Source organism: Streptomyces sp. NPDC048637 (assembly GCF_040650675.1).
Taxonomy (GTDB): Bacteria; Actinomycetota; Actinomycetes; order Streptomycetales; family Streptomycetaceae; genus Streptomyces.
Genome location: NZ_JBEZHQ010000022.1, coordinates 1 through 57671, shown reverse-complemented (window position 1 = coordinate 57671; position 57671 = coordinate 1). Strand labels below are relative to the sequence as shown.

Genomic DNA, 57671 nt, shown 5'->3' with positions numbered 1-57671 from the left:
GATCCACCGGTCGGTCTCCACCCGGGCCCGGTTCAGCCCCAGCACCTGGGCGACGGCTGACTTCAGGTTGTCGTAGCGGATCTTGCTTCGCGGGACACCGCCCAGCGTGCGAAGCGCGTGCACGTGTCCTTCGAAGAAGGCTTCCTGGCCGCAGGAGGCGAACACGCGGTGGACGGCTTTGCCCGAGTAGGACAGGCGGAGCGAGAACAAATAGCAGGTCACCAGCTCGCCTGCCAGGCGCACGGTCACGTCGCCGAAGTCGACCTCTGCCTCGTGGCCGGGCAGGTGGGTCTGCGGCACGAACGCTTCCCCAGGGGCTTTGCCCGAGGCGGCGAGGATCTCCGGCTTCCGGTCGGAGACGTAGCGCCGGACCATCTGGTAGGACACATCGGCGCCATGCTCCTCGATGAGCCGGTGGAAGATCCGCGTAATCGTGTGCCGCTGCTTTCGCGGCGCGTCGAGGTCCGTCCGCAGCATCTCGTCGATCACCTGCTTGTACGGATCCAGCGCAGTCGGCCGCGGCGGCAGCTTCTTCCGAGGCTCCGGCCAGACCGAGTCCACGGCCTTCTTGACCGTCCGCCACGACACGTTGTACTTACGCTCAAGCTCGCGCATCTTCATGCCGGCACGGTGATCACGCCGGATCGCCGCGTACAGCTCGACCTTGGACATCTGCGGCATGACCAGGACCTTTCACCAGGAGCACCCCGATGCTGCCCTGGCAAGTACCCCAGCGCTGTCAAAACTCGTGAACATCACCCGACCGTGGATCTGGGTGCCTCCCAAACCCGTGAACAACTGACGGCACTACTCGTGAATAGAGCCACCCACCGCTGCAGCATCGCGCGGTGTTGGTCCCCCCAGGGGCAATGAGGACCGTGGCGATATCGAGTTGGTCCACCGGGATATCCGCGTTGGTACCCCTCCCAAGGGCGATGAGGGCGGCCTCGACTTCGCTGGCAGCCACTGGTGCGCGTTGGTACCCCTCCCAGGGGTGATCAAGACGCGCCCCTACTCCATCGGTCTGCCCGGCACCATCTAGTTGGTACCCCTCGCAGGGGCAATGAGGACTCCAGGCGCCGTCCGCGCACTACCCGCAGGCCGTCTTGTTGGCACCCCTCGCCGGGGGCGATGAGGACGACGCGGATCGTCCATAGGCCATCTTCTCGTGTTGGTACCCCTTCGCAGGGGCGATGAGGACCCGCCGACAACTCGGTGTGGGGCGGCTACGTGCTGATGTTGGTACCCCTCTCAGGGGCTATGAGGACCGGATGGTGAGCCTTCTACGTCTGCTCCGACTGCTAGTTGGCACCCCTAGCAGGGGCGATGAGGACGATCGTCGGCACCGTCTACAAGATGACCGTCCAGACGTTGGCACCCCTCCAAGGGGCCATGAGGAGGATTCAGGCTCACCACCGCCCACCTCAACCACACCCCGTTGGTACCCCTCCGAGGGGCGATAAGGACCACGACCACCCGCGGCGTCAACGCCCGCACCACCAAGTTCGTAACCCTCCGAGGGGCGGTGAGACCCGAGTAGCAGTCCCCGGATCGACTGCTCGTACTCGCCGTTGGTACCCCTCCGAGGAACGATGAGGACGGAGCCGGGGCTTCGGCCGGACGGCGGTTGGGGTCGTGTGGTACCCCTCCAAGGGCGATGAGGACCTGGTCGTCCGCCTCAGCGGCCTGGCGCTCGTCGTTCTGTTGGTACCCCTCCCAGGGGCGATGACGACCCCGGTTGGCCGGGTGCCGCGGCCTACACGGCAGTGCTGTTGGTACCCCTCTCAGGGACGATGAGGACCGGTCACCGACGCCATCGCCGGGACGCTGGGTTGGAAGTTGGTACCCCTCCTAGGGCGATGAGGACGATCAACGCGTCCGTCCGCGAGGTCCAGACACCCGCGTTGGTACCCCTCCAGGGGCGATGAGGACCAGGGACGCACGGTCGGCCCCTGCCACTCGCTCGTCGAGTTGGTACCGCTCCCAAGGGCGATAGGGACGGCCGTAGCCGGCGGCTGGCGCAACGCCTGCGACAAGCTGTTGGTACCCCTCCGAGGGCCAATGAGGACCGACGCCTAGTGGTACCCCTCTCCCCCGTCCATCGTGTTGGTACCCCTCCGAGGGGCGATGAGGACGTACGTCGTCGACCACGAGGTCGCCGATCTCTCGTTGGTACCCCTCCCAGGGGCGACGAGGACCGGCACGACTGATGACCCGAGGATGCGCCGGCTTACGTTGGTACCCCTCCGAGGTGCGATGAGGACGCCGCTCGCTCGGTGTCGCCGAGTACGTCATCGTCGCTTTGGTACCCCTTCCAGGGGCAATGAGGAGCCGGCGTCCACACGCTCGAAGAGGTCCGGCGCTTCCGGTTGGTACCCCTCCGAGGGCGATGAGGACGCGGGGGTGGTCGCGGGTTCGATTCCCGTCCGTCCAGTTGATACCCCGCCGAGGGTCGATGAGGACGGGCCACGGTCGTGCACCTTGGCCCGGTAGCGCTGTTGGTACCCCTCCGAGCGGCGATGAGGACACGCTGCATGCACTGCGACGGCCGCGGCCAGCAACACCGTTGGTACCCCTCCCGGGGGCGATGAGGACGCTGCCCTGGCGCGACACCCTCACGGTGCACACGCTGTTGGTACCCCTCTCAGGGGCAATGAGAATCACCACCGCCACCGGACGCACAGCCTGGCTGCGCCTGTTGGTACCCCTCCCAGGGCGATGAGGACCTCAGCGAATCGGTGCGCGGCGCCTACAACTACGTGTTGGTACCCCTCCCAGGGGCGATGAGGACCTCAGCGCAGCGCGTCGCCGCCGGACTCCCGGACATGTTGGTACCCCTCCCAGGGGCGATGAGGACTGGCACGGTGCCTCGTACGTGAAGTCCACGCACAGGTTGGTACCCCTCCCAGGGGCAATGAGGACCCGCTGGCTCTCCCGCGGCGGCACCGGCGTACGCATATTGGTACCCCTTGCCAGGGGCGATGAGGACGCGACAAGCGGGCCGGGCAAACCGGTCGCTCCACCATGTTGGTACCCCTCCCAGGGGCGATAAGGGCGGGCTGCCGATTCATGGGATTCGGCGACAGCCTCACGTTGGTACCCCTCCCAGGGGCGATAAGGACCAGCGCACCCACACCGGGAAGAAGTCGACGCCCATGTTGGTACCCCTCCCAGGGGCGATGAGGACTCGCGGTCCTGCGTCGCTACGGCTGGTGCCAGTCCCTGTTGGTACCCCTCCCGGGGGCGATGAGGACGGCCTCCCGCGGCAACGTCCGCCTCGGCGTCACCCTGTTGGTACCCCTCCCCAGGGCGATGAGGACGACCGACACCACCAGGAGCACACCCGTGAAGACCGCGTTGGTACCCCTCCCAGGGGCGATGAGGACGCGAGTGTAATGGCCCCTTCTCATGCTCCGGCCCCACGTTGGTACCCCTCCCAGGGACAATGAGGACCTCCGGCATCGACGCGGTGGTCTACCTGACCTACCTGTTGGTACCCCTCCCAGGGCGATGAGGACCGCCGCCGGCATGGGCTACGCCTTCCCCTGCTCCGCGTTGGTACTCCCAGGGGCGATGAGGACGCCCTGGGTCTACCAGGCCGTCGACACCCTCAAGGCGTTGGTATCCCTCCGAGGTCCATGAGGATGCCCGCCGCAGACCCGTCGCAGTCCGTGGCCTCTCGGTTGGTGTCCCTCCGAGGGGCAATGAGGACACCCACACTCCTGCGGGCAGCCGACGATCCAGTTCAGGTTGGTACCCCTCCCAGGGGCGATGAGGACTACGCGGCCGTCGCGCTCCAGGCCGCCGACATGATGTTGGTACCCCTCCCAGGGGCGATGAGGACCATCAACGTCCGCGGCGGCGTGTGGGACCGCGCCGTGTTGGTACCCCTCCCAGGGGCGATGAGGACTTGCGGCGCACGTACACCCGCTCGGTGACGCTCAGGTTGGTACCCCTCCCAGGGGCGATGAGGACCCGAGCTCGCCGGGCAGCTCGGAATACCCCTCATCCCGTTGTTACCCCTCCCAGGGGCGATGAGGACCGCCGTGCTCAAGGCCGGCAACTGGTCGTTGTTCGTGTTGGTGCCCCTCCCAGGGGCGATGAGGACGGCGCGTGACCCGAGCCGAAGCCCAGGCCATCTGCTCGTTGGTACCCCTCCCAGGGGCGATGAGGACGAAGGTGCCGCCCTCGATCTTCACCTTCGACTTCTTGTTGGTACCCCTCCCAAGGGCGATGAGGACCCGATCTGGTCTCCCAGCTCCGCGGCTTCCTCGTGTTGGTACCCCTCCCAGGGGCAATGACGACAGGCGGTACTGATCGTCGACACCGACACCCGCAACCCGTTGGTACCCCTCCCAGGGGTGATGAGGACGCCCGGCCGGGGTGGAGGTGGACCGGGTGTTCGCGTTGGTATCACTCCGAGGGGCGACGAGGACGGCAGCACCGTCAGCTTGTGCTGCACGGGCACCCCGTGTTGGTACCCCTCCGAAAGGCGATGAGGACACTGGCTGTGGGGGGAGGCCCGCGCCGTGACCAACGGGTTGGTACCCCTCCGAGGGGCTATGAGGACTCGGACTGCGGCGGGGCCGCGCTGGGTGTACGTCAAGGTTGGTACCCCTCCCAGGGGCGATGAGGGCCTCTCAAGGTGCCGGCGATCACCTTCCAGTCCAGCCAGTTGGTACCCCTCCAGGGGCGACGAGAACTGTAGTGATCTGCGGCTCCCGACTGTCGCCGCTGATGTTGGCACCCCTCCGACGGGCGATGAGGAGCCGCCCTGCCGGTAGACCACCACGTGTTGCTGCCCCTGATACGGGGCGATGAATGGTGTGAGGTTTTCAAGTCGTCATGCGCTTCCGGACGTTTGCCCGACGCGGCTTCCGTAGACGCTATCCCACTCGATCGACAGCGCCCCAGTGCGCCCATTATGGATCCCTTTTGGCGCTCAACGATCACTTCTGATCGATTGTCAGTGGTCGCTGGTAGACCATCAACTCAGGTCACCCGTAAGGCATTTCAGTGTGATAGACATACCGCCTCGAACCGCACTATTTCGTAAATCTCGGACCGACATCGCCAGCCTGCGCGGGCACACGTGCGCCCGCTGACCAGCAGAAAGGAGGGAAGAAGCATGCGCCTACGCGTCACCATCAGCACCCGGGCCCGGGAGATCCCCTGGGACCAGGTCCAGGCACCCGGACGCAGCGTGTTCTACGAGGCCCTGGAACGCCAGGACCCCCAACTCGGCGCCACCATCCACGCCAACGGATGGGGTCCACACGGCATTGCACCGTTCGGCCACTCCGCGCCAACCTTCCCCACTACCAAGCGTCAAGAAGGCAAGTACGTCGTCGGCGGAACCGGCACCGTGGAGTTCGGCAGCCCAATCCCGGAGATCATCACCGCACTCGCGAAGGACTTCACCACCATCCCCATCCTGGACTGGGGCGGCACCGCGCTGAAGGTGGAGAAGACGACCATCGTCGACCCTCCTGCATTCGCCTCCGGCCGCGGGCGGTTCCGCACCATCAACCCCATCACCGTCAAGGCGGAAGCCACCCGTACCACCGAAGGCCGCGTCATCCGCGGAAAGCAACTCCTGCCCGGCGAGCCCGGTTTCGACGTGGCGTTGCAGCACAGCATCCGCCGCAAGTGCGAAACCTTCGGCCACGGCAGCGATGTCCAGCTCGAAGGAATCACCTGGATCGGACCGAAGCGGTCCTTCGCCGTCACCGGCCACGGCCACTGGGGCAAGAAGCTCGGCGCGCCCATCGAGGTAGAGGTCAGCGGGCCACCAGCTGCGCTTCAGGCGCTGTGGTCCACAGGTATCGGCGGATCAACCGCCTCGGGCTTCGGATGGGTGGCCGCATGACCACCACCACGTCCGACACCGACGGCCAGTACACCCTCCGCGACACCCCTCACCCCCTCGCCCGTATCGGTGCCCATGTCATCGCGTCCTTCGCCGACGTCGAGACCCCCGCAATGGTCACCAGCCCACTCTTCCAAGAAGTCATGAGCCGGCTCATGGACGCCGCTGTCACCGCAGCGCTGCTGCGCGACGGGCAGGCCGAGAACGGCTTCCTCCTCAAGTGCTCGCACAGCCTGTGGCCGAACAGCGACATGAACCACCCGGCCAACGCCAAGCGCGACGATGAGACCGTCACCGAGAAGGTCCGCGCCTGGCGCACGATGCCCCCATCAGACACGTGGCCTGACGCCGCCTGTGCCCTGTGCGGACATCAAGCCGTGGGCTTCTATGGCAAAGCGGACATGATGCTTGCGGCATCCGTGGACTACCGCAACACCACTCCCCGCGGACATGCCGGCACCGCCCTGTGCTGGCCGTGCATTTGCTGCTTCTACGCGGCCCCCTACGGCTGCTACCTCACCGGAGGGCGCACCGAGGCCCTCCATACCTGGGACAGCGACTTTCTCGCGGAAGCCGTTGACCTTCAGGTCTCCCGCAACGAGATGCTCATGATCACCGGGAAGAGGGCCAGTCGCACCAAGGTCGAGACCCTCGCCCTCCAGACGCTGCGCCGCTATGACCACGAAACCACGGCTGGTATCGAACTGGTCATCTTCAATAACAACAACAAGGGTCAGGCGCTGGACACTTACGCCGTCGACCAGCCCTTGGCGGAATGGCTGCGGAAGTCCTCCCGTAGGAACGCGCACCGGGATGGATTCCCCACTCTCGTCCGGGCTTTCACCACCCCCGAACCCGCCAGCAAGAGCGGCGGGAAGAAGGGCAACGCCACCACCACCTCCGGTGTGGAGAACCTCGCCTGGGCTTGCTTCCACCGCCCCTGGACCATCCCGCGGCGTCTGACCAGCTACATCGTGGGCCGCTCAACGGCTCTCGAGGGTCCGACACGCGAAGCGACCCCCGCGGTCAACCTCCTCACCACCTACCTGCACGAGGTACTCAAAATGAACGAAACGGACCTCCAGGAGATCCGCGACACCGCGGCCCGCATCGCCCTGCTGTTCACCGAAGACGACCCCGGCGGCAAGCTCACCGGCTTCTACACCCTCTTCCAGCGCGGCAACAGCGCCCGCCTGCGCGCCTGGCTACAGCGCCACGGCATCACCTGGATCCTCGACCGTCCCACCGACGAGTCCGAACTCGTCACCAGCCGCGGCTTCGAGATCCTCTTCAGCCCCGCCCCCGACTCCTACTCCTGGTACTACCGCGAATACCTCCTCGCCTGCACCATCTCCGCCCTCTTCCAACGCGGATGGCGCCCTCGCGACGCCGAGAAAGCCGCCCAAGACTTCGACCCCGACACCATCACCGCCAAGGACATCGCCGTCCTCGACGGCACCGAAGCCGACCCGGCCGCCGTATAGCCACCCCGGCCCCGCAGGCGCCTCTACCCGGTAAGCGGACACGCACGCCCGAGCACCACCGTGCGCGGCGCCCTCAACACCCAAGCCACCGGCATCAACCTGATCACGAAGGAGACCACCAAGTGACGTACCTCGCAGGCAAGATCGCGTTCGACATCAACGCCGGCGCCCCCAACAACGGCGAAGGCGAAGACCAAAAGGGCCGCGTCAAGCAAATGCGCGTTGGCCGCGACGTCTACCCCTATCTCGCACCCCAGGCCGTACGCCGCTGGCTGCGCGACAGCGTCCCCGCCTCCGAGCCCCGCTCCCGCGTCTTCCGCACCGGATCCGGACAAAAGCAGCAGGCATTCACCCAGGGCCGGCCCGACAAGTACCTGGACGACGACCTCTTCGGCTACATGGTCGCCCTCAAGGACAGCGAGCGGAAGAAGGACCCCGCCCTCCCCGAAACCTGCCAGCGCGACACCGTCCTCGCCACCGGCACCTTCGTCGCCGTCGTCCCCAACACCCCCACCATGGACTTCGGCACCATGACCCGCGGCTTCGACGCCGGCGATAACCCCGTCATCCACCAGCACGAGTTCTACACCGCCGTCTGCGCCGGCGACGTCCTCCTCGACCTGCCCCGCGTCGGTGTCTTCGAGACCGACGGCGGCGGCCTGAAGGTCGCCCTCGGCAAGACGGCCGCGCAGGAAGCCAAGGAAGCCGGCGCCACCGAGACCACCCTGCGCGGCACCGCCGCACTCGCCCTCCCCATCGAGGAGCGCCGCCGCCGCACTGCGCTCATCCTCCGCTCCCTCGCCACCATCCAGGGCGGCGCCAAGCACAACGCCCACTACGGCGACCGCACCCCCGCCTTCCTCGTCCTGGCCCCCATGAAGGGCGGCAACAACCCCTTCACCCGGCTGCTCCAGAACCAGCTCGGCAAGGTCACGTTCGCCACCACCACCCTCGAAGCCGAAATCACTGCCTGGGAAGACCAGCTCGATGGCCCCGTCCGCATCGGATGGGCCCCCGGCTTCCTCGCCGACCAGCGCGAGAAGGCCATCACCCACTTCGCCGGCAACGACCGCGTCACCATCGGCCACCCCCGCACCATCTTGACCACCCTCGCCGACGAGATCACCGACAAGCAGCACGACGACTGGTTCCAGGACGCCGAGTGACCGGCATCGAAGCCCTCGAAGCAACCATCACCGCGCCGGTCGCCTCCTTCCGCAATCCCCTCTACACCGGCGTACAGGTCACCCTCCCCTGCCCGCCGCCCTCCACCATCGGCGGCATGCTCGCAGCCGCTGCCGGCAGCTGGGACAAAATCCCCCACGACTTCCGGTTCGCCGCCGCCTTCCACGCCGAAGGGCGCGGCACCGACCTGGAGACCTACCACCCCCTGCCCACAGCCCGGAAACCCGGAAACTACGGACCCCAGAACCGCGAATTCCTCGCCTTCACCACCCTGACGATCTGGATCCTCGACAACCTCGACCAATGGGAACACCGCCTGCGCCGCCCCGTGTGGCCCATGCGCCTGGGCCGCTCCCAAGACCTCGCAGCCCTCACCACCCGCCGCACCACCCTCACCACCACCCCCGGTGAACAACACGGCGCCCTGATCACCGACCACCCGGCCGCCGGCGGAACCAGCCTGCGCGTGCCGACCGCGATCACCCTCGACCGAGGCCGCACCCTCTGGGGCTCCTACCGCTACGACCCCACCGGACACACCACCGCCACCGTCCCCAACAGCTACAGCACCCCCACCGGACAAGCCGTAGCCCTCCTGCCACCCACCCATCCGGCCACCGCCGAATCCGTCTGACGTGATGCAGCAAGGGTGGCGCCAGACACACCAACCCACGTGCCTGGCACCGCCCTTGCTGCCCAAGCCCCACGCCGCATGGAGCCTGATATGACAGACCTCCGCGACATCAACGCAAAGAGCGCCCGCGGAAACCGGCCCCCCGAACGACTCACCACGCATCTCGACCTCACCGAGAAAAGCGCGGCCCTCATCGAGCAGCGCACCGGCCGCATCGACGCCGCCCACACCGTCCTCCCCGACTTCTGGACCATCACGCGTCTGGCCTGCCTGTTCCACGACTGCGGCAAGATCAACTGCGAGTTCCAGCGCCAACTAGCCGAAAAGGGCTACTTCTGGGCTGAACGACACGAAGTGCTCTCCCTCGGGTACCTCCACCTCATCCCCGACTCCACCCACCGCACATGGGCCGCCGTCGGCATCGCCACCCACCACCGCGCCCTCACCGGAGAAAACGCACACAAGGCCACCCTCGCCACGCTCTACCAGGGCACCGACCTCACCGAATGGCGCGACCGCTTCGAACCCTTCTCCGCCGCTGTGGCCGAACAGCTCGCCCACTGGCTCCACGAAACCGCCACCCACCGCGGCTTGCCCACCAGCGCTCCCACCCCAGGCCGCAGCTATTGCGCCACCGCGCACACCGAATTCACGGCCTTCCTCGCCGCTTGGCGCCGTCGCACAAGCCCCGCCACCGGCCTTACCGCCGTCCTCCTTCAAGGCGCCGTCACCTACGCCGACCACCTCGCCTCAGCCCACGGCACCCTCAACATGGCCCAGCCCATGAACGCCGACTTCGCCCGCACCATCAGGGAAGCCTTCCCCCTCAAACCCCACCAGGAGCGCGCAGCGAAAACCTCCAACCACCTGGTCCTTCGCGCACGCACCGGCAGCGGAAAAACCGAAGCCTCCTGGCTCTGGTGCTGCCAGCAGGCAGCCCTCCTCCAAGCAGAAGGCCGTGGCATCCCCCGCGTCTTCTACACCCTGCCCTACCTCGCCAGCATCAACGCCATGACCACCCGCACCACCAAAAAGCTCGGCCGCGACGGGCTCGTCGGCCCCGACCACTCCCGCGCCGGCGACTACTGGCTCCAGCAGTTCTGCTGTCCCGACGACGACGAAACCACCCGCGTCCAAGCCGCCCGAGACGCCACCCACCGCAAAGCCGCCACCAAACTCTTCAAAGAAACCATCCGCATCACCACTCCCTACCAACTCCTGCGCGCCGCACTCGTCGGAGCCGCCTACTCCTCCCGGCTCATCGACGTAGCCAACTCCGTCTTCGTCTTCGACGAACTCCACGCCTACGACACCAAACGCCTCGGCTACATCCTCGCCATGATGCAAACCCTCGAAGAACTCGGCGGACGCATCGCCGTCCTGTCCGCCACCATGCCCGACGCCCTCACCACCCTCATCACCGACACCTTCACCGGCGACGTCACCTGCGACGACGACTCCGACAGCACCCAACAACCCCGCCACCGCATCGAAACCCGCAACCACCACATCACCGACCCCGCCGCCCTCACCGAAATCACCCACCGCATCCGCGCCGGCGAATCCGTCCTCGTCATCGCCAACAACGTCGCCCACGCCCAAGAGATCTACGACAACCTCACCGCCGCCCTCCCCGACCACGACGGAACTCTCCTGCACTCCCGCTACAAGCGCGGCCACCGCGGCACCGTCGAAAAAGCCATCACCGACCGTTACGGCACCGAGCAGACAAGGAACAAGACCCGCAAGGGCGGCTTCGTCGTCGCCACCCAAGTCGTCGAAGTCAGCCTCGACGTCGACTTCGACGTCCTCTTCACGGCCTGCGCCGACCTCGAAGCCCTCGCCCAACGCTTCGGCCGCATCAACCGCATCCGCGCCCGCGAAGCAGCACCCGTCATCATCCACACACCCCGCTTCAAGCAACGCCGCGGTCAACCCGGCCTCTACTGCGACGGCATCTACCCCCACGCCCCCGTATCCGAAGCCTGGACAATCCTCAACGAAAACGCAGGCAACGAAATCGACGAAAACGACATCACCCACTGGCTCAACCGCATCTACAACACCAACTGGGGCCACACATGGCGCCAAGAAGTCCTCCGCCACCGCGACGACTTCCACCGCGCCTTCCTCACCTTCAAACGCCCCTTCGACGCCCGCGACCAGCTCGAAGAACGATTCGACGAAATGTTTGACGGCCTCGAAGCAGTCATGGAAGACGACCTCAAGAAGTACAAGGAAGCCCTCCACCAGGACGTAGACGCCAACGGCAAACCAAGAATCTCCGGCCAGCTCCTCGCATCCGAATACCTCATCCCCCTCCCACACTGGGGAGCCGCGAAAGCCGCCTACAACACAGACCTCAAGGTCCACGTCATCCGGGGCGCATACAGCGACACCGACGGCCTCAAGGCAATCCACAACCCCGGCGGCGCTACCGGATACCAGCTCGACCAGCTCACATAGGCCCGGCCTCAGACCACAACTCCGCCGCATGAGACCATGAACTACAGCATCAACCGCTTGTAAGCGGACGTTACTTGAGAACTCCACACCTCTTATCGCCCCGTAGAGGGGCTACCGCCAAACGGAAGAACGTTGGCATCTCTCCGAGACTGCGAGAGCTCCCTCCCTGCACAGCCTTGCCCCGGCCCTCATCGCCCCTGCGAGGGGTATCAACGCGGCCTCCAGCACCCGCACGTGCCCGGCAGTCCAGCGTCCTCATCGCCCCTGCGAGGGATATCAACCAGTGCGCCCGGTAGCTCTCGCGCGACTCAGTACGGGTCCTCATCGCCCCTGCGCGGGTATCAACGAGCCGCCGCCACCGTGGCCGGCGCCGCTGTTGCTGGTCCTCATCGCCCATGCGAGGGGTATCAACCCTTATGGTCCGCATCCGGGACGGCGGGGGTGCGGCGGTCCTCATCGCCCTGCTGGGGTATCAACGTCAGGTAGCAGGTGACGAAGCTGGGGCGGTCGTTCGTCCTCATCGCCCCTGCGAGGGGCATCAACTCGGGGAGGTCCAGGCCCGCTGCGGCGTGGGTGAGGTCCTCATCGCCCCTGCGAGGGGTATCAACACGTGCATGTCCTCCCAAGAGCCGTACAGCGGCTGGTCCTCATCGCCCCTGCAAGGGGTATCAACCTGATGCTGCGCCGCTGAAGCGGGGTGGTTCGTGGTGGTCCTCATCGCCCCTGCGAGGGGTATCAACCCCACCGCCACGCCGTCCACCGGACAGCTGACGCCCGTGTCCTCATCGCCCCTATGAGGGGTATCAACTGTCGCTGACGACTTCACTCGCTCCGAACTCAATCGTCCTCATCGCCCCTGCGAGGGGTATCAACATCTCGTAGGCGTATGCCGCCCTGTACTTGTCAGGGTGTCCTCATCGCCCCTGCGAGGGGTATCAACATGTCAACGGCAACCGCGTCTGTACAGGCGGTGACGGTCCTCATCGCCCTGCGAGGGGTATCAACACGACGGCTGGGAGCTCACGGTCTACGTGGCGGACGTGTCCTCATCACCCCTGAGAGGGGCATCAACGCCGGGAGGGAGGGCGTACGGGACCTGATGGCTGCCGTCCTCATCGCCCCTCCGAGGGTTATCAACTGGCCCGCTGTGTCTGACCCAGATCGGACGCGTTCGCGTCCTCATCGCCCCTGCCAGGGGTATCAACGAGGGGGTGGTCTCGGAGTTTCCAAGGGTGCAGGTCGTCCTCATCGCCCCTGCGAGGGGTATCAACAGCACGCGCGGTGGGAGAGACCGCGCCACCACACCTGTACTCATCGCCCCTGGCAGGGGTACCAACAATACGGCCCACTGCACCAGTGCCGGGAGCGTTGCGGGGTCCTCATCGCCCCTGGCGGGGGTACCAACTAGATCGGCTCCCGGCCTTCGGTGACGCTGATGTCGCGTCCTGATCGCCCCTGCAAGGGGTATCAACGTGACGTAGGTAGTGCTGGTGGTGCTGGTCGTGGCCCGTCCTCATCGCCCCTGCGAGGAGTATCCCCTGCGAGGGGTATCAACCGTGGGGCCGAATCCGCACGGGACGGTTCACGGTGGTCCTCAAAGCCCTTGCGAGGGGTATCAACGCGGCGGGTCGGGTCTTGAGGGCGAGCGCGTGGCCGGTCTTCATCGCCCCTGTGAGGGGCATCAACAGAGCTGCTATGCATGCCGGCCGGACCATGAACTGGTCCTCATCGCCCCTACGAGTATCAAGCGGCATCTGCTATCGGCGGCAGCGTGGCGCTCGCCGGGTCCTCATCGCCCCTGCGAGAGGTATCAACGAGCCGCCACCACCGTGGCCGGCGCCGCTGTTGCTGGTCCTCATCGCCCCTGCGAGGGGTACCAACGACCGTCCGGATCCCCCACCGGTCGGTACGGCTCACGTCCTCATCGCCCCTGCGGGGGGGACCAACAGGACCTGTCTCCGACGTTGGAGGAGCTGCGCGTCGTGTCCTCATCGCCCCTGGGAGGGGTATCAACACGTGGACGGTGCAGCCCAGCGGCAGCCGGGCGTCCGCGCCCTTATCGCCCCTGAGAGAGGTACCAACTAGCCATGGACTACCTCAATGCCGTCGACCAGGAGCGTCCTCATCGCCCTTGGCGAGGGGTAACAACCTGATGGTGGTGCACAATGCCCCGGTGGCTGGTGGAGTCCTCATCGCCCATAGGCGGGGTATCAACGTATGGCTCACAGGGCGGTTCACTGCGCCAGCAGCCAGTCCTCATCGCCCCTGGAAGGGGTACCAACACGAAGCATGCGGCGCCGAGGATGTCGTCCCGCCACGTCTTCATCGTCCCTGGGAGGGGCCTCAACACGCCGACCTGCACCTTGGGTACGGCGGTGAGCAGCGTCCTCATTGCCACTGGGAGGGGTACCAACAGGCAGAGGTTCTTGGCCAATCCGCTGAGTGCGTCGAGTCCCCATCGCCCCTGGGAGGGGCATCAACTGATGGACGACCATGACCGTGCGGTGGCGACCAGCACGTCCTCATCGCCCCTGGGAGGAGTATCAGCGTGAGGGGGACATGGAGCAGGGAGAGGCCGTGGTCGAGTCCTCATCGTCCCTGGAAGGGGCACCGACCACCGAGCGTCCTGCTGTCGACATGGTGCCGGGCGTAGGATTCAGAACCTGCCGCATCACCCGGCCCGCCTCATCTGGTTACCGCGGGCGCCGCCCCCCTTCGCTCCGGACCCGATAGCCCCCACGCTGCACAAATCGTCCTCTCCCACGGCCGACTCGGGAACATAACAGCGGATCCCCGGTTACCGAAACCGGAGATCCGCCGCATCCTTAGAGGTCCACCGCCATTCCCTATCCGACACGTCGAGAGGCAGCACCACGACGACAGCTCATGACTGCACATCCGCCACGCGCGACCGCGCCGGCCGCTGGCCTGCTAGGCCGCGGCGTAGCTGAGGCGGAACAGGACCTGGGCCCGCTCCAAGTCCCGCTCCGTACGCAACTGCACCTCCAGGTCACCAGTGCCGTGGTGACCGAGCCCCGTCACGTCCCGGGTGAAGCCGGGAATGATGTCGACCTCCGTCGGGTCTGCCTTGAGGTAGACGAGGAGCTTGGTCTGCTGCGGCGGGCAGACACAGGCGAAGTTCCGAAGCCGCTGGTAGGCGGCGTACTGCTTGCGCTGGACACGGGTGATGCCGTCCGCGAGGCCGAGCAGGGTTTCGTCAACCGCCGCGGCCAGCTCAGCCAGGGCTCCGCCCTGCCTACGGGCAGGCGGCAGCCCGGCCACGCAGCGACGGGCCCTCGCGAGGGCAGGCATCTGCCCAGCAACGGAGGCCACGGTCTCAAGGCCGATGTGATCGGTACCGAAGAAGCGGTAGCGGACGAGGTCGATCAACCTGCGATGCTCACGCACAGCATGAACGTCGTAGCGGGTGAAGTCGCCGGCCACACAGATCAGCCTGGGTGCGCTCCACAGCACCTGGGACGCGGCCGTGACCCCGAGCCGGTCGCGGACCAAGTGCCGAAAGGCATCCTTGTGGTCCACCAGCCACGCCATGTAATACAGCCCCTGATGGATCACTCCCGCATCGGTGCCGCGCTTGAACTCCACGATGACGGGTGCGCCGTTCTCGTCGAGCCCCAGCGAATCGATCCGCCCACCGTGCACGGGCCCGGTGCTGTACTCGCTGGCCAGGAAACGCACGCCCAGCATCGTCTCCATGTGCGCCTCGACGAGGTCCTGCACATCCGCCTCGACCTCAGCAAGACGCGGCACGACCTCAGTCATACCGCCCGTCATGTCGAACAACTTCAGGCCCACCACGTTCCCTTCGCGATCTGAGTGCCAGAGGGGAACATAGCGAGCCTCGGGATTATTTCCCCGCCGAAGACTTCGCTTCTGACCTGCCATCAAGCAGGCGCCGGGCCTGAGCTGACCTACATACAACCTGCGCGTAAATCGCGGCTGTCGGAGAGACGCAGCGGCGACATCGGATCCCCGCGCATGTCCGGCTCGACCAGCGCCAGCAGGGTCGGCCGCAGCCACGGCCGACTCGGCGGCTTTCTTGCGCCCGCGCCGGGACGGCGGACCCGCACCAGCGGCACCTCGCCCGCCTCCAGATCGTCCACGCCCTTGCGGACCGTGGTCTCGCTACCCCGGCCGCCCGCGCGGCAACCCAGCGCGGCTGAGGCGCAGCGGCCATTGGTGAAGCCACCCAGGCTTGCGACGCAAGCCGCTCACCTGCGGAATTCAGCCAGGAGAGCGCTTTATTGCCAATCACAGGTAACCCAGGCACAGGGCTGCCGGGCTCCCACTACACATGAAGGCTGGGTGGACGCCGGCTGTCCTCGGAGCGAGGAGGGCCATAGTCGGGGGAGGTCTGGGCGATTTGCTGACGATCAACGTGGCGGTACTGCTCGCTGTCATCGTCATCCTGCGGCTGCGCCGCCGTACGGAGGCCAGAAGCCGGTTCGACGAGAAGCTGACCGTCGTCATCGTGCTAGCACTCGGGGTGCTCATCGCGCCGACAGCAGTAGGACAGGGCATCCTCGACTTCCTGACCCAGCTCGTGAACGGTCTCACGCGAGCCGGCCAGTGAGCGCCGCCGCGCACCTGGCCCGTTCTCAGCGCGCGAATTGCCAACAAAGCCGCCCGCGCCGCGAACAGGGAGCAGTAACCGGCGGGCGATCGCGCAACGCCCCGGGCTCACTCACGGCGAGCCCGCGCCGCACCACACAGCAAGTACCGAGCGCCTCACCCGGGGGAAGCATGGCCGCACCGGCACGACGACGCCGATCCACCCGTACCCACCGCCCCGCCACGAGGCCCCAGCGCCGCACTGTCCGGCGACGTAGGCGTGAGGCCGCAACCAGCCGCCTCGTCGCCGCCGCTATCGTCCTGGCAACTGTGATCGCCGCGATCCGCGAATACCCCGTCACCACAAGCGTCGTGGCCGCCCTCGCCTTCGCCGCGGCCATTCTCCTTCTCCTCATCCGCACCGGTCGCATCCAGCTGCCCACGCTACCTACCGCTGCCCGACCGGACTTCACCCACAGCATCGCCGCCTACCAGCACATGACCGGCACCCAGTTCGAGCACGCCATCGCCGACCTCGCCCGCCGCGACCCCTCCGTCCGCACCGCCACCGTCTCCGGCGGAGCCAACGACCGCGCCCTCGACGTCCTCCTCCACCTGACCGACGGCCGCCGCATCGCCGTCCAGTGCAAGCGCTACGCGCCATCGAACCGCGTCGGAGCACCCGTCATCTACGCTGTGAACGGCACCTACCGCGCCTACCACCGCTGTGACCAGGCCCTCATCATCACCACGAGTTCCTTCACCCCAGCCGCACAACGCGCCAACGCCGAACTGGACCATCCTCTACGCCTCGTCGACGGCCGTGCCCTCGGCCGCTGGGTCTCCGGAGGTCGCCCGCCGTGGGGTACCTAACCACAAGCTCCAGCTGCGCCAACCATTCGGGCAGCCTCGGCCTGGATCAATATCTCCATCAAGGTCGGATTCCTGATCACCGAGGCCGCCAAAGCCACCGTCTCCGGCAGTGCATCACCGCCGATGACGCACTGCCGCGCTGCCAGAGAAGCAGAAAGACAAGTGCTGCTCCTTCAGGTGACACTCAGCGCTCCACCGCACCAATCGATGCGAACGCGAGCGGACCGCCCTTCGCCGATCGGCGGGAGTACCGGCACGGACCGCACCTAAAACCTGCCGGACGCGTTCTGGATCGATATCACCGGGCGGAGCGGCTTTCCTGTTCCGGCTCCCGCCCACCCCCTCAGGAGAACAGGGTGAGCTGCTCGTCCTCCGGTGCTTGCGCGAGGCCGGGTTCCTCCGCGTATTCCGGGTCCACGTCTGCCGGTTCGGTGTCAGCGGCCTCCGCGATCACGCCCAGCGCCGCCGCTACTCGCTGGCCATTGGCGCTGCCTTTCACCTCGGCAGTGGCCGACTCCTGCTGGGAGGCTTCGTCGGCCTCGGCCTCTCCCTCAGCGACCGTCGGCAGTACGTAGTGTTGGGCGAGGCTCGCCAGGTGCAGGGGCAGCGGCAGCGAGAGTGCGTCCAGGTAGTCGGGGGCTTGGCGAAGCTGGTGCACCGCGAGGGCGAGGGCTTCGGGCGAGTCGCCGGCGTCCGGGTGGCAGCCCAGGACCGCGATTTCCACCAGCCCGGGGTTCCAGGCGGGGATGTGCGTGTCGATGGTGGGTTTGCCTTTGTTGGGGCCCTGACGCAGGGGGCGGGGGGCGATCTTGTCGGCCTCGACGGCGGAGTCTCGGAAGGTGCCCGCCTTGGGGGTGGTGCTGTAGAAGATCCGTCCTGAGGTCCGGACTGCGTCTTCGTCTTCCACCCACAGTCCCTGGGGCAAGCCGTTGACCTCGCCGGGAGCGGCGTTGCCCCACCACTGGGGGGTCTCCCGACCCGCTGCGGTACGTACGCGGATCAACCGGAGATCGGGGTCGAGTCCCACCGGTTGCGCGTGCCCGGTCTTGATCAGGTCTCGTTCGGTTCGGCCGTCCTGGAGCCAGGGCCAGTGCAACCGGCTGTTTTGAGAATGGGTCAGCAGGGCGGTGGGCCGGCCGCGGAGAGAGCGGACCATCTTCTGGAGGTAGCGGGCGGTGGCCCTGCGCTGCTCGTCCATGTTCTGTTGCCAGACGCGGTACTTCGAGCGCTGCCGGGGTACGGCAGCGGCGGCTTCGGTGTCCGTGGGCGTCCCGCTCTCGGTCTCCGTGGGTTCGCTCACCTCCGGAATTTCCGCTGTCTTGACCAGGCCGAGCAGAAAATGAGGGTAGGGGATCCAGCGTCCCGTCCGCTCGTCCCAGCCGGTGACCGCCGCCAGGCCGCTGCCCGGTGCGAGCGGCGTGACCATGACGGCCACCGGGGTGTGGCGGGGAAGCCGTGTGGGGCCGTCCTTGCGTCGCTTGACCATGTACGTGGCGACGTAGCGCAGGTCCTCGGGAATCTCCTCGCCGAGCGTGTGCTCGGGCAGAACGCGGACGCCGTACTGGCGCAGGGCGTCCTCCCATCCCGAACGGACCCGGTGCGAGAGGTTCTTCTCGGTGTTGTGTCCCTTGGCCTTCTTGGGGACGAGCGCGAATTGCGTGAGCACGCCCGCGTCCGCGCAGCCCAGCCGGAGCGCGTACTTGGGGTCGTCCAGACGGTGGGCGAAGTCCTGTTGGCGGTCGATCTCCACGAGTGCGAAGCCGGGGTGGAGCGGGTCGGCTCCGTCGTCGGTGAGGAATGCCTCGGCCGCCTTCCTCCGGGTATTGATGCCGGCTTCCAGGGCTTTGCCCCTTGGCCGCGCTTTGGGGTCGATGCCCAGGGTGTCGGTGATTCCGCCGGTGGTGCGCATGCAGCGGAGGCGGAGGGTGAGTTCCGGGGACTTCCATTCGAGGATGACCGGGCTTCCGGGCGTAGCCAGCTCGTACACTTCCTCGGCGGTGGCGGGCTCTGGACGGCCTCCGTCGCCGTCCAGCCCGAGGACATCGGCGAGGGCCTCGATGGCTGCATCCCGGAAGGAAGGGCTCTGCCATAGCAGTCGCGCTTCGACGAGGCGCGCGTCTCCCCTTCCCTCGATCGCCTCGGCGGGGTCCTGTCCCTCGTTGATCCTGGCTGCCACCGCGAGTGCGGTTCGGCGGGCGAGGGCTTCGCGTTCCGCTTCGGCGGCCTTCTCCGCTGCCTTGGGCTTGGGTCGGACGTTGGCGGGGGCACTGCTGCCGACGCTGGCTCGGCTGAGGGAGGGGACCCGGCGCATCTGCTCGGGCAGCGCCTGTTCGGCCCACTCGACGATCTGTGAACGTTGGTGCGACATGAGGCCGGCACCGATGCCATGAGCACCCATGTGTGTGCTGTGGACGACCGAGGCGCGGGTGCCCTCCCCGTCGCCGATCCACTCCTCGGGTTCGGTGAGCAGGCTGACCGGGTCGGGGAAGGGGCGATTGAGCGTCAGCCTGCCGAGGATCTGGGCGGGTCCGTTGTTCTTCCAGGCGTAGCCCTGAGTGCCGCGGTCCCAGGTCAGGCGCGCCACCGCGTAGCGGTTGCTGGTGGGCGTTCCGGGCAGCCAGGGGATGCCGGGCAGTAGATAGACAGAGGTGTCGCGGCCGTACGGCAGCCGCAGCCGCTGGTTCTTCGTGTCGAGGCGAGTCGCCCAGCGGCGTACTCCGGTGTGCAGGTGGAGACGGGGTCGGGGGTCGAAGGGGACGGTGTGCAGTGAAATGTTGATCACGACGGAGAACCACCACTCTCGCCCCTTGACCACGTGCGAGAGAGGCTGTGAGAGGAGCTCCGCTCCTTGCTGGCGCGGGCCTCGCGGCACGGCGCGGAAGTGCAGGCTGCCGGCGCTGTGTTCGTAGGGGCCGAGAGCGAGGATGCGCCGGGCCAGGGCATCGGTTGCGAGTTGGTACTGCCGGTCGCGCGGGGCCGCGGTTCCGCCGTCGGTCGTGGGGCAGCCGAGGAGGTCAACGGTGACGTCCTGCCACTGCGGCGGGCAGGCGCGCAGCTCGGTGTACGTGTCCAGGACTGCGCGGTGGTGCTCGGGTTCGGGGCGGAGGTCCTGGAGCCAGGCTCCATTGAGCCGGTCAAGGGTGTCAGCGGGAAGGGGGTGTGGGACGTCGTATGGGGCGTAGAGCCAGAAGTCCTCGGCCAGCTGGTGCGGGTCGCGGGGGCGGCCTCGGACGATCAGATCGGGGGCGAGGGTCTGCAGGACTCCGTTGAAGCGGGCGACGGGCGCGGTGCGGTACGGCTCGGCCTTGGGAGCGCGGCCGAGGTTGCAGAGTTCCAGGACGCTCTCGTGCCACTGCTCAGGAGAGGGCAGCGCGCGGTAACGGGCGGTCCAGGGAGCAGCGTCGGGCTTGAGGAGGTAGGCGGCCCGGCTGGTGTCGCGGTATTTGGCGGCCATGGTCTTCACAGTCTCCTTGCTGTTTCTCGGCGGTCAGTTTCCAGTGCTCAGGCCGCACAGGGCGTCGTAGAGCGGGTGGTAGAGCGTGCGTACCAGGGCGGGGTCTGCGGGGTCGGGAAACGATTCGGGGGCGGTCTCGTCGTCGAAGTAGGGCGCGAGGACGTGACGAAGTTTGATGAGCAGACCGTCGTCGTTGCGCCGGCGTCCGCTGCGGGTCGCCGCCGCGGGCGGGGCCCCGGCTTCGGCGAGGGCGGGGGCGAAGGCCGCGTCGACGAACACCACACGCGCCGGCACTCCGCCTCGTACGAGACGGCCGATGACCTGCCAGATGGTGACGAGCTGGTCCCAGGCGAAGGACGTCTTCTCCGCGTCGCTGAGCCGGGAGTAGATGTAGCGGCGGGACAGCAGGCGGCGCCATTCCTTCCGGGCTGCGAGGCGGAAGCCAAGCCCGGCGGCGTCCAGGTTGGTCGCGTCGGCCACCAGCTTGCCGAAGGTTCCCGCTTCGGGATCCGGCTGGTCGCGGACGAACCTGGTGACCCAGTCGTTGACGGCGAAGACGGCCAGCGAGAGGTCGTCGGGGCGCGGGTGGGGACGGGCGAGGAAGAGCACGGTCCCGAAGGCTGCCTTGTGGCTCTGGTTGAGGATGTTGTGACCGCGCTCGATCGCCATCAGGGGGGCAACCAGGACTTCAGCGTCCTCGTCCTTGGCGAAGGCAGCCAGGTCACCACGACGTACGGCGGAGGCGCCGGTGAAGTCGCCGGTGGCCGTGTCGCCAGGCCCGGTGTGGTCCAGCTCTGCCTTGTCAGAGGCCAGCACGCGGACCTTTCCGCGCCAGCGCGGCATGCGTTCCAGGAGGTCGGCGGCGATCCTGGCGTCCTGGTAGCTGCCGACCAGGAGCAGTGCCCGTCGGCGTTCACCGTCCTCGATCCGCCGCAGTTCCCTGTCGAGGCGTGATGTGCTGCCCGGGGCTGACTTCCCGAGCTGGGTGACCATCTGGGCCAGGACCCGTTCACGGGTGTCGAGTTTGGCTCCGGAGAGCGTGAGCGGGGCTCCTTCGCCGTCGTAGAGGAACAGCGTGGTGAAGCGGGTCCGCCGGATGGAGTCGACGGCGGCCTGGTGGGGTTTGAGGATCGCTTTGACGGGGGCCATGACGTGTGCACGGGTCGATGTCCCGGCCCAGCTGGTGCCGGACATGAGCAGCACGTGCGGTCCGGGCCGGCCCGCGGCGGAGTCGGCTCCCAGTGCGGGAAGGTTGAGCAGAAGCTCCCGGCCTACGCCGGCGCACCGGAAGAAGCGGAGGGTGCCGCTGCGCTGTTCGTCGCCGTCCGGGCCTCGCTCCGAGTCTTCGGGAAGATACTGGAACCCGAGGACATTTCCCATCGGGGCTTCCGGCACTACCGGTGCGTAGTCCAGGGGCGGTCTGCGGGACAGTTCGTTATCGGCGGTGTCCAGGTGGAGGGCCGCCTCGGCCTGCGGCCACAGGAAGGTGACGCGTTCGAGGCGCTGATGCAGTGCGGCCAGTACCAGGGTGAACTCAAGGCGCCGTGCCTCCCGCTCCAGCCAGGGTTCAGTCCCCCAGGTATCCACGGGATCCCGGGCGGGTTTCCCCGGCTCGGGGGCCTCTTGGCGCAGTGCACCGTCCAACAGGGGCGACCCGGCGAGCAGGGTGTCGAGAACGGAGCGAACGCGTTGGCTGGTCGCAGTCTGGTCGAGGTTGTGCAGGAGATCTCCGGCCCTGCGGATCAGGGTGTCTGTGAGGTCGTTGTGCGGGCCGCGATCACCGAGCGGGTCGTCGCGGAAGGCGTCGAGGGCCTCGGTCACTGCGCTGCGGCGGGTATCCCAGGGCTCTGTACCAGGAGTGCGCGGCATGGATGCGGGATCGTCAGGCCCCTCGTCGGAGTCGTACACCTCGACGTCGGACGAGATGCCGTCAGGAAGGGATCCGTCGGCACGCAGGCGGGGGTACCACGTATTGACGAGCTTCTCTTGGAGCGTCCAGGCGCTGAAGTACTCGATGTCCGCCCACTGACGGAGGTCGTCGTCGGTGATCAGCCTGCGATAGAGGCGATTGGCAGCGATGTGGACGATGTCCAGGGAAGCCGACCAGCGTTCGACATCGCGCGCCGAGAGGGGCAAGCGGCCCTGCCGGGCCAGTTCATCGATCTTGTGGATGCCGAGTCGGTCGAGCCAGGATTCCGGACCACGCACGATCAGCGTCGCTGACGGGGCGAAGGCGGTGTCGAGCTGCATCTGTACGCGGTCTGCTTCGTCGACGATGACGATGTCGCTGCGTAGGCAGGCGAGTTCGAGGTGCCTGAGACGTTCGGCGTTGAGGTGGTTCGGGACGGCGCTCTGCAGCAGGCTGGCCGGGTTGGCCACCCAGATCAGGGCGTCGACCAGCTCTCGGTCGGTGGCGTGCCGAGGGCAGACGCTCCACACCGGACAGCCGTGGTCGGACCGGGAAGTCTCAGGCTCCACTCCCCTGGTGCTCTCCTCCGTGTGCCCTTCTGACGCGTCGTGCCGGTACACGGGCATCGCGATGTCCCCGACGGCAGTTGGACCGGGCTTCTTGACCGGGCGCAGTTCCGTGCAGGGGGCGTCGAGATAGCGCAGGGGTTCGACCGCTTCCAGTCCGCGCTGCGCGTCGAGGACGCATACCGTGCTCAGGTCGTCGAAGGCCGGATCGTCATGCTGAAGCAGGGAGGCTTGGCCGCGTGCGGCGAGTCGGCGGTGCAGCCGGGATGCGTGCTGCTCGCGGGTGGTGCCGCCAATGACAGGAGCGGCCTTCAGCCCCAGGTCCCGGAACTGGCCGACCAGGGTGAGCTGTTCGGCGACATCGCCGACGACCAGAGTGGTGCGCAACCCCTTACGTGCGCCCCACACGGCGATGAGATTCATCAGGGTGCTCTTCCCCGCGCCCACCATGCCGACCAGGTGGAGCAGCTGGTCCAGGCGCAGCACGCTCGTCTTCTCGAAGTGCAGCCCATCGGCGGCCAGGACGTCGAGTTGCAGGTCCTCCAGGCGTTGCACCCATTTCCCGGAGGGGAGGCCGCCAGCGATCTCGGCTTCCTCCATCCAGCGTGCGGTTTCGGCGAGTTCGGCCAGGGGGATGTCCAGGGGCCGGCCCGCGGTCCCCGGGACCCGGCTCAGGTCGTGGCCGGTCGCCGGTGGAAAGCACAACTGCTCGGGGATGGTCACGGAGGCCGGCCGGTGCCGCTCGGTGAACCGGGCCTGGCCCGCCGGGGCAGGCTGCAGCACGCGCTGATCGAAGCCCGGAAGTCGGGACAGCGCGCGCTCGAACCTGTCGAAGCGGTCTCCTGCGACAGTCGGCTCGACCCGGCGCGCCGGCCCTCCTCCCTCTGGCAGCCGGTATCCGCGGAGCCGTTCGGGCAGCTGGGCATACGTCTCCAGGCACTGGTGCCACATGCGGCGACGACGCAGCTTCCACAGCAGGTGGCGTGCAACGTCCAGCTGGGCGCTGTGTGCCGGTGTGGTCGCGATGCCCGCGGCCACGGCAAAGGGGTAGCCGCCCAGGAGGGTGTAGACACCATGGGCATCGCGGGACGGGTCGAGACTCTCGATCAGGTAGAGGCCGAGTTCCACCTGGCAGAGCAGGGAGGGGTTTACGTCCTGGTGTTCCTGGGGCCAGACCGGTTCCAGGGCTTTGGCCAGTGGCTGGTACCACTCGCTGCTGTTACGCACGGGGGGATCCGTTCGTCGGTGCGGAGTCCGTCAAGTGGGGCCCGCCTGCCCCGCGGAGCCGGGCGGTGGCGAGTGCGACGAGTCGGTCGTCGGTGACCAGGGGCAGGCCCTCGGCGGAGCCGGGGCGGTTGCGCCGATACGTGCCGAGGTAGTCGCGGTGGGCTTCGGCCTGTTCGCGGGGGACCACCCAGCACGACTCGTCGTAGGGCGGCTCTGGGCGGACGGGTTTCGCGGACCGGCCGAGCAGGCCGGGATGCTTCCAGTCCTTGACGTCGATGGCCCAGACGTGTCCGTCGGGGAAGGTCACGCGCAAGTCGTAGGCGTCGAAGCCGGGCCAGAGTTGAACCTCGAGCCCTAGCGCGCTCAGCCGGGCCTCCAGTTCGACCTCGGCACGTCCCGGGCTGGTGACGAACTGCCTCAGTGGTCGCATCAGTTGCAGCAGTCCGGCCGCGTCGGCTCCGGACAGGGTCCGTCCGTGCGGCGGCGCGCCCCGGCGCCGGCACCGGTCTCGCTCACACCACCATGCGCCGCCAGCGACCGGCGTGAGCAAGGTCAGGCAGCGACCGCAGGTGACGTAGGCTCCCTCGAATTCATAGGAGGCCGGGACCGCCGTGTAGCACTGGTCCAGGAGTTCTTGTACGGGGGCGAGGAACAGGTCGGTATCGGTCTCGAACCTTTCCACTCCGGTGAGCACCGGGCGTTCGGCCAGGAGCCTGCGGAAGGCTACGTAGGACTCGGGCGACGACGCCTTGCGGCACAGACGCATCGCCGTGTGGATGACCTCCCGGTCGAATTGCGCGGCGCCGGCGTCCTTGCCTCTGATCCACCACTCGTGGCACAGCTGGGTGGGGACCAGCGCCTCGGGGTCCACCAGGTAGTCATCCGGTCCAAAGGCATCCGGCGGCAGGTCGAGGGGCCAGTCCTCCAAGGGGCGGCTGTGGCACCAGAAGAGCAGTTCCGGCAGGCTGCGGGGGATCTCCTCGACGCCCCTGAGGAGGCAGGCGAGGACGGTCCGATCGAGAGCGCGCTGAGCTTCGGCCGGATAGGGCAGCCTGAAGGAGGAGAGCGACCCGAGGTCGGCGAGCTGGATCACCGCGCCGGCCAGCGTACGGACGAGACGTACGTCGGGGAAGTCGAGCCAGTCGCCGCGCTGGGCGGCGTGGGCATCAGAGGCGGTGGTCATCGGGCTCCTGCTCCGTCGTGGCGAGATGTTCGATGCCCGGCTGGCACCATTCGAGGGCTTCGCAGCTGCCGCAGTGCCGGCCTGGATCGGTCGGGTAGTCCTGATCCCGAGCCCAGGGCTGGGCGAGTTGCGCGATCACTTCTCTCGCTTCGTCGACGGTCCTCGGGCGCGAGGGGTCCAGCTCCTCAAAGGTCACGTCGTCGGTGTGCAGCAGTTCGAGCTCCACCCTGGAGCGCGCCACGGCACCGCCCAGGACGCCGGCGGCCAGCATCAGTACGCCGAGCGCCAGCTGGGGGTAGTGCTTCAACAGCGACTCCCCTTCATAGAGGTACCTGCTCGCAGTCTTGGTCTCCCGCCAGATCCAGCCCCCACGACGGGTGTGGAGCAGATCGGGGGTGGCTATCAGGACGAGATCGAGTTCGGGGTCGTAGCAGACCGCCTGGTACTGGACACGCACCTCTTCCCCCGGGGCGAGACCGTCCAACGGGCAGTAGAAGGCGTGCTGTTCGAGCATGGCGGCGCCGTCGAGCGCTTCCTTACCGCTCAGGTGCAGGCCGCCCGCGCCCCAGGACGCAGGGTCCGCCGGGCCAAGGAGCTCCTCACAGCTCCGGTAGGGCGTGCTGCCGTGCCGCTGGTTCAGGACTTCGTCGACCACGCGGCCGCGTCGCACTTCCGGGCTCTCGGGATTCGAGGAGCGCAGTTTGAGCTGCCGCGTCGCGTGGTATTTCGCGGGGCAGTCCCGGTAGGCGCGCAGATCGGTAACCGAGACGCTGCGCCTGGGTCGCCGGCGCTCCGGCGGCGTGATCCTCAGCAGTTGCGGGCTGTGCGTGAGGGCCTCGCAGCCAGTTAGCGCCTTGCAGTCGACGCAGCCGGTTCCAGGGCGGGTCCCGGTGCCGTCGATGGCCCGGCGTAATGCGGGCCATCCCTCCGCCGTGAAATGCTGCCGCGCCTCCTGCCTGTTCCAGTCGAGCAGCTCGTTGTGGTTGCCGTCTCCACAGCCGAATTCGATGACCCGGACTTGCTCGGGCAGGGCGGTGCGGTGCTGCGGGAGTTCGTCGAAGGGGATCGGAGTGTGCCGCTTCCGCCACCCTCTGCCCGCCGGCCGCCCTCTTGCCGCGACGTACGCGGCTGCGGCCTTTTCCCCTTCGGGGCGGTCTTCCTTGGCGGCGCCGAAGGTGAGCAGCCACAGTTCCCTGGTGGAGCCGTCGAGGGCCGCGTAGCGGCGTCCCCAGGCGGTCATCTCGTAGGTGTCCGCGCCCCGGGCGTCGACCGGCCCGGGGTCCTTGCCGACCACCCATGTGTCACGGACCGGGACGGTGAGCGGGAGGCCGGCGGCCTGGCGGGCGTGCTGGTCCGCCGCCCGGGCCGCCAGATAGCGCCGGACCGCCTCGGCCGACCAGGACAGCAGTATGGGGTGCGCTTCACGGCGGCGGTAGAGCCCGAAAGTCCCCTCCGTGCGCCGGAGTTCTCCGATCACCCACTCCGGATCGTTGCGATCGTGTTCAATGAGGTCGAGCGCGTCCATGAAGACCTTGAGCGTGAAGTCCTGGAATTTTTCGCTGAGTTCCGGAGGTTCGGGATCGGCAATCAGCATCGGGCGGGCGTCGCTGGCGCGTTTCGTGGGGCAGTCCCGGGGGTCGAGCCGCGCCGCACCGAGGTTCGTGCGCACCAGCTTGATGTCACCCCTTGTCCCGGCGGGGCGCAGCCAACTGCTCATAGCTCCTCCAAGCGGTATGGCAGGACAGCCCGTTGCGACACGGCAGAGGACGGCGCACCGGGTTGCAGGCGTCTCCAGCATGACACACGAGAGCTGTGAACTAAGTCCATGCACAAAGCTTCCATGGATCGCTTTACACTGGACGCCTCCGCCACGCAACGGTCCGGCGGAACCGGAAGCCCGCCAGCGTCGCGCCTCTCCTGCGTGTCGGACGCGGGACGTTTCAGAGGCAAGGGGCGGCATGCAGAAGGACGACGTGCTGGGCGGCCGGTACAAACTGCTCAAGCATCTGGGCAGCGGCGGTATGGCCGTGGTCTGGCAGGCGAAAGACCTGCGGGGCGAGAAGCTGGTGGCCGTCAAGTGCCTGCGCACAAAAAGCGATCTCCTGGACTCACTCGACGAAGACGAGGCACACGACGAACTGCGGCGCATGCGTGGCCGCTTCCGGCGTGAGGGCGCCCTGCTTGGACGGCTGTGCAACAGGAGCATTCCCGAGCTGTACGACCAGGGCACCCACGGCTCCGAGCCCTACCTCGTGATGCGCTTCGTCGCCGGCAAGCCCCTCCACCGCTTCCTGGACCAGTACACCCCCACCATCGAGGTCGGCGCGGCCATCGGGGTCCAGATCGCCGAGGCGCTGGCCTGCGCCCACGACCTGCCAGTGGTGCACCGCGACCTCAAGCCGTACAACTTGATCATCGACGAGAACGGCGTGGTCGTCCTCATCGACTTCGGCATCGCCAAGCCGCTCTGGCCCGGCGTCACGGACTACACACAGCACGGTTCCACCGTAGGCAGCAGGGGGTACGAGGCCCCGGAGCAGATCCTGGAACGCCAGATCACCCCGAAGACCGACTTGTACGCACTGGGCTGCGTCCTCTACCACCTGCTGACCGGCCACCCGCCGTTCTCCGGGGACGGCCTGAAGGACCAGCATGTGCATGCCGCGCCGATCCCGCCCACCTGTCACATCGGGCACATCCCGGCGGAGCTGGAGGAGCTGGTCCTGAAGTTGCTGGCGAAGGAGCCGGAGGGCCGGCCGGAGGACGCTCGCGCGGTCGCGGAGGTGCTGCGGAAGTACGCACCCTGCCCGGGTGACGCCGCCCCTTCCCCTCGGCTGGAGCCGGACCCTACGCGTCCGTTGCGCTTGCCGGACGAGTACGACCTGCCCGCCGCGCCCGCGCCCCCGGCGGCCGTGGCCAGTCCGAGCAGGAGGCACCGCGGTTCCGGGTTCCTCAGTCGCCGGATGTTTCAGGAAGTCGCCGCCAAGGCCGAGACCGAGATCGATTCCGGTGAACCCGCGAGCGCGGTGGACAAGCTGGTGGAGCTGTTGCCCGCCGCCCGCCGGGACTGGGGCGTCTTCGACCCGCGGGTCCGGGCGGCCTTGCGCGTGGCCGCGAACGGCATGCGCGTCGCCGGGCGTTGCAAGGAGGCGATCGCACTCTACGAGGCTCTGGCCCTGCGGGCTGAGGGCAGTGCGAGCCCGGACGATCTGGCCGACTACCTGGAAGGCACTCTCGGCGCGGCGGAGTGCCGTATCCCCTTCGGTGACCTGCTCCCCGCCGCAGCAGCGCGGGCCATGGTGCTGGAAGAGTTGCCCCGCGTCACAGGCCCTCGCGCCCAAGTGCTGGCCGAGCGGTGCCACGAGGTCGGCATCGAGCTCGAGGAGCTGAGCTTCGAGGCGTAGGCGGACAGCCCGGCGCAGGTGCCTCCTCCGCGCTCGCCTCGGTGACGCAGGGCGGCCGACTCATCGGCGCGATCTGTGCAGCCTTCCCGCCGCGAGCCCGTCCCCGAGGCCCCGGACGAGATCCTCGCCCACCGCCGCGACCGAGCGGAGTGACTCCTCAAGTGCCAGCAGTTCCCTAAAGGCCACCGCGTACGGCCGCTGTTCAGCGAGGGAGAGCTGAAGCACCCGCAGTTTGCGTACGTCGATACGGGCCGAGCTCGAGGTGTGGGAACCGGCCTGCCGCGCGTTCGCCGGAGCGCGCAGGCAGCCCGCGAGGAACCAAGGGTCGAGGAGTTCGCGGTCCGGGCGCAGCGCGTAGAGCTGGGGCCCGAGTACCAGGGGCGTGTCCTCTTGGACCCAAACGCGATACGCCCGCTCGACACCCGCCACGACGACATCCCCGGGCTCGGCCACGGTGAACGAACCGGTGCTGGCGCCCTTCTCCACCTCGGCCCCGGCGAGCCAGCCCCCCGGCCCCGCTCCCTGGACCAGGTCGGGAACGCTCAGGACCGGTACCGCACCATCCGGAAGGGCGTCACCGTGCAGCAGCTCGCCGGGAAGCATCTGCCCCTGCCACAGCTTGAGCGCGTGGGCACGGTCCAGGTCCGAGACCGTGACCGTGGACGCGGCATCGCCGCTCGCCGACAGGTCGATCGCCGCGAGGGACCGGGATTGGCCGCGTACCTCGTCGAGCAGGCCGTCCAATCGCCCCCAGGATTCATGGAGCTTGGCTTGGGCCTCCACAGCCGTCTCCGGTACGTGGCGGGCGGGCGTGAGATCCGTCTGTTCATCGAGCAGATCCATCACGGGGACGGTGACGCACCCCTCTGGCAGCTCCTTCCTCGCTCCCGTCTTCCGTGCCCCGGACCAGGAATGAGCATGTACCGCGTCGAGTACGCGGCCACTCAGCCGCACCCAATCGATGCTCTGAGCTCCCCGGGCCGCCCCCTGCGAGGTGGCCGCGTCGAGCAGGAACAGGCGTTCGCCGGGAGCCGCTCCGCCGTCGGACGCGGGCATCCGGAGAATCCACAACTGGAGCGAGACGCTGTGCGGTTGCGCGGCCCCGGCCGGCAGTGCGACGACTCCCCGCAGCGCGCCCGTGCGCAGTAGCGCCCTGCGGATGCGCCTGCCCGCACGCCGGGAGGCCACCGCTGGCGGCAGCAGGAGTACAGCCACGCCGTCGGGCACCAATCGCGCCAGCGCGTGCTCGATCCAGGCGAGTTCGGGCTCGGTCCTCGGTGGCAGGCCGTAGACCCAGCGGGGATCGGTGGCCAGTTCCTCGTGGCCCCAGTCGCGCGCGTTGAACGGGGGGTTGCAAAGGACGATGTCGGCTCGTACGGCACCGTGTGGGTCTGCGCGGAGCGAGTCTCCTGCCCTGATCTCCGCGCCCACCCCTCCCCCGCCTGCGCGGGCGAAGCCCAGCCGGGCCGCTGCCAGCGCGGCAAGCGCCGGGTCAAGGTCGGCCCCGAGGAGCACCGGAGCCGTGGAGTTGGCCTCAGCCCCCCACTCCCCCATGCCCTCACCGGCGGCCAGGAGCAGCCCACCGACGCCACATGCGGGGTCGAGGACGGTCGTCCGTGCATCGCCGCCCCCGGTCCCTCCGGCCCGGACGGCTAGAGCGATGTCCGTCATCAGCCGGGCCAGTGGGGCCGGAGTGGTGCTGACCTGCCGTACATGGGCGTCGAGCCAGCGCGAAAGCAGGAAGTCGAAGGTCTCACGGCCTCCTTCGTGACGTGCGGCGTCGACCGTCTCGTCCACCACCTGGGCAGCCTCTTCCGGAAGGAAGGACTGCTCGGGCACGGCCTGGTCCGCGCCTTCCGCGGCGAGAAGGCGGCGGCCGGCTTCCGCGAGCGCCGCGCCCATGACCGCACGCTCTCCCAGCGCCTCGTAGTGCGGCCACAGCCGCTCGCGCAGCCCAATCCGCTCGATCTTCCCGTGGGCGTGGAGCCATCGTTCGACGTCGGCGAGGGAGAACTGCGGGCTGGCGTCCGTTCCACCGACCGGTGTCGGGAACGAGTCGTGGCGGCGCCGCCAGTTGCTTACTGCCGCTCGACCAACACCCGCGATGCGTGCGATTCCCGCCAGGGTGACGGGCGCATCGATGGAGTCTGACATGTGATTCTCCGAGCGGGGGCGACTTTCGGACGGGCCTGGCACGGGACGCCATCACCGTAGCCCAGCCACAGTACACAAGCCAATCATTGACTGAGTTCACAGCCGCTTTGTCAATCACGCATCCTTCCGCCCTTACCACCCCAAACACTGGCGGGAGGACCATGGGAGCCCTCGGATGTGGAACCTGCCCTCGGCCAGCGCTACCGCCTCGAAGGAGCCTCTGAACCATGGCTCGTGGCCGAAAGGCGGTAGCGGGCCAAGAGGATGCTGCGCCGGGGCTCTCGCACACGTAGCAACACCAGACCGACCGTCCATGACATCCGCAAACCCCGTGCATAGGTCGCCGTCTGCCGGGTCACGCGTACCCACCTATGCCACGCCAGAGTCGTTAACTCTCCCTCGAAGTGGGGGAGTTAGGAAAATGGCGACGGCGCGGATGCGTGGGACGCGTGTTCGCCGGCACCAACTCACGCCAAACTCTGCCAGGAGACGGAGTGCTGTACGGGGTCAATGATGAAGGCGAAACGACCGAGCCCACACCAGGCGACATTGCACGGTGCCCACTATGCGCTGGATCAGTACTGGGGCAAGCCGACCTTCGCCACCGTCTTGCAGGCGCTCGACGAGCTGTCCGCCACCGACACCGACGGCGGGCGCCTCGGCCACAACTGGCTCGCCGATCATCGGCCTGGCCGATGCCCGACCGCCTATCGACCGCGCCACCGGTCAGCCCCTCCCGGCCAAGGTCCGGGCTGGAACCGTATGGCAGCTCAACGACAACGGGCGCATGGACGTCCTGGACACCTCGGCCCAGCTCGCCGAGCTGCGAGCCCGCGTAGACCACATCCTCGACCGCATCGCCGCCAACTCCCACCTCACCGCCGCCGGCCTCGGCACCCTCGACCCGACTGCCTTGCCGTCCGGTTACGCCCTACAGCTGGCCTTGGGCCCGCTGGACTCGCTGCCCGCACGCCTGGCGTGGGGGCCGCATACGCCTACGGATCGAGCCGCAGTCCTCGATGAGGTCGTCAAGGGTGTACAAGCTGGGGTGCTATCCATAGAGACCGGCCGTCCGGATGCTTATGGACGCTGGATATCCGCTGACGCGACTGGCGACAATTCGACTGTCCGGAACTTCCTTGGTCTTCCGGCTGCGGACACCGGCATGCCGTCGGTTCCGCTGCACAAGGTTGAAGTAGCAGGCCAACCCCGCTCGAAGGACGGCGACTAACTAACAGCTTCGTCCTACTCAGTTGCTCCGCACGTGATGCTTATGCGTCAGGTTCGGGTAAACGATTTTTGTCCCGCTCCAAGAGACGTTTGCCAGCAGCCCAAATGATCACTCCGGCAATTCCGATGGCCAAGGTTCCCGCTGCGAGAAGAGCGCTGTGACATTCGACTGGCTCTCGACCTCTTGAGTAGAGCCCTCGGGCCGCTGCGCTTCGGCTTCGGCGCCTTTGACTCGTTCCAGTTCCACTCAACACACCCACCTGCCGTTCTAGTGCGTGCCAACGGCTATGACCAAGACGCTTATCTCAACGAAAAATAGCGTCACGCCTACCCTGAACCACCAGGCCCTTTTACCGAGTTCCTGTTCATTCTCTTGGGTACGCCTGACGCCGTCATCTACGACTTCCTTCAGAGTTTGGTCTTCGCCTACCCCGAGCCGGTGGAGATCTAGAATCTGTGTTGCCGAAATGCAATAATGCCATGCCTGTATCGGCCATAGGACTTTCATCGAGGCGAAGCCCACGGCCGTAAGGAAGCCCAGCAGAACCCACGGAGTCCAGGTTGGCAGTTTTTCCCCCCCTGCCGTGTTGATCAGCCCGATGCTAGTTGAGAATGACGTCACCAATGCGGCCAGGGTGAACAGAGTAGTGGCGCGGTTCCTGAAGCTTGCCAGAGTATCGTTCTGCCCCTTCAGTTGCGCCTCGGCTGCCTTGTAGGCGAGTTCCAACTTAGGGTCAAACATAGCCGTCTCCCACCTTCGAAACGGCAGAACACCTACATCTATAGTGCGACCGAATGGGAAGTATGTCTTGTCGAGATGTGAGAATCGCGAACAGGGACAGCACCGCGGGCGCTGGTCAGATGACTCCCGCGTTGGGTCATCAGCACGGCTACACTGGTCTTCGGCGCGGGGGCGCTGGAGACCTGTGGATGGTTCACGCATGACGCGCCCCATGCTCCCCAGCCTGCTTGCGCCGGTCGGGCACCGCCGTGATGGGCGGCCGATCTACCCGATCCTCGGCGCCTCGCCGGAGGACGACTCCAATAAGCCGAAGGCGACGACGGCGAGCCAAGCGGCGGCGTCACGCAGGAAGATTTGTCGCGGCTGCTGGCCCGGGAGAAGACTCAGGGCGGACGCGCCGCCGTCAAGAAGCTGCTCGGCGATCTGGGCTTCGACAACTCCGAGGCGCTGACCGAGTTCATCACCGCGAAGCGTGACGCTGACCAGGCCGCGCTGACGGAGATCGAGCGCCGTGAACAGGCCGCCGAGGAGAAGCTGAGGGCCGGCTTGCCGCCGAGCACAAGCTGACCCACGTCATCTACCGCAACGGAGCCCGCGTCCCGGTGCGTGAGTGGGCCATGGCCGCCACGCTCGCGAAGTCAGCCGTCGCGTACAACGCGGGCACCCTCAACCGATCTCGACAGGCCGGCGTCAGCTTCGTTGAGGTCTTCGACGGCTCCGACTGCGGGTGGACTTCTCACCAGGACCCAGATAAAGCGACCGGCACGCTCCGCGGCGTTGAGGAGGCAGCCGAGTGGCCCATCTCGCATCCCCGCTGTCGACGGGCCTTCGGCCCCAGGCCAGAAGTCCAGCTACCGCGGCAGCGAGGCAATGGGGACAAGAGGCCAGAACATGCGTACGCTCCACGTGCGACCTGACGATTGTCGGACCCGTACGTCAGGGTGAAGCGAGACGCGGAGTGGTCCTCCCCAAATCCCCTGGGGAGGACCACTCCGTGCCACTATCAGTGCTTCAGATCAGTCGCCAACCGCACCCCGTGCTGACTACAGGTCGACATCACTTGAACGCACGAGGTCTACGAACGACGACCACACGGCAGTCGACACGACGAGCGCCGGCCTGCTCTTGTCCTTGGAGTCGCGGATGCCGACCTGACTGCTCAGGTCGACAATCTCAATGCAGTTGCCCGTGTCGCCGCTGCTGTACGACGACTTGTACCAGGCGCTCTCGGGCGCCAGTTCAGAGGCCGTGGCTTGGTGCATGTGAGTGTTAATGGCTCTTCAACTCTCGCTCTAGTCGTTGGATGAACTCGGCGGTGTCCTCTGGCGGGAGCGCCGAGGACATCATCGTGTCGAATCGGCGCTTGAACCTATCGACCTCGCGCGGCTTGTCGGAGGTCGAGACGGCGCCCCAGGCGGTGTCGATCTGCACCATCGGTGGCAGACCATCGCCAAGGTCGAGGATGGCGAAGTCGTGGGATGCGCGGTAGCCCCGACCGGCGAGGGGGAGCACTTGGATCGCTACGTGATCGAGTGCAGACAGCTTCGTGATCTCTTCGTACTGCTCACGCATCACCTCTATGTCCCCAACGACGTGGCGCAGCGCCGCCTCACCCAGGATCACCCACAGCTTGACCGGATCGGGTTCCCGCCGTAGGACCCTCTCCTTGCGCTCCATGCGAAGAGCGACGTTCTGACGGCAGAACTCTGTGGTGGTCTCCTCGACCGGCTTCCCGATGTCGAATATGGCCTGAGCATAACCCTCGGTCTGCAACAAGCCATGGACTGCCGTCGGTTGGTATACGCGGATCTCCCGCGCCTCCGACTCGACTCCCACGAAGGTCGGCATACCGGCCTGCATGACTCTGCGGTAGCGGGTCACCCAGTCCTGGTTCGACGAGTCGCGGTTCAGCTCGACGAGAGTCTCGATCACGTCCTCGTCCGTGACGCCGTACTTGTCCAGCAACTTGCGTAGGTCGCCGACGTTCCGGAAGTTCAGGGCGCCTGTCTCGATGCGTTGCAGCGCGGCCTCGGAGAGCTTCGAGCCGGTGACGGCGGCCTTGCGCGTCATCGGCTTGCCGTTCTTCATGACGATGCTTTCCCGCATCTGCCGTAGCTGGAGCCCGAGTTCCAGACGTCGTCCGGTTGCCCCACGCTTCGCTGCCACTTGTGCGCCCTCCCCATACCGCTGTGCGGATCACCTGCTGGTGTGCGCAGAGTGTGGCACCCCGTGTGCGAGCTCCGCAGCCCCTTGTGCGGATCTCGGCATATACCAATGTGTCTTCGTTTGAATATTCACCGCAGATTCGGTTGCCGATGAACCCGCATAAGCGCCACCGTAGTTGTGCCGGTGAGGGGCGATCTCCTGGGGGAGGCGAGACCGAGCCGGCGGCCGGAGCGCGCCGTGCAGTGCGGTTCGCATGGGTGGCGGAGGAGAAGACCTGCCCCCGTCCGATGGGCGCGGCTGCGCTCCGGCCCAACTCCCACGCTTGACCACCACCACCGCGGAGGCAACCCATGCTTGAGGGACGCCGCGATACCCCGCCCCGCATCATCCGGCCTGAGGCTGCGCACGCACCCTTGCCGGTCCGTACGCCTCAGCACGCGATGCAGCAGCTCGACGCGCGACACGAGCTGGAGGAGCGCACGCCGGACCTCTTCCATGTCCCGGACGCTCCCCAGACATGGCGCCGTCTGCACCGTGTACTCACCAGAGAGGAGCCCGTCTAGTGACCCCCATCGGCTTAACCATCGTCGCCTCGATCGGTCTTCTCGTCCTCCTCGGCTCGAAGTGGGAAAGGCGATCATGAGCGGCGCGCACCGAAGGAAACGGCGGCTGCCGCGTCTTCGCTGGGCGATCCGACACCCCTACCAGACGCTGGTCCGTAACCACGGCAAGGCGATTGACTACACCGGCTTCGGCCTCCTGCAGGCCGCCGTGGTCGGGTCCTTCACCATCGGCGTCATCGGCTGGCTCGCCTACCAATACGTCGTACACCTCAGCCCTTAAAGCTGGTCATCTCCGCACGGCCGGAACGCTGTCCCCGCGCCGAGATGACTCTCAAATGGCTTCCTCCGCTCCCCGCTTCGACCACCGTGCTCGCCGACACGGGCACAGGCAGGTCCCGGGATGGTCAGGGCGTAGGGAGCGGCCCGCTCCCTGGTGGGTACGCCGTCCCCGTCGGCGCTGGGAGCTGGGCCCCGGCCGCCGCTCTTTTTACATGCGCAGAGCGGCGGCCGGCCACCTCACCACTACCGCCAGCCCAGCGATGAAAGGCCCACTTGCCGTGCATGCCAGCTCAGCACGCTCCGCACCACCGGCATTCCGCAAGCCGGACACACACCCACGTTGTAAGCACCACCCCCCGTGCCCCACCGCGGAGGCCACTGACCGGGAAGCAGCACACCCCGTGGCCTGCCATCCCGAGCAGGGCTGGTCTCTTCTCTGCAATGGCGTACTGGCGTTCGAGGACACCGGTGAGCTGCTGCCGGACGGTCAGATCATCGCGCCGCACCGAGCGGCCGGCAGCCCTGCATCGAAGGCTAATGCCGCATGACGCTTCGGCGGCCTTCCCGTTTTTCCCATCCCATTCGCCTCAATCGGAGATCAGCCTTGCCGCACCAGGCGCCCCGTAGGGCAGAGCAGGGTCATACCCTCGCTGCCTCCGAACCGGCCCGCTCGCCCCGCTCAATTCATTTGTCGGTGTACGCGTTGAGCCTGCTTGCCGCAGCACCCGCCTTGACGATCAGCGGTACGACCGCCTACGGCGCATACGTAAGCCCCATCAGCCCATATGCATCGACGCTGTTGGTCTACTACGCCCGGTCCGTGAGTATCACGGTGGCCGCCGGATGGTTGATCTGGCTGGTTTTCACGACGAGCCAACGACAGGACAGTGCGCGAAAGCTATCCCCAGCGGTGCGCTGGGCAGGACATGCTGTGGCTATCGCGGCCGTCCTGCTCAACCGGGCGGATCCCGCCAGCAACTGGTGGGGCCTGCGCAACCTCGCGGCGGCGGCCCTGTTCGGAGCATTGACCCTCGCGGTCATGAGACGGTGCGGGGGCAGCCGGGAACAACTGGGAATCGGCCCGCCGGGCGTATCCACGGCGCGTGGCAGGGCCCAAGCCGTCTCGGTCGGTGCGGCTGTCGGGCTCGCTGCGCTCATCACGATCGTGATTGTGAACGCGTTGCCCACCCTCCTTCCCGACGCAGGCAGCGCATATGGCGGATCCCAGGCAGGGTTCCTCGGCTGGAAAAACTTCTGGCTTCAGGCCGCGAACGTTGTCGTCACCGGGGTGGTCGAGGACGTAGTCATGGTCGGGGCGATTGTGAGCCTTTTGACCATGGCACGGCGACCGGCGTGGGAGATGTATGCCCTCAGCCTCACGATCGAGGTCGGCATGCATCTGTACTTCGGCGTTCCAGCCATCGGCATCTCTCTTGTTGCCGCCGTGAGTCTCGCGCTGTACCGACACACCGGCAGGCTCACTCCCATCGTGATCGCACACATTGCTTACGACCTGTGCAACGACCTCCCCGTACCCGACTGGGCGCTTGGCTTGCTCCTCGCTGCTGCCGCCTCCATCGCGGCGCTCGTCACCGGCGTCACTACGCCCCGGGCACGTGCGGCTTCGGACCACCTGCCGGTCATCGCTGACATGGAGGTTCGGCCATGAGGAACGTGCAGAGAAGGAGCCTGCTGTGCAACGGCGTCCTGCTTTCGCGGACACCGGTGAGCTGCTGCCGCACGGGCGGGCAATCGCGCCGCACCGATCCGCCGTGACCGCGGCATGAGTAGCGACGCCGACGGCGGGTGAACTCGGCGGCACCCGAACCCCGGTCCGGGGGGAAGCGGCCCCGCACACTCCAGATCGTGGTGCATGGCGCCTCGGACCGGTGGCTGGAACTGCCTGAGCGGTGTGGCTATCTCACTACGCTCCAGGGCCTGTCCGGCCATCTGCAACACCGCAGGACCATCTCGACCAGTCAACGGAGGTATCACCATGATGCTCAGCACGCTGGAAGGGCGGCCGGAGGCCATCGGCGCCGTCGCTCAGGACCCGTTCGATCTGGACATCACCGTCTTGGACGCCGGCGAGGCCACCACGGAACTCGCGGCCTCCGACGGTGGCTGTGGGAGCACGTGCGGCACCTCGTGTGTCAGCAACGCTGCCTGACGCGACACCTCGAACTCCCAGGACCGACACGTTCGTGTTCTGGGCGCCGTCGGCGACGGCGGTACCGGCTCGCCGAGCCGAACCTTCGGATCGGCCTCAACCCTTGGAGGAAATCCCATGGAGATGAAAGTGGAGATGAAGGACGAGTTCGACCTGGACGTCAGCGTTCTGGAGTCCGGCGTCGATGACGGAAGGCTGATCGTGCTGACGGACGACGGCTGCGGCAGCTCGTGCCCCAGCGCCTGCGCCACCAAGGTGGGCTGACCACAGGGGCGCTAGTCCGTGCCGGTTCGGGCGGTGGTGCGCCGCTGTCCGAACCGGCACCTGGCCGAAGGGCTTACGAGGGAGGGGACCACATGGCTTCGAGACGTAGCCGACAGCTGTATCGGTGTGGTGAGTCGGTGCTCGTGAGGGCCGCTCGTTGGGCCGAACTGGAGTTGCCAGCCTGGCCGGACATGGCTGGCGACTCGCCCGGACAGGTGCAGCGGTGGCGCGAATGGCTGGCTGAAGTCTGGGCGTTGCCCGCGGTCGCCGAAGCGATCGAGCTTGCGAGCCCGGAACTCGCGCAGCAGGTGGGAGCGGTGTGCTCCGACGCTCGCCTGGACGGACGGCATGTGCGCCGAACGCTTCTGTCCGTGGTCCGATATGTGCTGCGGATGACCAGCCGAGCCACCCCTTTCGGACTGTTCGCTGGTGTGGCTCCGGCCGAACTCGGCCCCAAGTCCGCGGTTCGTTGGGGCGAACGGCACCATGCGCTTGCACGGGCTGATGCTGCCTGGCTCAGTGACGTCATCGCCCAGCTGGAAGCCGTGCCGGAGGTCCTGTGTCGGCTACCGCTCATGTCAAACACAGCGGTGTTCTTACGGGGCAACCGGCTGGTCGTTCCATACCCGCCCCGGCGCCGCTCGGTGGGAGGTGCCGCAGTGGCCGAAGCGCGCCTGAGGTACACCGCACCAGTCCGGGTAGCGGTCGAAGCTGCCCGAGCGCCGATCGGCTACGACGCGCTGGTGGAGAAGGTGGCGGCCGAGTTCCCCAAGGCCGCAGGCAAGATCGCTCCCCTCATCGAGGCCCTGGTGGAACACGGAGCTCTGATTACCGGCCTCCATGCGCCGTCGACCACGTTCGACGCCTTCGCTCACCTCATGGATCAGGCAGAAGCGGCCCGTATCGGAGACGTGCCTGAGGCCAGTGAGATCGTGGGTCGACTCCGCTCTGTTCGCCGTCGAATGAACGAGCACAACCAGGCGGGCACCGGCCCCGCCGGACGGTGGCTGCGCGCCGAGCTGCGCGGCTTGATGACGGACGTGAGCACCGTTGCCGCTCAGCCCCTGGCGGTGGACCTGCGTGTGGACTGCTCGCTCAGCCTTCCGCGGGAGGTTCGCCGTGAAGCCGAGTCGGCAGCGACGGCGTTGGCGCAGCTGACGGCCTGGCCGTTCGGCACCGCGGCGTGGAAGGACTACCACAACAGGTTCTTCGAGCGGTACGGGATCGGCTCTCTCGTCCCGCTACGGGACGTCGTTGACCCTGACATCGGTCTTGGGTTCCCCGCTGGATACCTCGATGGGGAGCCCGAGCCGGAAGGGCCGGTGAACGCCCGCGACCAACAGCTTCTTGCCCTCGCCCAGAGCGCCGCGCTCGACGGTCGCGACGAGGTCCTGCTCGATGAGCAAACGATCACCGAGCTACAGCTGGGGGACCGGAAGAGGATGCAGATCCCTCCTCATTTCGAGCTGCGGTTCCAACTTCACGCCGAGTCGGCCCACGCTCTCGACAGCGGCGACTTCACGCTCTCTGTCGTCAGTGCTTCCCGCGGCGTCGGCACTCTGTCCGGTCGCTTCATCGGTCTGCTGGACGAATCTGATCAAGCCCGAGCGGCCCGCGAAATCGCACAGCTGCCGACGAGCGACCCCGGCACGCGGCTGGCCCAGCTCTCGTTTGCACCACTTGACCCGAGCGACGCCCACGTAACCCGCGCGCCTGCATTGGCGCCCGAGATCATCAGCGTGGCGGAACACCGACCAGCCGGACCGAACGTGATTGCGCTGAGCGATCTCGCGGTGGGCTGTGACCGACGTCGTCTCTACCTGGCTTCGGTGTCCCGAAGGAGCCGAGTGGACGCCTACGCTCTGCACGCTCTCGACTTTCGAACGCACACCCCGCCCTTGGCCCGGTTCCTCAGCGAGATCGGCAGAGCGCAGGCCGGCGTCGTGACCGGCTTTACGTGGGGCATTGCTGATCGGCTCCCGTTTCTGCCGCGCCTGCGCTACGGCCGGACGGTCCTCTCGCCGGCCAGGTGGCGATTGACGCGCTCCGAACTGCCGGGCCGCGCGGCTCCGTGGAGGGAGTGGCGTGAGGAGCTGCGAAGGTGGGCAGAGCAACGCCGGCTCCCGGACTCGGTCTACCTGACCGAGGGCGATCGTCTTCTGCACCTGGATCTCGGGCACAGCTCACACCTTGAACTCCTGCGCTCGCACCTGGACGCTTCCGAGCACGCGGTGCTCACGGAAGCCCCTGAGGGCACCAGTGCCTGGTTCGCTGGGCACGCCCACGAGATCAGCATTCCGATGACGGCAGCCGTGCCCCCGAAGTGGCCCGCTGCACCAGCCGTCTCCGCTTCCCGCCTCATTGGACGTGGCCACGGGCGCCTGCCTGGCGGATCCGACTGGCTGATGGCCAAGCTGTACGGGCACAACGAGCGGCAGCCAGAGATCCTGGGCCACTACCTCCCGCATCTCCTCGCCCAATGGGACCAGCCGCCAGCGTGGTGGTACATGCGGTATCGCGACCCGCGGCCGCACATTCGCCTGAGGGTTGCTCTTCCTGACCCCGCAGCCTTCGGTCAGGCCGCCGCGCGGATCAGCAGGTGGGCGGATGGCCTTCGTGAGGACGGCTTGCTCAGCGACCTGCAATTCGCCACCTCCTACCCCGAGACCGGGCGGTGGGGACGCGGGGCAGCCATGCAGGCCGCCGAGGCCGTGTTCACCGCCGACTCACGCTGCCTGGTCGCCCAGTTCGCCCTACCAAGCGGCCCCCAGCCGCAGGCCCTCGCCGCCAGCAACCTCATAGCCATCGCGGCGGCCTTCTCCGGCAGCCCGCGCGAGGGCATGGACTGGATGATCAGGTACGGCAAGATCGACGCTTCAAAACCGCTGGATCGACGCGTGCTCGCGGAAGCCGTACGGCTGGCTGACCCCTCGGACAACTGGGCCGGACTCCGTGCAGCCCCCGGCGGGGAGACGATCTACGCGCAATGGGCAGCCCGCGACCGTGCCCTTGGCCAGTATCGGGAGCTATTGCGCCAGGCCGAGGACGTGGACCCCGACACTGTCCTTGATTCCTTGCTCCACGGCCACCACATCCGAGCCGCCGGCATCGACAAAGATGACGAGCGCACCTGCCTAAGGCTGGCTCGGGCCGCTGCGCTCGCCTGGAAGGCGAGGCATTCATGACAGAGACGTCAGACCTCAGGGTGCAGGCAGCAGCTGATGCCATCGCCGCCCGCTTGGCTTCACCGGCCGATGTGCGCGGGCTTGAACTCACGCAGGGCTGGTTTCCGCAGTCGTTGGCGTTCGGCGCCGCAGGCGTCGCTCTCTTACACATCGAACGGGCCCGCTCCGGGATCGCGTCGTGGAAGCGCGCTCACGACTGGCTCGCCTGCGCCGCTGAGGCCCCAGCCGTCGGCGGCGCGGACGGGCACCTCTACTACGGCGCCCCCGCGCTCGCCTTCGCTCTGAACGCCGCGGCAGACCGGCCCGAGCGGTACGCCCGCGCCCTGGACGCCCTCGACCGGCACATCGAGAACATGACGCGCCGCCGGCTGGAGCGTGCACATCTCCGAATGGATCGTGGTCAGCTGCCCGCGCTGGCGGAGTTCGACACCATCCGCGGCCTGAGTGGCCTCGGTGCTCTTCTGCTCCGGCGCGAGGGCCAAGTCGACCTGACCCGGGCGGTCCTCTCCTACCTGGTCCGGCTCACCGAACCGATCGAAAGCTCCGGAGAACTCCTCCCGGGCTGGTGGAGCGACCTGGCGCCCTCTGGCAAGCCGTCACCGGAATTCCCGCAAGGCCACGCCAACACTGGCCTTGCGCACGGCATCGGTGGCCCTCTGGCTCTTCTTTCGATCGCTTCACGGCGCGGTGTCACCGTCGACGGGCAGGCCGAGGCAATCAGCCGGATCTGCGCATGGCTGGATCGCTGGCGGCAGGACGGACCGGCCGGACCCTGGTGGCCCTACTGGATCACTCGCGAGCAGCTTCGGTCCGGCCATGCCGGCAACGGCCCTTCACGCCCGAGCTGGTGCTACGGAACAGCGGGCATTGCCCGAGCTTTGCAACTCGCTGGAATCGCGGCGGGCGACACAGAGCGGCAACAGATGGCCGAGAGCGCCATGGCACATGCGATGACAGATCCGGAACAGCTGCGAGCGACCGGAGATCACTCCATCTGCCACGGATTTGCCGGACTGGCGCACATCACGCGGAGCATGGCGGCGGACGCGATCCAGCCCGGCCTCGTCGAGCGCCTGCCTCCCCTGCTCGCTCCCATCACGCACGTCGAGCCGGATGCCCTGGCCACATCGCTTCTTCGGCCGCCGTACGGGCCCGGCGACATCGGACTGCTCGAAGGCGCAGCCGGCGTAGCTCTCGCTCTGCACGCGACGCAGACAGGCACGCCCCCCATATCCGGCTGGGACACATGCTTCCTGATCAACTGACGCGCACGAAAAGAGACAACAGTGAATATGGCACCTGACGAGTGGCCGCAGCGCCTCGTCCAGTTCGCCACCTGGCCGGAGTCCGAACAGCTCGCCGCCGAATACCTTCTGCCCGAGTTGGAGATCAGTGCAGCGGAGGGCGAGATTGCGCAGTGGTCCTTCCTGCGCAAATTCCCGTGCTGGCGGATCCGATATCAGCCCACTGACGATCGAGCTTCCACACGCCTGGACAGCCTCTTGGGACGCCTGCGGGCCGAGGGCCTAGTCAGCGAGTGGACGGTGGGGATCTACGAGCCGGAGACGGTGGCATTCGGCGGCGTCGCCGGGATGGAGCTGGCCCACGAGCTGTTTCACCACGACAGCCGCCACATCCTCGAATTCGCCACCGATAAGCGGGAAGCCCCCAAGGCCCCGGACCTGGGACGGCGCGAGCTGGCCATCCTGCTGTTCAGCGTTCTCATGCGCTCCGCGGGCCTGGACCGATTCGAGCAAGGCGACGTATGGGCGAGGGTTGCCGCTGAACGACAGGGCATTGCGGTTGCGCCCGCGGCCGATCGGGCCGCGAAGGCTGTGCGACAGCTCATGACCGTCGATGTCAGCGCCACCAGCAGGCTCGTCGACGGAGGCCCGTTGACGGGACTGGCCGACTGGCTTGCCACGTTCGAGTGGGCAGGGCAGCGGCTCGCTCGCCTCCACGCCTTGGACGGCTGGAACGCGGGTTTCGAGCGGTACTCGCCCACCACCTGATCTTCCACTGGAACCGATTGGGCCTCAGTGGTGAGGACCAAAGCACCTTGTCAAACCTGGCGAAAGAGGTAGTCATGGGAACGAGCGAATCCGCCGCGTCTGCATCAGGCACGGCCGCTGACGCCGCTAGCCTCACCGGCGTGGATACCGACACGATCAACGACAACGCCGCTGCCGAGAACCTCCGCAACAAGCTGGTCGACCAGCTCAAGGCAGATGGACGCGTGCACAGCGACGACATCGAAGACGCTCTACGGGCAGTACCTCGACACGTGTTCGTACACCAGTCGAAGCCTGGCGCCACCCTCGAAGAGGCGTACGCCGACACCCCGGTCCACACCAAGTTCGACAGCTCCGGCGCGTCCATCAGCGCCGTCTCACAGCCGTCGGTCAACGCCCTCATGCTCGAACTCACCCAGGCCAAGCCGGGCATGATGATCTTGGAAGGCGGCGCCGGCAGCGGCCTGTTCGCCTCGACCATGGGACGTCTGGTCGGTGAAGAGGGGCACGTCTACACGATCGACGTGGACCAGGACCTCGTGGACAACGCCCAAGCGGCCGTCGAAGAAGCCGGTTTCGCCGGCGTCGTGACCGTAATCCTCGGAGACGGCGCGGTCGGCCACCCGGAGGGCGCTCCCTATGACCGGATCGTCGCGACCGTTGGTGCTCACGGCATCCCGTCGGCCTGGCTCGACCAGCTCGCGTCCGACGGCCGCCTCGTCGTGCCGCTCCGGCTGCGGGGCAGCGTCTCGCGTGCTGTCGCCTTCGAGCGGGACGCAGATGGCCGCTGGCGTAGCGTCCGCAGTGCGATGTGCACGTTCATGCCGCTGCGGGCAGGCGTAGCTGATGACCCGCGGCGCCTTGTCGCCCTGACCGACGACGGCGCAGTCAAGCTCCAGTTCAACCAGGAGCAGAAGGCCGACGAGGCGCTGCGCGGGGTGCTCGACCAGCCGGGAACCGAAGCGTGGTCGGGCGTGACGTTCCGGGGGTCTGAGTCGCCGGAGTACATGTGGCTCTGGCTGTCGTGCAGCCTGGACAACGCCCTCAGCCGGATGGAGGTCGATCGCAACGGCGCCGGGGCCAGCAACCTGGCCGACGGGTTCCGGCCCATGGCGGTAGCGGAGGGAAGCAGCTTCGCCTACCTCACGCTGCGGAAGGCTGGTCTTGCCGAGGACGGCGGGCAGTTGTACGAGGCGGGAGCCATCGGCCACGGTCCGGCGGGCAAGGAACTCGCCGATCGGGTAGCCGAAGAGATGGGTGTATGGGATCGCGGTTTCCGCGAGCGCGACGTGGCCTTCGAAGTCCAGAAGCTCGATGGTGCACCGCCGGTCTCGGCGCCGGGACGATTCGCGTTCGACAATGCCCTCAACCGGATCGTCATCGAGTGGCAGTGAGATGGACGCCAGCCAGATAGTGCGGCGTTTCCCGCTGGTCGCCCGACCTCGCCCGGCGTGTTCGCCGCTCGTTGATCGAGTTCGGGAGATCGGCGGACTTGCACGGGAGGCCGAGTGCACAGGCCGTCTGGCTCCAGCATCCGCGGCCTTCAACAAGGCGGCTCTGCTCGCCAGTGACTGTGCTCTTCCGGACCTGGCCCGCACTCTGTGCTGGAGGCACGCCGTGGCGTACCTGCGCACCCAGCCCCTGGGCGCGCAGGTCGCCCGGTTCGGCCTGGAGCCCCTCGTCAACCTCGCGCGGTTGTTGATCCGTTCCGGCGACGGAGACGGTGCCTTTGCACTTCTCGACTCGACGTATCAAGCGGTGACGTCCGATACGGCCGCCACGATCGACGGGCACGAGGTGTCATTTGACAACATCACCGGGGCGGACGAAGACCGCCGCAAACTGCATCAATGGCTTTGGGCCGTACTGCTGGCCGACGGTGCGCGCGCCCTGGCCAGCGCCGACATGTGGGCGGAGGCACACGCCCAGGTCCAGCGGCACAAGGGCATCGGCAGCAGGATGCTCGACGGCCGCCAGGTTGCCGTCATAGCCCATATCACGGCGGGCGACATCGAACAGGCTGAGGTTCTGCTGAGCGGCACCGTTCCTGGCGAGGCGTGGGAGACCGCGGTTGCAGCACTTCTTACGGTGCTGTGCAGGCGGACGGCGAACCTGCCAGTCCGCACAGCTCTGGACGACTTGGTGGATCTCTACCGTTCCCTGGAGCGAAGTGCTGGCCTGGCGGTCTTCCTCACGCGGCTTGGACTGTCCGCCGTCGACCTTGCTGGCGACCAGCAGCCGGAGATTGCCCGCTGTATCGCTACAGACCTCGTCGAGGAGACCATCGGGACGGGCGACGGCTATGCGGCTCGCGATGTGCTAGCTCACCCTGGTTGCCATGAATATTTGACCGGCCAGCAGGCAGCCCGCCTTAAGGAGATTGTCGAAGCGTGTGCTCTGGGCTCCGGCGCTATTCCCGACGAACTACAAGTGGATCTCTTGACCGCGCTGGACATCAGCAAGTCTGTGATCACCGGCGTGCTCGCTGCAGCGCCTTCCGATACGGCATGAGGGCGTGATGGGGACAGCTGTCCGGTGCCATGGAACATTGAGCGTGCGCCACCGGCCCTAAGGGTTGCTCCGTACAGACCTTCGAGTTGTGCGGGCATGTCTACGGATCCGGGTGTGGCTCTGGAGGATTGCTCGCTGTCATTTCCGCCTCATGACCGCGTCGCGTCGGGCAAACTGAACTCCGGTGAGGCGGGGGGGGCACACACATGAGCAGACCAGTACCAACTGCTGCCGGCGGTGACCCGAGTCCGGTACCCGACCTCGTTCCTCCGCAGCCCGTCCCCGGCACTCGTCCCTCGCGGTCAGCATCGGCCCATCGCTGGCAGACAACCATCGCGGCGGCGATCGCTGCGGTTGCAACTGTCGTCGCGGCACTCATCGCCGCTTTAGGCAGCAACAACAACGCCACTTCAGGTAGCAACGGCAATGCCCCTCGGTCTTCGGTCAGTGTCGCTTCCTGGTCGGAGTGGCCCGCAGAAGCACCTGCCAAGACATATGAGTTCGAGGGCAGCGTGAGCCAACTGTCTGCGGGGTCGGCGGTTCACGTCATCATCGAGGTCCCACGCGTCGCTTCCGCCTTGTGGGAGAGTTAAGCGGCCGCGCCGCGCAACCCTGATAACAGGGCATCGATATGAGTGAGATATACCCAGAACGTCGCTGCTGCGATCGCATTTCTGTAAGGCATGACCGCCAAAAGCCCGAAAGCCCACTGAGACACAGCACTCCGAGCCCACCCAGGCGCCCCGGTGGGCAGAGCCCTGAGTCCGTGAAGTCGCCTGGCGTGGTAGCTGCGGGCTATCTGACGAGCATAACGATGCGTGCGGCGGGAGCGCAGGAGCGAAAGCATGCCCAAAGCCTGCCAGCCTGATCTGCTGCGGCACCGGGGTTTTGAAAGGGACCAGGTTATCGCCTGGCCGTCGGCACTCACGCCGACTCAGTTCGCGGTTCGCGGGCCCAGACTACGGCTGTTCCCGATCAAGGCATCAGCTCCCAGGGATCGACCTTACTCAATTAGCAGGTCAACATCCGAACTCACCCACTATCCGATACAAGGCACGCCACAAGGTGACGCTTCATCAGTTCTACCTGACGGTACGTCACTTAAGTCAGCATCGAGTCAGCATGCACCCAGCCAGAGGCGGTGACAGATGGCGACACATGCACATGCACCAAACCGTTCCGCACCACCTCTGAGCTGCATAGATGCAGGCCAGCCTGCTACACCCGAACGTTGCTCCAAACCCGGTGCCAGTGGAAGCCGAAGAGATATTCGGTGGAGCGCCCGCGTTCCCAGAGGGTGCGGGTGTGGCGGGTGCGGACCGTGCCCGCGGCGACCGAGACGCCGGGGTCGTCGAAGACGGGCATGACGGTCTCGATGTAGTCCGGTGCGAGGACGGTGTCCGCGTCGACGGCCAGTACGAGGTCGGTGGTGCAGTGCGGTAGCGCGAAATTCTGCGCCTTGGCCTTGCTGCCGAGATTGCTGGACGGACGAAGAACGGTGACGCCGTGCGAGGCCGCGACCTCGCCCGTGCGGTCCGTGGAAGCATCGTCCACGACCAGGACCCGGTCAGGCCGGACCGTTTGAGATGCGAGGGACTCCAGCGTGGCCGGCAGTCCCTCCTCCTCGTTGTGTGCGGGCACGATGACGGTGATGGTGTGCAAGTCGATCTCCCCCTGTCTTGCGGATCGCGCTGACTACGACGGTGAGCAGTCCGATCACGCCGTAGACGATGGTGCTGATGCCGATGAACGGCAGTCCTCCGTGCATGTCACCGACGGTAGGGGAGGTGGCGCCTGGCGTGGTTCCGGAGGGCCCCTCCTGTGGATAACTCACGTAACGAGGCGCGGTGGAGTGGGAGTTGGGAGGTGTCGAGACTGGGCGGCGGCGGGGACGGGGGGGCGCCCTGGTACTCGACGGAGATGGTCGGAGTTAAGCGACACCCCCGGTCCGAGGCGCGGGCCGCTCAGCCCAGAGATGCCGGCCGCTTGCCCCGGGGGCGCGCGCCGCGCGGGCCCCCGGCGTGCCGGCCGCCGCCCGAGCAGGCCCAGCTGTGCGGACCCCTCGGACCGAGAGGTGGATTGTCGACGGGTCAGTCACCGGACGTCATGGCAGTCGCTGCGGCGGTGTCCCGGTCACCCCCGCCGGTTCCTGGTGGTGGCTGCGGAGAGTCGCCGCCGGCCGTGCGGCGGGGGAGTTTCGCCGCGGCCAGTGTGCCGGCCGCGGCGACGGCCGCGAGGGTCAGGAGGGTGGGCCCCATCGCGGGGAGGAAGGCTTCGCCGGTCCAGTGCGGTCCGCCGGGTGGGCGGGCGCCGGTGGCGGTGGGTGCGCTGGGTGCCATGAGGGTCACCAGCATGGTGGCCGTGGCGACGCCCAGTGCCGGGCCGATGTTCATCGCGGTCTGCTGGAGGCCGCCGGCCACTCCGGCGTGGTCCGTGGACACCTGGCGCACGATGACCGCCGTCGCCGTGACCATGACCGTGCCGAATCCGGCGCCCAGCAGGAGGAATCCCCCGCTGATGGCCGGCGCGGTCGAGGCCCGGTCGAGTTGGGACAGCACGAGGATCCCGAGGGTGAGGAGGATCATCGCCGCCGTGGTCGTCCGGCGGGGGCCGTACCGGCGCTGCAGTACGGCCGAGGCCGGGGCGCTCAGCACCATCAGCACGGCCAGTGGAAGCACCCGCAGACCGCTCTCCAGCGGGTCCATCGCGAGGACGTCCTGCAGGAAGTAGGTGCTGACGAACAGCGCACCGAACAAGGCTGCCGACGCGGCGAGCAGGACGGCGAGGGCCGAGGCGACGGTCGTCGAACCGACCACGGAGAGGGGTACCAGTGGACTCGCGGTGCGGCGTTCGTGCCGGATGAAGACGCCACAGGCGACCGCGGCCACAGCCCCTCCCAGTGCGGTGGCCGTCGTCCAACCGGATTCCGGAAGGGCGACGAGGGTGTGCACGAGAGACACCAGGGCCAGCGCGAGGAAACAGGCGCCCGGCAGGTCGAGTCGGGCGGGGGTGCGGGTGCCCCCGGCGGTGGCGCCCCCAGCAGTGGCACCCCCGGCAGTGACGCCTCCAGTAGCGGCCGGAGGAGTCTCCCGGGGTTCGGACTCGGGTTCGGGGACAGGTGCGGGGACGGGGCCAGGGACGCGAACGGCCAGTGCCAGTACGCCGATCAGGCAGGCGGGCACCACGTTGAGGAAGAAGACGGCCCGCCAGCCCCAGTGGGCGACCAGCGCGCCGCCGAGGACCGGGCCGGCGGCGGCCGCCAGCCCGATGGCGCTGGTACGCAGGGCGAGGGGCATGCCGAGCCGGTCGGGCGGATAGGTGGCGCGCAGCATTCCCAGGGTGGCCGGTTGCAGCAGCGCGCCGAAGATTCCCTGGGCCACCCGCAGCCCGATCACCCAGCCGACGCCGGGCGCCAGGCCGATCCCCGCCGAGGTGGCGCCGAAGCCCAGGATCCCCAGCGCGAAGACGCGTTGGTGGCCGTACCGGTCGCCGAGCCGGCCGGCGAAGACCAGCAGGCTCGCCACGGCGATGAGATAGCCGGTGCTGGTCCACTGGACCTGCCCGAACGAGGCGTGCAGTTCCCGCTGCAGGGCGGGCTGCGCCACGGTCAGTACGGTGCCGTCCAGGGCGACGATCACGGCCCCGGTGATACTGCCAGTGAGAACGAGGCGCCGGCGGCGTCGGGCAGTCATCGGCTCTCCGGCCCGAGGTGCGCGTCCAGCGCGGCCCGGAGCAGCGGCTCGACATCGTCGGCCCCCGTGGCGAGTTGCAGGCTGCCCCACCTCCACAGCTGGGCGATGCCGTGCAGATTGCTCCACAGGGCGCCCGCGACGACCGGTGGCGGCACATCGGACCGCGGCTGCACCCGGGCGACCAGATCGACGAGTACCTGGAAGAGCGGCAGACTGGTGTCCCGCAGCCCGAGATGGTTGCTCTCCAGCAGGTCGTGCCGGAACATCAGCTCGAACATGCCGCGGTGGGTCAGCGCGAAGTCGAGGTAGCCGCGGCCCAGGGCCATGAGCTGGGCGCGGGGGTCCGCTCCGTGCTCGTCGACTTCCGCCGCGACCGTGCCGGCCAGGTCGGCGAACCCCTGGCGGGCGATGGCGGACAGCAGGGACAGATGGGTCGGGAAGTGGCGCCGCGGAGCCCCGTGGGAAACCCCGGCCCGGCGGGCGATCTCCCGCAATGACAGCGCCTGCACTCCCTCTTCGGTCAGCAGGTCGATCCCGACCTGGACCAAACGGGCGCGCAGGCCCGCCTCTTGATCACTCATAGACACTGTCTACCGCAGGTAGTAGACAGTGTCTACTCGGTGCTTGCGTCCCGCGGGCCACACACGGGCGGTGAAACCTCCGGCCGGGAGCCGCGGAGCGCGGAGCGCACAACGACGCCGGCCGCCGCGCCCCGTGGGGGCGAGCGCGACGGCCGGCGTGTGAAGCTGAGGAAGTGAGGTGATTACTCGACGACCTTCAGCAGCTTGTTGGGCGTACCCTCGCTCGGGTTCGTGATCTTGTCCGGCGTGGCGCCGTCCGTCAGGGCCTTCGCCACGTCGGCCGGCTTGGCGTCCTTGTGACCGGCCAGGTAGACCGCGGCAGCACCGACGACATGCGGGGTCGCCATGGACGTACCGGAGATGGTCTTGGTGGCGTCATCGCCGGTGTTCCAGTCCGAGGTGATGTCGGAGCCGGGGGCGTAGAGGTCGACCACCTTGCCGAAGTTGGAGAAGTCGGACTGCTCGTCATCCTTGGTGCTGGAGGCCACGGTGATGGCTTCCTTCACCCGCGACGGGGAACCCTGGCCCGCGTCGGAGGACTCGTTGCCCGCCGCGACGGCGAAGGTGACGCCGGCGTCGATGGCCTTCTTCACGGCCGCGTCGAGAGCCTCGTCCGCACCGCCGCCGAGCGACATGTTGGCGACCGAGGGGCCCTTGTGGTTCTTGGTGACCCAGTCGATGCCCGCGACGACCTGCTCGGTGGTGCCGGAGCCCTCACCGTCCAGGACCTTGACGCCGACGATCTTGGCCTTCTTGGCGACACCGTGCTCGGTACCGCCGATGGTGCCCGCGACGTGCGTGCCGTGACCGTTGTCGTCCTCGGCCTTGTCGCTGCCGTCGATGGCGTTGAAGCCGTACGACGCCCGGCCACCGAAGTCCTTGTGCTTGATGTGGACGCCGGTGTCGATGACGTAGGCGGTGGCGCCCTCACCCGCACTGTCGGGGTAGTTGAACTTCTTGTCGCCCTTGGTGTCCGCCTGGTCGATGCGGTCCAGGCCCCACGAAGGGGGGTTGGCCTGGGCGCCGTCGATGTGGAACTTCTTGTTCTGGACGACCTTGTCGACAGCCGGGTCGGCGGCGAGACGCTTGGCCTCGTCCGAGCTCAGACCGCTCGCCGAGAAGCCGTCGATGGCGGAGGAGTAGTTCCGCTTGACCTTGCCGCCGTACTTGGCGGCCAGGTCGCCACTCTCCATGGTGCGGATCGACTTCTTCATCATGACGATGTAGCTGCCGTTCACGGCGCCCTTGGCCTCGGCTCCGTAGATCTTGCCTTCGGCGGCCGGGGACGCGCCCGCGGTGACCGCGGTGACGGCGGCGATACCAGTGGCGGCTACCGCGGCGGATATCGCCGTGATGAGCCGCTTCTTGCTGGAACGCTTGTGAGCCATTGCGAGGATTCTCCTCGTTCGTGGTGTGGGGGGAAAGCGTTGCGCAATAGCCCGAACAGACCGGAAGATCTGCGTCGGGCTGGCTCGAAACCCTGTCTGATTGATGAGTTCAATTCAAGGCCAGCCGGGGCGTGTGAGATAGACAACAAGCGCGCTGAAATGGGAAATGTTTCAGAAGTGGTCAAAGTGGTACCGGAGTTGAACCGGAGGGACTCAACTCCATTTACGTGCCCGCAATACGGGGTGACGTGGAGATGAAACGGTGCGCCGGAGCGACGGACGCGCGGGTGACGGATTCATGCTCGTGGTGAGGTGTACTTCACTTCCATCCCGGCGTCGGGCGACGGTAGTTGGGACGTTTCGGCACCCTCAAGACCGGGATGGATGGGCGGACTCGATGAGGTCGCGGCCACGAGGACTACCTCCGCTCCCGGCCGCCCAACGCCGCGGCCTGCCGGGTACCGCCCTCGTGCATCAGCTGGTGCGGAGCCGTTCGGCGTTCGTGGCGACTTCGGGGTTGCTCAGCAGGTCAGCACGGCCTCACGCAGCGGTGTGGAGTTCCAGAGTCCGGGTGAGATGCGGCCGGGACCACTCCGCCCGCTTAGCGCTGGTAGCGGGCCAGGACCAGATTGCCGTCTTCCACGAGCCGCTTCCGCAGGGTGTCCAGGCCGATGGCGCCGCTGTAGTACTCCTGGAGGCCGGGGGTGGCGATCTTGTCCTTCCACTCCGGATATCCGCGGACGGACTGGGCCGGGGCGGAACGCAGCGAGCCCGCCAGGGCGGTGCCCGTCGCCCAGTCGTACCTGGCGGCCCGGAGCGCGGGGTCCTTCAGCGCCTCCTGACCCGTCGGCAGCAGCCAGTCGCCCAGGGCGAGCCGGACCATGTTCGGTGGGCTGAGGAGGAAGTCGATGAAGGCCATCGCCTCCTCCTTGTACGGACAGTCCTCGGCGATCGACAGGGTCTGCGGGCTCACGCCCTGGTCCAGGGCGGTGCCGTTGGGGGCGGGCAGCACCGTCCAGTCGAAGCCCTCGGGGGCCTGCTGGGCGATCTGCTGACGGTAGGAGAAGCCGAGCGGCACCATCGCATAGCGTCCGGCGAAGAAGCCCGGGAGGGTGTCGGAGCCGCCCATGCCCAGGGTCGTACGGGACCCGCTGCGGTCGACGTTGACCTGCTCGTGGATGGTGCGCGGCACCAACTGGTCGACGGCATCGAAGCGCACCTCCACCTTGCCGTCGCGGTCGCGGTGGAAGATCCGGCCGCCCGTGGACAGGGCGAGGTTGAGAGTGGCGGAGACGGGCTCCTTCAGCGGCCAGGCGACGCCGTAGGTGGTGCCGCGGGTCAGCCGCTGTGCCGCCTCCGCGAACTCCTGCCAGGTCCAGGGGTGTTCGGGGGTGGGAATGCGGACGCCGGACCGGTGCAGCTTCGCGCGGTTGGCGATCAGCACCCGTGGTTCCTGGAGGAACGGCACGCCGTGGATCCGGCCGTCGAAGGTGCCGGTCTCCCAGCTCCGCTGCGGGATGTCGCGCTGGAGGCGCGGCGGCAGAAGGCCGGTGAGGTCGGCGAGATCCCCGCCGTAGGCGAAGTCCGCGAGGTCGTCGGAGGCGTCGTGGATGATGTCCGGGGCCTCACCGCCCTCGAAGGAGGTCAGCAGCTGGTCATGGACGGTGGTCCAGGCGCCCTGGACGTACTGCACCCGGACGTCGGGGTGGTGTCTGTTCCACTCGGCGACCAGTTGTTTGTTGACCTTGAGCGAGTCCTGCTGCCAGGCCAGCGACTGGAAGCGCAGGGTGATCCGGCCGCCCGCCGTCCGCCGCCGGCCCTCGGAACAGCCCGGCAGCAGGGCCGCGGCCGGCAGCGCGGCGGCCGCCGTGAGCAGGCCCCGCCGGGTGACACGGCGCGGGCGGGCGGGCGCGTTGGCGTGACGCATCAGTTCTTCACCGCCCCGGCGAGCATCCCGCCCGTGATCCGCCGCTGGATGGCGGCGAAGAGCAGCAGGCTCGGGAGGGTGGCGAGGAGCGCGGCGGCGGCGAGCGGGCCGAGGTCGGCGACGCCCTCCGTCCCGAGGAAGTGGGTCAGCACGACCGGCAGCGTCTGTTTCTCGGGGGACTTGAGCAGGACCAGGGCGAAGAAGAACTCGTTCCAGGCGGTGATGAAGGCGAACAGCGCGGTGGCGACGATGCCGGGCGCGAGCAGCGGGGCGGTGACCGAGACGAGCGTACGGAACCGGCCGGCGCCGTCCACCGCCGCCGCCTCCTCCAACTCCCTTGGTACGGCCCGGACATAACCGGTCAGCATCCACAGGGCGAACGGCAGCGACCACACCACATAGACCATGATCAAACCGATCCGGGAGTCCACCAGATGGAGCCCCTTCAGGATCAGGAACAGCGGGATGATCACCAGTACCAGCGGGAAGGCCTGACTGATCACCACCCAGCCGGTGGCCGCCCGCGAGAGACGGTTGCGGAAGCGGGCCAGGACATACGCCATCGGGGTCGCCAGCAGAATCGCGAGCAGCGCGGAGACCGCCGCGGCCAGCAGGCTGTTGCCCGCCGCCGCCAGCAGCGGCTGCTCGAAGGCCTGCCGGAAGCTCTCCAGGGTGGGCGCCTCGGGGATCCAGGTGGGGTGCATGCTGCCGAGTTCCCGCGGTGGCTTGAAGGCGGTGGAGAGCAGCCACAGGAAGGGGAAGGCGAGGAAGACGAGATAGCCGAGGAGCGCGGCGTACTGGCCGGCGCGGGTGGCCGTGCGGCGTGGGGTGGCGGTGCGTCGTGGGGTGATGGTGCGGCGTGGGGCGCTTCGCGGGAGGCCGGCGCTTCCCCCGGCGCGCGGGGCGGGCCCTCTGCGCTTGCTGCCGCCGGTGCTTTCCGTGGCCGTCACCGGTCGTCGTCCCCCTTCAGCCGGCCGGCCAGATAGACGGCCAGCAGGACCGAGATCACCGCCACCATCGCCAGGCCCATCGTGGCCGCATATCCGAACTGCCCGTAGCGGAAGGCCTCTTCGTAGGCGAACAGCATCGGCAGTCTGGTCCGGCCGCCGGGGCCGCCGTCGGTCAGCACGAAGACCAGGGCGAAGGAATTGAAGTTCCAGATGAAGTTGAGCGCGGTGACAGCCAGGGCGATGGGCCTCAGGGCGGGCCAGGTGACGGTGCGGAAGCGGCGCCAGGCGCCCGCGCCGTCCATGGACGCGGCCTCGTGCAGTTCGCGGGGCACATTCTGCAGACCGGCCAGCAGGGTGACGGTGGTCTGCGGCATCCCGGCCCAGACGCCGACGACGATGACCGCGGGCAGCGCGGTGGCCAGCCCGCTCAGCCAGTCCCGGCCGTCGCCGGCGCCGGACAGGCCCAGACCGCGCAGGGTCTCGTTCAGGATGCCGGCGTCCGGGTGGTAGACCAGCCGCCACATGATGCCGACGACGACCTCGGGCATCGCCCACGGGATGATCGCGAGCGCCCGGGCCAGCCAGCGCAGCCGCAGATCGAGATGGAGCAGCAGGGCAAGACCGAGGGCGAGGAGGAACTGCGGGACGGTGACACCGAAGGCCCATATCAGGCCGATCCGGAAGGAGTCCCAGAACAGCGCGTCCTGGAACAGGTCGGAGAAGTTCAGCAGCCCCACGAAGCGGGTGGCCTGGGTCCGGCCCGACTGGGCATCGGTGAACGCCAGCCCGATGCCGTACAGCAGCGGCCCCACGCTCAGCACCAGGATCGGGAGCAGCGCGGGCAGCACGAGGAACCAGGCGCCCAGGTCGCGTCGGGGCCGGGCGGCCTGGTCCGCGGACGGTGCGGTGGACCGCCGGGGCGCGGTCGCCAGCGTCATGGGAGGGGCTCCGCACGACGCGGTCCGGGCGGTCTGCCCCTGTATACGCCCGCCGTTGGCACTGCTGCCATCGCTCCCCCTCTCCCCCGCCGGCCGTTCCCGGCCGCCGTCATCGTCGTGACGGCCGGCACCCCCGTCAAGGTCCCCGGCCGATTCCCCCACGGAACTCCCCGCCCGCGTTGTCTTACGGGGCCCTGGGGCCGACCTGCGACACTGGTCGCGTCCATGCACCGCAGGAGGCACCCCGATGACCGAACCCAGCCCCGCCGCCTTCACGGAGGCGCGCGCCCGCGACGTGCTGGCCGCGGCCGGACACCCCGAGGCAGCGGCCGACGCCGCACTGCTCTCGCTCGGTGAGAACGCCGTCTTCGCCCTCGGCGACAACGGGCCGGTCGTACGGGTGGGCCGCAGCGCCGAACTCCTGGAGCGGGCCGAGCGGGAACTGGCCGTGGCGCAGTGGCTGGCGGCCGAGGGCGTACCGGCCGTCCGGGCCGCGGAGCCCGTCGCGACGTTGGCCGACGGGCATCCCGTGACCTACTGGCAGCGGCTGCCGGAGGCCGTCCGCCCCGCCGGTCCGGACGATCTCGCCACGCTGCTGAAGCTGGTACACGCGCTGCCGGAACCGCCCTTCGCACTCCCCCGGCGCGAACTGCTCGGCGGCGTCGAACGCTGGCTGCGGCTGGCCGGCGACGCCGTATCGGCGCCGGACGCGGAGTATCTGCGCGGGCGGCGGGACGCCTTCGCGGCGGCCGCCACAGCCCTGGAACCGCATCTGCCGCGCGGTCCCATCCACGGTGACGCGCTGGCCCGCAACATTCATGTCGGGCCCGACGGCCCGGTGCTGGTCGACCTGGAAACCTTCTCCTCCGATCTGCGGGAACACGATCTGGTCGTGATGGCGCTGAGCCGGGACCGCTACGGCCTGTCCCCCGACGCGTACGACACCTTTGTGTCCGTCTACGGCTGGGACGTACGGGACTGGGAGGGCTGCGCCGTGCTGCGCGGTTCCCGGGAGACGGCCAGCTGCGCCTGGGTGTCCCAGCACGCGCCCGGAAACCCGGCAGCACTCAGAGAATTCCGGCGCCGGATCGCCTCACTGCGCGACAAGGACGCGACGGTGCGGTGGTATCCCTTCTGAGCGGGGCGGCCTGACGGGGCCCTGGCAGGGTCTTCAAATGATCTTGCATGGTGGCTCACAGTTGGGTGATGCGTCGCCATGAACTGCCGGATGTGGAGTGGGAGTTCATCCGGCCGTTGCTCCCTGTGCGGTCGCGTGGGCCTGAGCGGCTGGATGACGACGCGGCATCAGCCACACCATCCCCGAACAAGCCGACCAGGTCCGCAACCGATTGAACCGCGCCGTCGATGGGGGCCTGCCCCCCCGACCTGGCCCAGGTGGTGTGGCAAGCCCGGCTTGCGTGACACCTAGCCAATGTTCGGGTCGCGCTCGACCAGCTCGGCAATGCCCGCCTGCTGCGCCCGCGCGATCCGGGCGGCATCGGCTTGCGCACGCTCCTGGGCGGACTTCTCCCAGCTGGCGGGCTGCATGAACATCATGGCATTGCTGCCAGGGACGATCATGACGCCGCCGAAGAGCGGATCACCGGCGAACCAGGCGCCGCCATCCTCGGCGCCCTTGGGCCAGCGCCGCACCGTTGTGGCGTTGACGGCCCGCATGCGAGGCGCGCCGTGCTGGCCGCGGCTGGAGAGTTTGATCGTGTGAATGGTGCCGAGGTACTTCCACTCATCCCCGTTCCTGTCTCCCACCTTCCTGTCCACTCGCGTTCGGTATTCGAGCGGATAGGTGTGCAAGACCTTTTTGCACACCTTCAGGCGCCGCCCATGGCGGACCCGGAGTGCCAGAAAGATGAGCAGCCACATTCCGACCGGGACGGGGAGCACCAGGACGAAGGTATTCGGCGCACCCAGCGAGTACAGCACCACCGGCAGCGTCATCAGAGCGATGCTCAGGGCGAGGCGTCCGGCGACATGCCGCTTCAGGCCTGTTAACCGAACTAACTGAGCTGTCTTCGCAGGTCAGACCGGGTATCTGCTAGCTTCCCGATGTGCTTGATGAGCAGCGGTCCGGAAGG

39 protein-coding genes, 3 pseudogenes and 1 CRISPR repeat array (1 of these 43 running past the window's edge) are annotated in these 57671 nt (G+C 67.7%); of the genes and pseudogenes, 23 read left to right on the top strand and 19 right to left on the bottom strand.

What is annotated here, in order from left to right; all coding sequences use genetic code 11:
* Positions 1 to 672, bottom strand: partial view of an IS21 family transposase gene (gene istA / locus AB0C46_RS25225; protein WP_362830575.1) — the start only. It extends 966 nt beyond the left edge of the window; 672 of the gene's 1638 nt are visible here — the first part of the coding sequence; the start codon lies at positions 670 to 672; its stop codon lies off the left edge, out of view.
* Positions 673 to 3617: 2945 nt separating this feature from the next.
* Positions 3618 to 4769: direct repeats of the CRISPR family, unit length 30 nt; unit sequence GTTGGTACCCCTCCCAGGGGCGATGAGGAC.
* Positions 4770 to 5128: 359 nt separating this feature from the next.
* Between istA and AB0C46_RS25220 the strand changes: the two genes are divergently transcribed.
* From AB0C46_RS25220 to cas3, 5 genes are all read left to right on the top strand, one after another.
* Positions 5129 to 5869: a CRISPR-associated endoribonuclease Cas6 gene (locus tag AB0C46_RS25220; RefSeq protein WP_362830469.1), complete on the top strand. Its 741-nt coding sequence runs from the start codon at positions 5129 to 5131 to the stop codon at positions 5867 to 5869.
* Positions 5866 to 7353, top strand: a complete 1488-nt coding sequence (locus AB0C46_RS25215; protein WP_362830467.1) for a hypothetical protein — start codon at positions 5866 to 5868, stop codon at positions 7351 to 7353. The genes AB0C46_RS25220 and AB0C46_RS25215 overlap by 4 nt, the downstream gene beginning before the upstream one ends.
* A 122-nt stretch (positions 7354 to 7475) precedes the next feature.
* Positions 7476 to 8519 carry a type I-B CRISPR-associated protein Cas7/Cst2/DevR gene (gene cas7i / locus AB0C46_RS25210; protein WP_362830465.1) on the top strand — a complete coding sequence of 348 codons (1044 nt, stop codon included), beginning with the start codon at positions 7476 to 7478 and terminating at the stop codon, positions 8517 to 8519.
* Positions 8516 to 9172, top strand: a complete 657-nt coding sequence (gene cas5, locus AB0C46_RS25205) for a CRISPR-associated protein Cas5 (RefSeq protein ID WP_362830464.1) — start codon at positions 8516 to 8518, stop codon at positions 9170 to 9172. The genes cas7i and cas5 overlap by 4 nt, the downstream gene beginning before the upstream one ends.
* 90 nt (positions 9173 to 9262) lie before the next feature.
* The gene (cas3, locus tag AB0C46_RS25200; RefSeq protein WP_362830462.1) at positions 9263 to 11638 is read left to right on the top strand and encodes a CRISPR-associated helicase Cas3'; all 2376 of its coding nucleotides are present in this window, start codon (positions 9263 to 9265) and stop codon (positions 11636 to 11638) included.
* A gap of 2931 nt (positions 11639 to 14569) precedes the next feature.
* On the opposite strand, the gene AB0C46_RS25195 is transcribed toward cas3, so the two are convergent.
* Positions 14570 to 15457: a DUF5655 domain-containing protein gene (locus tag AB0C46_RS25195; protein ID WP_362830461.1), complete on the bottom strand. Its 888-nt coding sequence runs from the start codon at positions 15455 to 15457 to the stop codon at positions 14570 to 14572.
* A gap of 152 nt (positions 15458 to 15609) precedes the next feature.
* Positions 15610 to 15786, bottom strand: a pseudogene (locus tag AB0C46_RS25190) (ISAzo13 family transposase); the annotation flags it as partial.
* Between the two features lie 236 nt (positions 15787 to 16022).
* On the opposite strand from AB0C46_RS25190, the gene AB0C46_RS25185 reads away from it, so the two are divergent.
* Positions 16023 to 16232, top strand: coding sequence for a hypothetical protein (locus AB0C46_RS25185; RefSeq protein ID WP_362830460.1), 210 nt, complete (start codon positions 16023 to 16025; stop codon positions 16230 to 16232).
* Between the two features lie 308 nt (positions 16233 to 16540).
* Positions 16541 to 17083, top strand: coding sequence for a restriction endonuclease (locus tag AB0C46_RS25180; RefSeq protein ID WP_362830459.1), 543 nt, complete (start codon positions 16541 to 16543; stop codon positions 17081 to 17083).
* Between the two features lie 343 nt (positions 17084 to 17426).
* Here the strand turns inward: AB0C46_RS25180 and AB0C46_RS25175 are convergent, their stop codons facing one another.
* From AB0C46_RS25175 to AB0C46_RS25160, 4 genes are read right to left on the bottom strand one after another with little or no spacing between them, the layout of a single operon-like run.
* Positions 17427 to 20537, bottom strand: a complete 3111-nt coding sequence (locus tag AB0C46_RS25175; RefSeq protein ID WP_362830458.1) for a DUF3962 domain-containing protein — start codon at positions 20535 to 20537, stop codon at positions 17427 to 17429.
* A gap of 33 nt (positions 20538 to 20570) precedes the next feature.
* On the bottom strand, positions 20571 to 24239 hold the full coding sequence (locus tag AB0C46_RS25170) for a hypothetical protein (RefSeq protein ID WP_362830457.1): 3669 nt from the start codon (positions 24237 to 24239) through the stop codon (positions 20571 to 20573).
* Positions 24232 to 25422 (bottom strand): hypothetical protein, encoded by a 1191-nt coding sequence (locus tag AB0C46_RS25165; RefSeq protein WP_362830456.1) that lies wholly within the window; start codon positions 25420 to 25422, stop codon positions 24232 to 24234. Before AB0C46_RS25165 ends, AB0C46_RS25170 begins: the two co-directional genes overlap by 8 nt.
* Positions 25406 to 27139 carry a PD-(D/E)XK nuclease family protein gene (locus tag AB0C46_RS25160; RefSeq protein ID WP_362830455.1) on the bottom strand — a complete coding sequence of 578 codons (1734 nt, stop codon included), beginning with the start codon at positions 27137 to 27139 and terminating at the stop codon, positions 25406 to 25408. Before AB0C46_RS25160 ends, AB0C46_RS25165 begins: the two co-directional genes overlap by 17 nt.
* A gap of 241 nt (positions 27140 to 27380) precedes the next feature.
* Here AB0C46_RS25160 and AB0C46_RS25155 point away from each other — a divergent pair, with 241 nt between their 5' ends.
* On the top strand, positions 27381 to 28826 hold the full coding sequence (locus AB0C46_RS25155) for a serine/threonine-protein kinase (RefSeq protein ID WP_362830454.1): 1446 nt from the start codon (positions 27381 to 27383) through the stop codon (positions 28824 to 28826).
* A 60-nt stretch (positions 28827 to 28886) separates the two neighbouring features.
* On the opposite strand, the gene AB0C46_RS25150 is transcribed toward AB0C46_RS25155, so the two are convergent.
* A complete protein-coding gene (locus AB0C46_RS25150) occupies positions 28887 to 30980 on the bottom strand; it encodes an N-6 DNA methylase (protein WP_362830452.1) in 2094 nt (697 codons plus the stop codon).
* A 787-nt stretch (positions 30981 to 31767) separates the two neighbouring features.
* On the opposite strand from AB0C46_RS25150, the gene AB0C46_RS25145 reads away from it, so the two are divergent.
* Positions 31768 to 32211 (top strand): hypothetical protein, encoded by a 444-nt coding sequence (locus tag AB0C46_RS25145; protein WP_362830451.1) that lies wholly within the window; start codon positions 31768 to 31770, stop codon positions 32209 to 32211.
* Between the two features lie 267 nt (positions 32212 to 32478).
* Here the strand turns inward: AB0C46_RS25145 and AB0C46_RS25140 are convergent, their stop codons facing one another.
* A complete protein-coding gene (locus AB0C46_RS25140) occupies positions 32479 to 32952 on the bottom strand; it encodes a hypothetical protein (RefSeq protein ID WP_362830449.1) in 474 nt (157 codons plus the stop codon).
* Positions 32953 to 33306: 354 nt separating this feature from the next.
* Between AB0C46_RS25140 and AB0C46_RS25135 the strand changes: the two genes are divergently transcribed.
* Positions 33307 to 33519 carry a hypothetical protein gene (locus tag AB0C46_RS25135; protein ID WP_362830448.1) on the top strand — a complete coding sequence of 71 codons (213 nt, stop codon included), beginning with the start codon at positions 33307 to 33309 and terminating at the stop codon, positions 33517 to 33519.
* A gap of 476 nt (positions 33520 to 33995) precedes the next feature.
* Here the strand turns inward: AB0C46_RS25135 and AB0C46_RS25130 are convergent, their stop codons facing one another.
* Together AB0C46_RS25130 and AB0C46_RS25125 are read right to left on the bottom strand one after the other, a co-directional pair.
* Positions 33996 to 34214 carry a DUF397 domain-containing protein gene (locus AB0C46_RS25130; protein ID WP_362830446.1) on the bottom strand — a complete coding sequence of 73 codons (219 nt, stop codon included), beginning with the start codon at positions 34212 to 34214 and terminating at the stop codon, positions 33996 to 33998.
* 7 nt (positions 34215 to 34221) lie between these two features.
* Positions 34222 to 35118, bottom strand: coding sequence for a helix-turn-helix transcriptional regulator (locus AB0C46_RS25125; RefSeq protein ID WP_362830444.1), 897 nt, complete (start codon positions 35116 to 35118; stop codon positions 34222 to 34224).
* A gap of 350 nt (positions 35119 to 35468) precedes the next feature.
* On the opposite strand from AB0C46_RS25125, the gene AB0C46_RS25120 reads away from it, so the two are divergent.
* The 12 genes and pseudogenes from AB0C46_RS25120 (at position 35469) to AB0C46_RS25065 (ending at position 46102) form a co-directional block, all read left to right on the top strand.
* Positions 35469 to 35681 (top strand): hypothetical protein, encoded by a 213-nt coding sequence (locus tag AB0C46_RS25120; RefSeq protein ID WP_362830443.1) that lies wholly within the window; start codon positions 35469 to 35471, stop codon positions 35679 to 35681.
* 76 nt (positions 35682 to 35757) lie between these two features.
* Positions 35758 to 35961 carry a hypothetical protein gene (locus AB0C46_RS25115; RefSeq protein ID WP_362830441.1) on the top strand — a complete coding sequence of 68 codons (204 nt, stop codon included), beginning with the start codon at positions 35758 to 35760 and terminating at the stop codon, positions 35959 to 35961.
* 340 nt (positions 35962 to 36301) lie between these two features.
* Positions 36302 to 36508 (top strand): annotated as a pseudogene (locus tag AB0C46_RS25110) (DUF5999 family protein); the annotation flags it as partial.
* A gap of 272 nt (positions 36509 to 36780) precedes the next feature.
* Complete coding sequence (locus tag AB0C46_RS25105; protein ID WP_362830440.1) at positions 36781 to 37629, top strand: CPBP family glutamic-type intramembrane protease; 849 nt, start codon at positions 36781 to 36783, stop codon at positions 37627 to 37629.
* A 17-nt stretch (positions 37630 to 37646) separates the two neighbouring features.
* Positions 37647 to 37747, top strand: a pseudogene (locus AB0C46_RS25100) (DUF5999 family protein); the annotation flags it as partial.
* 209 nt (positions 37748 to 37956) lie between these two features.
* The gene (locus AB0C46_RS25095) at positions 37957 to 38130 is read left to right on the top strand and encodes an FxLD family lanthipeptide (protein WP_362830438.1); all 174 of its coding nucleotides are present in this window, start codon (positions 37957 to 37959) and stop codon (positions 38128 to 38130) included.
* 117 nt (positions 38131 to 38247) lie between these two features.
* Positions 38248 to 38394 (top strand): FxLD family lanthipeptide, encoded by a 147-nt coding sequence (locus AB0C46_RS25090; protein WP_362830437.1) that lies wholly within the window; start codon positions 38248 to 38250, stop codon positions 38392 to 38394.
* A 191-nt stretch (positions 38395 to 38585) separates the two neighbouring features.
* Complete coding sequence (locus tag AB0C46_RS25085; RefSeq protein WP_362830436.1) at positions 38586 to 41579, top strand: lantibiotic dehydratase; 2994 nt, start codon at positions 38586 to 38588, stop codon at positions 41577 to 41579.
* 20 nt (positions 41580 to 41599) lie between these two features.
* Positions 41600 to 42844 carry a lanthionine synthetase C family protein gene (locus tag AB0C46_RS25080; RefSeq protein ID WP_362830435.1) on the top strand — a complete coding sequence of 415 codons (1245 nt, stop codon included), beginning with the start codon at positions 41600 to 41602 and terminating at the stop codon, positions 42842 to 42844.
* Positions 42845 to 42871: 27 nt separating this feature from the next.
* Positions 42872 to 43591: a thiopeptide-type bacteriocin biosynthesis protein gene (locus AB0C46_RS25075; protein WP_362830434.1), complete on the top strand. Its 720-nt coding sequence runs from the start codon at positions 42872 to 42874 to the stop codon at positions 43589 to 43591.
* A 140-nt stretch (positions 43592 to 43731) separates the two neighbouring features.
* A complete protein-coding gene (fxlM, locus tag AB0C46_RS25070) occupies positions 43732 to 44985 on the top strand; it encodes a methyltransferase, FxLD system (RefSeq protein ID WP_362830433.1) in 1254 nt (417 codons plus the stop codon).
* A gap of 223 nt (positions 44986 to 45208) precedes the next feature.
* Complete coding sequence (locus AB0C46_RS25065; protein ID WP_362830431.1) at positions 45209 to 46102, top strand: hypothetical protein; 894 nt, start codon at positions 45209 to 45211, stop codon at positions 46100 to 46102.
* A gap of 1218 nt (positions 46103 to 47320) precedes the next feature.
* Here the strand turns inward: AB0C46_RS25065 and AB0C46_RS25060 are convergent.
* From AB0C46_RS25060 to AB0C46_RS25030, 7 genes are all read right to left on the bottom strand, one after another.
* The gene (locus tag AB0C46_RS25060) at positions 47321 to 47764 is read right to left on the bottom strand and encodes a glycosyltransferase family 2 protein (RefSeq protein ID WP_362830429.1); all 444 of its coding nucleotides are present in this window, start codon (positions 47762 to 47764) and stop codon (positions 47321 to 47323) included.
* Between the two features lie 428 nt (positions 47765 to 48192).
* Entirely contained in the window at positions 48193 to 49794 is a 1602-nt protein-coding gene (locus AB0C46_RS25055; RefSeq protein ID WP_362830428.1) for an MFS transporter, read from the bottom strand.
* On the bottom strand, positions 49791 to 50375 hold the full coding sequence (locus AB0C46_RS25050) for a TetR/AcrR family transcriptional regulator (protein ID WP_362830427.1): 585 nt from the start codon (positions 50373 to 50375) through the stop codon (positions 49791 to 49793). Before AB0C46_RS25050 ends, AB0C46_RS25055 begins: the two co-directional genes overlap by 4 nt.
* Positions 50376 to 50557: 182 nt before the next feature.
* Entirely contained in the window at positions 50558 to 51763 is a 1206-nt protein-coding gene (locus AB0C46_RS25045) for a S8 family serine peptidase (RefSeq protein ID WP_362830426.1), read from the bottom strand.
* Between the two features lie 601 nt (positions 51764 to 52364).
* The gene (locus AB0C46_RS25040; RefSeq protein ID WP_362830425.1) at positions 52365 to 53690 is read right to left on the bottom strand and encodes an extracellular solute-binding protein; all 1326 of its coding nucleotides are present in this window, start codon (positions 53688 to 53690) and stop codon (positions 52365 to 52367) included.
* A complete protein-coding gene (locus AB0C46_RS25035; RefSeq protein ID WP_362830574.1) occupies positions 53690 to 54541 on the bottom strand; it encodes a carbohydrate ABC transporter permease in 852 nt (283 codons plus the stop codon). The genes AB0C46_RS25040 and AB0C46_RS25035 overlap by 1 nt, the downstream gene beginning before the upstream one ends.
* Before the next feature lie 95 nt (positions 54542 to 54636).
* The gene (locus AB0C46_RS25030) at positions 54637 to 55578 is read right to left on the bottom strand and encodes a sugar ABC transporter permease (protein ID WP_362830424.1); all 942 of its coding nucleotides are present in this window, start codon (positions 55576 to 55578) and stop codon (positions 54637 to 54639) included.
* A gap of 247 nt (positions 55579 to 55825) precedes the next feature.
* Here AB0C46_RS25030 and AB0C46_RS25025 point away from each other — a divergent pair, with 247 nt between their 5' ends.
* The gene (locus AB0C46_RS25025; RefSeq protein ID WP_362830423.1) at positions 55826 to 56716 is read left to right on the top strand and encodes an aminoglycoside phosphotransferase family protein; all 891 of its coding nucleotides are present in this window, start codon (positions 55826 to 55828) and stop codon (positions 56714 to 56716) included.
* A 287-nt stretch (positions 56717 to 57003) separates the two neighbouring features.
* On the opposite strand, the gene AB0C46_RS25020 is transcribed toward AB0C46_RS25025, so the two are convergent.
* Positions 57004 to 57534, bottom strand: a complete 531-nt coding sequence (locus AB0C46_RS25020; protein WP_362830422.1) for a hypothetical protein — start codon at positions 57532 to 57534, stop codon at positions 57004 to 57006.
* Positions 57535 to 57671: the final 137 nt, after the last annotated feature.

Coding starts and splice junctions, on each gene's coding strand:
- AB0C46_RS25220 (WP_362830469.1), top strand. CDS start 5,129: ATGCGCCTACGCGTCACCATCAGCACCCGGGCCCGGGAGATCCCCTGG.
- AB0C46_RS25215 (WP_362830467.1), top strand. CDS start 5,866: ATGACCACCACCACGTCCGACACCGACGGCCAGTACACCCTCCGCGAC.
- cas3 (WP_362830462.1), top strand. CDS start 9,263: ATGACAGACCTCCGCGACATCAACGCAAAGAGCGCCCGCGGAAACCGG.
- AB0C46_RS25175 (WP_362830458.1), bottom strand. CDS start 20,537: ATGGCCGCCAAATACCGCGACACCAGCCGGGCCGCCTACCTCCTCAAG.
- AB0C46_RS25165 (WP_362830456.1), bottom strand. CDS start 25,422: ATGACCACCGCCTCTGATGCCCACGCCGCCCAGCGCGGCGACTGGCTC.
- AB0C46_RS25160 (WP_362830455.1), bottom strand. CDS start 27,139: ATGAGCAGTTGGCTGCGCCCCGCCGGGACAAGGGGTGACATCAAGCTG.
- AB0C46_RS25155 (WP_362830454.1), top strand. CDS start 27,381: ATGCAGAAGGACGACGTGCTGGGCGGCCGGTACAAACTGCTCAAGCAT.
- AB0C46_RS25150 (WP_362830452.1), bottom strand. CDS start 30,980: ATGTCAGACTCCATCGATGCGCCCGTCACCCTGGCGGGAATCGCACGC.
- AB0C46_RS25145 (WP_362830451.1), top strand. CDS start 31,768: ATGGACGTCCTGGACACCTCGGCCCAGCTCGCCGAGCTGCGAGCCCGC.
- AB0C46_RS25140 (WP_362830449.1), bottom strand. CDS start 32,952: ATGTTTGACCCTAAGTTGGAACTCGCCTACAAGGCAGCCGAGGCGCAA.
- AB0C46_RS25130 (WP_362830446.1), bottom strand. CDS start 34,214: ATGCACCAAGCCACGGCCTCTGAACTGGCGCCCGAGAGCGCCTGGTAC.
- AB0C46_RS25120 (WP_362830443.1), top strand. CDS start 35,469: ATGCTTGAGGGACGCCGCGATACCCCGCCCCGCATCATCCGGCCTGAG.
- AB0C46_RS25115 (WP_362830441.1), top strand. CDS start 35,758: ATGAGCGGCGCGCACCGAAGGAAACGGCGGCTGCCGCGTCTTCGCTGG.
- AB0C46_RS25095 (WP_362830438.1), top strand. CDS start 37,957: ATGATGCTCAGCACGCTGGAAGGGCGGCCGGAGGCCATCGGCGCCGTC.
- AB0C46_RS25090 (WP_362830437.1), top strand. CDS start 38,248: ATGGAGATGAAAGTGGAGATGAAGGACGAGTTCGACCTGGACGTCAGC.
- AB0C46_RS25085 (WP_362830436.1), top strand. CDS start 38,586: ATGGCTGGCGACTCGCCCGGACAGGTGCAGCGGTGGCGCGAATGGCTG.
- AB0C46_RS25075 (WP_362830434.1), top strand. CDS start 42,872: ATGGCACCTGACGAGTGGCCGCAGCGCCTCGTCCAGTTCGCCACCTGG.
- AB0C46_RS25055 (WP_362830428.1), bottom strand. CDS start 49,794: ATGACTGCCCGACGCCGCCGGCGCCTCGTTCTCACTGGCAGTATCACC.
- AB0C46_RS25050 (WP_362830427.1), bottom strand. CDS start 50,375: ATGAGTGATCAAGAGGCGGGCCTGCGCGCCCGTTTGGTCCAGGTCGGG.
- AB0C46_RS25045 (WP_362830426.1), bottom strand. CDS start 51,763: ATGGCTCACAAGCGTTCCAGCAAGAAGCGGCTCATCACGGCGATATCC.
- AB0C46_RS25040 (WP_362830425.1), bottom strand. CDS start 53,690: ATGCGTCACGCCAACGCGCCCGCCCGCCCGCGCCGTGTCACCCGGCGG.
- AB0C46_RS25030 (WP_362830424.1), bottom strand. CDS start 55,578: ATGACGCTGGCGACCGCGCCCCGGCGGTCCACCGCACCGTCCGCGGAC.
- AB0C46_RS25025 (WP_362830423.1), top strand. CDS start 55,826: ATGACCGAACCCAGCCCCGCCGCCTTCACGGAGGCGCGCGCCCGCGAC.
- AB0C46_RS25020 (WP_362830422.1), bottom strand. CDS start 57,534: ATGACGCTGCCGGTGGTGCTGTACTCGCTGGGTGCGCCGAATACCTTC.